General features: G+C 32.1%; 53 protein-coding genes, 2 tRNA genes, 1 riboswitch and 1 other annotated feature. Of the genes, 44 read left to right on the top strand and 11 right to left on the bottom strand.

Annotated elements, in window-relative coordinates; all coding sequences use genetic code 11:
* Positions 1-222: 222 nt before the first annotated feature.
* Positions 223-1,482, bottom strand: coding sequence for a hypothetical protein (locus tag B5E75_RS08010; protein ID WP_087358227.1), 1,260 nt, complete (start codon positions 1,480-1,482; stop codon positions 223-225).
* A 112-nt stretch (positions 1,483-1,594) separates the two neighbouring features.
* Positions 1,595-3,397: a glutamine--fructose-6-phosphate transaminase (isomerizing) gene (glmS, locus tag B5E75_RS08005; RefSeq protein ID WP_087358226.1), complete on the bottom strand. Its 1,803-nt coding sequence runs from the start codon at positions 3,395-3,397 to the stop codon at positions 1,595-1,597.
* 348 nt (positions 3,398-3,745) lie between these two features.
* Between glmS and B5E75_RS08000 the strand changes: the two genes are divergently transcribed.
* The 4 genes from B5E75_RS08000 to B5E75_RS07985 all read left to right on the top strand — a co-directional run bounded on the left by B5E75_RS08000 (position 3,746) and on the right by B5E75_RS07985 (position 9,553).
* Positions 3,746-4,267 (top strand): hypothetical protein, encoded by a 522-nt coding sequence (locus B5E75_RS08000; RefSeq protein WP_087358225.1) that lies wholly within the window; start codon positions 3,746-3,748, stop codon positions 4,265-4,267.
* 42 nt (positions 4,268-4,309) lie between these two features.
* On the top strand, positions 4,310-5,005 hold the full coding sequence (locus B5E75_RS07995) for an AzlC family ABC transporter permease (RefSeq protein ID WP_087358224.1): 696 nt from the start codon (positions 4,310-4,312) through the stop codon (positions 5,003-5,005).
* Positions 5,002-5,316, top strand: coding sequence for an AzlD domain-containing protein (locus B5E75_RS07990; RefSeq protein WP_420866395.1), 315 nt, complete (start codon positions 5,002-5,004; stop codon positions 5,314-5,316). The genes B5E75_RS07995 and B5E75_RS07990 overlap by 4 nt, the downstream gene beginning before the upstream one ends.
* A gap of 121 nt (positions 5,317-5,437) precedes the next feature.
* A complete protein-coding gene (locus B5E75_RS07985) occupies positions 5,438-9,553 on the top strand; it encodes a SpaA isopeptide-forming pilin-related protein (protein ID WP_087358223.1) in 4,116 nt (1,371 codons plus the stop codon).
* Between the two features lie 35 nt (positions 9,554-9,588).
* Here the strand turns inward: B5E75_RS07985 and B5E75_RS07980 are convergent, their stop codons facing one another.
* Positions 9,589-10,779, bottom strand: a complete 1,191-nt coding sequence (locus tag B5E75_RS07980) for an acetate/propionate family kinase (RefSeq protein WP_087358222.1) — start codon at positions 10,777-10,779, stop codon at positions 9,589-9,591.
* A gap of 109 nt (positions 10,780-10,888) precedes the next feature.
* Positions 10,889-10,989: riboswitch (TPP riboswitch) on the top strand.
* Between the two features lie 64 nt (positions 10,990-11,053).
* Here B5E75_RS07980 and B5E75_RS07975 point away from each other — a divergent pair.
* The 16 genes from B5E75_RS07975 (at position 11,054) to B5E75_RS07900 (ending at position 25,544) form a co-directional block, all read left to right on the top strand.
* Entirely contained in the window at positions 11,054-11,605 is a 552-nt protein-coding gene (locus tag B5E75_RS07975; protein WP_087358221.1) for an energy-coupled thiamine transporter ThiT, read from the top strand.
* A 107-nt stretch (positions 11,606-11,712) separates the two neighbouring features.
* The gene (locus B5E75_RS07970; protein WP_087358220.1) at positions 11,713-12,276 is read left to right on the top strand and encodes a DUF402 domain-containing protein; all 564 of its coding nucleotides are present in this window, start codon (positions 11,713-11,715) and stop codon (positions 12,274-12,276) included.
* Entirely contained in the window at positions 12,260-12,709 is a 450-nt protein-coding gene (gene tsaE, locus B5E75_RS07965) for a tRNA (adenosine(37)-N6)-threonylcarbamoyltransferase complex ATPase subunit type 1 TsaE (RefSeq protein WP_205090121.1), read from the top strand. Before B5E75_RS07970 ends, tsaE begins: the two co-directional genes overlap by 17 nt.
* Positions 12,697-13,302, top strand: a complete 606-nt coding sequence (gene tsaB, locus B5E75_RS07960; RefSeq protein ID WP_087358219.1) for a tRNA (adenosine(37)-N6)-threonylcarbamoyltransferase complex dimerization subunit type 1 TsaB — start codon at positions 12,697-12,699, stop codon at positions 13,300-13,302. Before tsaE ends, tsaB begins: the two co-directional genes overlap by 13 nt.
* Positions 13,293-13,733 (top strand): ribosomal protein S18-alanine N-acetyltransferase, encoded by a 441-nt coding sequence (gene rimI, locus B5E75_RS07955; protein WP_087358218.1) that lies wholly within the window; start codon positions 13,293-13,295, stop codon positions 13,731-13,733. Before tsaB ends, rimI begins: the two co-directional genes overlap by 10 nt.
* Positions 13,733-14,740 carry a tRNA (adenosine(37)-N6)-threonylcarbamoyltransferase complex transferase subunit TsaD gene (tsaD, locus tag B5E75_RS07950; protein ID WP_087358217.1) on the top strand — a complete coding sequence of 336 codons (1,008 nt, stop codon included), beginning with the start codon at positions 13,733-13,735 and terminating at the stop codon, positions 14,738-14,740. The genes rimI and tsaD overlap by 1 nt, the downstream gene beginning before the upstream one ends.
* 2 nt (positions 14,741-14,742) lie before the next feature.
* Positions 14,743-15,381 carry a redox-sensing transcriptional repressor Rex gene (locus B5E75_RS07945; protein ID WP_087358216.1) on the top strand — a complete coding sequence of 213 codons (639 nt, stop codon included), beginning with the start codon at positions 14,743-14,745 and terminating at the stop codon, positions 15,379-15,381.
* A gap of 38 nt (positions 15,382-15,419) precedes the next feature.
* Positions 15,420-15,629 (top strand) — a binding site (T-box leader).
* A 37-nt stretch (positions 15,630-15,666) separates the two neighbouring features.
* Positions 15,667-17,052: an asparagine--tRNA ligase gene (gene asnS / locus B5E75_RS07940; RefSeq protein ID WP_087358215.1), complete on the top strand. Its 1,386-nt coding sequence runs from the start codon at positions 15,667-15,669 to the stop codon at positions 17,050-17,052.
* A gap of 90 nt (positions 17,053-17,142) precedes the next feature.
* Entirely contained in the window at positions 17,143-18,612 is a 1,470-nt protein-coding gene (locus tag B5E75_RS07935) for a metallophosphoesterase family protein (RefSeq protein WP_087358214.1), read from the top strand.
* A complete protein-coding gene (locus B5E75_RS07930; RefSeq protein WP_087358213.1) occupies positions 18,596-19,990 on the top strand; it encodes a D-2-hydroxyacid dehydrogenase in 1,395 nt (464 codons plus the stop codon). The genes B5E75_RS07935 and B5E75_RS07930 overlap by 17 nt, the downstream gene beginning before the upstream one ends.
* A 148-nt stretch (positions 19,991-20,138) precedes the next feature.
* Positions 20,139-20,954 carry a folate family ECF transporter S component gene (locus tag B5E75_RS07925; protein ID WP_087358212.1) on the top strand — a complete coding sequence of 272 codons (816 nt, stop codon included), beginning with the start codon at positions 20,139-20,141 and terminating at the stop codon, positions 20,952-20,954.
* A gap of 206 nt (positions 20,955-21,160) precedes the next feature.
* Positions 21,161-21,604, top strand: a complete 444-nt coding sequence (gene spoVAC / locus B5E75_RS07920; RefSeq protein WP_087358211.1) for a stage V sporulation protein AC — start codon at positions 21,161-21,163, stop codon at positions 21,602-21,604.
* Positions 21,582-22,589: a stage V sporulation protein AD gene (spoVAD, locus tag B5E75_RS07915; protein WP_087358210.1), complete on the top strand. Its 1,008-nt coding sequence runs from the start codon at positions 21,582-21,584 to the stop codon at positions 22,587-22,589. Before spoVAC ends, spoVAD begins: the two co-directional genes overlap by 23 nt.
* Positions 22,586-22,936 (top strand): stage V sporulation protein AE, encoded by a 351-nt coding sequence (gene spoVAE, locus B5E75_RS07910; protein WP_087358209.1) that lies wholly within the window; start codon positions 22,586-22,588, stop codon positions 22,934-22,936. Before spoVAD ends, spoVAE begins: the two co-directional genes overlap by 4 nt.
* Positions 22,933-24,216: a spore germination protein gene (locus B5E75_RS07905; RefSeq protein ID WP_087358208.1), complete on the top strand. Its 1,284-nt coding sequence runs from the start codon at positions 22,933-22,935 to the stop codon at positions 24,214-24,216. The genes spoVAE and B5E75_RS07905 overlap by 4 nt, the downstream gene beginning before the upstream one ends.
* A 59-nt stretch (positions 24,217-24,275) precedes the next feature.
* Positions 24,276-25,544: an L-cysteine desulfidase family protein gene (locus tag B5E75_RS07900; protein WP_087358207.1), complete on the top strand. Its 1,269-nt coding sequence runs from the start codon at positions 24,276-24,278 to the stop codon at positions 25,542-25,544.
* Between the two features lie 56 nt (positions 25,545-25,600).
* On the opposite strand, the gene B5E75_RS07895 is transcribed toward B5E75_RS07900, so the two are convergent.
* Together B5E75_RS07895 and B5E75_RS07890 are read right to left on the bottom strand one after the other, a co-directional pair.
* On the bottom strand, positions 25,601-27,298 hold the full coding sequence (locus tag B5E75_RS07895) for an ATP-binding cassette domain-containing protein (protein ID WP_162607652.1): 1,698 nt from the start codon (positions 27,296-27,298) through the stop codon (positions 25,601-25,603).
* Complete coding sequence (locus B5E75_RS07890) at positions 27,273-29,321, bottom strand: ABC transporter ATP-binding protein (RefSeq protein ID WP_087358205.1); 2,049 nt, start codon at positions 29,319-29,321, stop codon at positions 27,273-27,275. Before B5E75_RS07890 ends, B5E75_RS07895 begins: the two co-directional genes overlap by 26 nt.
* A gap of 483 nt (positions 29,322-29,804) precedes the next feature.
* Here B5E75_RS07890 and B5E75_RS07885 point away from each other — a divergent pair, with 483 nt between their 5' ends.
* Together B5E75_RS07885 and B5E75_RS07880 are read left to right on the top strand one after the other, a co-directional pair.
* A complete protein-coding gene (locus tag B5E75_RS07885; protein ID WP_162607651.1) occupies positions 29,805-30,227 on the top strand; it encodes a hypothetical protein in 423 nt (140 codons plus the stop codon).
* A gap of 30 nt (positions 30,228-30,257) precedes the next feature.
* Positions 30,258-30,737: a hypothetical protein gene (locus B5E75_RS07880; RefSeq protein WP_087358203.1), complete on the top strand. Its 480-nt coding sequence runs from the start codon at positions 30,258-30,260 to the stop codon at positions 30,735-30,737.
* Positions 30,738-30,835: 98 nt separating this feature from the next.
* On the opposite strand, the gene B5E75_RS07875 is transcribed toward B5E75_RS07880, so the two are convergent.
* From B5E75_RS07875 to B5E75_RS07865, 3 genes are all read right to left on the bottom strand, one after another.
* Complete coding sequence (locus B5E75_RS07875) at positions 30,836-31,357, bottom strand: GNAT family N-acetyltransferase (RefSeq protein WP_087358202.1); 522 nt, start codon at positions 31,355-31,357, stop codon at positions 30,836-30,838.
* On the bottom strand, positions 31,357-31,662 hold the full coding sequence (locus B5E75_RS07870; RefSeq protein ID WP_087358201.1) for a hypothetical protein: 306 nt from the start codon (positions 31,660-31,662) through the stop codon (positions 31,357-31,359). The genes B5E75_RS07875 and B5E75_RS07870 overlap by 1 nt, the downstream gene beginning before the upstream one ends.
* An 86-nt stretch (positions 31,663-31,748) precedes the next feature.
* Positions 31,749-32,114, bottom strand: a complete 366-nt coding sequence (locus tag B5E75_RS07865; protein WP_087358200.1) for a hypothetical protein — start codon at positions 32,112-32,114, stop codon at positions 31,749-31,751.
* A gap of 99 nt (positions 32,115-32,213) precedes the next feature.
* On the opposite strand from B5E75_RS07865, the gene B5E75_RS07860 reads away from it, so the two are divergent.
* Positions 32,214-32,289 (top strand) — tRNA-Glu (locus tag B5E75_RS07860).
* A gap of 3 nt (positions 32,290-32,292) precedes the next feature.
* A tRNA-Trp gene (locus tag B5E75_RS07855) sits at positions 32,293-32,366 on the top strand.
* A 64-nt stretch (positions 32,367-32,430) separates the two neighbouring features.
* On the opposite strand, the gene B5E75_RS07850 is transcribed toward B5E75_RS07855, so the two are convergent.
* Entirely contained in the window at positions 32,431-32,784 is a 354-nt protein-coding gene (locus tag B5E75_RS07850) for a hypothetical protein (RefSeq protein ID WP_087358199.1), read from the bottom strand.
* Between the two features lie 140 nt (positions 32,785-32,924).
* Here B5E75_RS07850 and B5E75_RS07845 point away from each other — a divergent pair, with 140 nt between their 5' ends.
* Positions 32,925-33,302 (top strand): DUF3795 domain-containing protein, encoded by a 378-nt coding sequence (locus tag B5E75_RS07845; protein ID WP_087358198.1) that lies wholly within the window; start codon positions 32,925-32,927, stop codon positions 33,300-33,302.
* Positions 33,303-33,316: 14 nt separating this feature from the next.
* Here B5E75_RS07845 and B5E75_RS07840 read toward each other — a convergent pair whose 3' ends face one another.
* Entirely contained in the window at positions 33,317-34,156 is an 840-nt protein-coding gene (locus B5E75_RS07840) for a MerR family transcriptional regulator (RefSeq protein ID WP_087358197.1), read from the bottom strand.
* A 233-nt stretch (positions 34,157-34,389) separates the two neighbouring features.
* Between B5E75_RS07840 and B5E75_RS07835 the strand changes: the two genes are divergently transcribed.
* The 14 genes from B5E75_RS07835 to B5E75_RS07770 all read left to right on the top strand — a co-directional run bounded on the left by B5E75_RS07835 (position 34,390) and on the right by B5E75_RS07770 (position 45,484).
* A complete protein-coding gene (locus B5E75_RS07835; RefSeq protein WP_087358196.1) occupies positions 34,390-34,983 on the top strand; it encodes a tyrosine-protein phosphatase in 594 nt (197 codons plus the stop codon).
* A gap of 70 nt (positions 34,984-35,053) precedes the next feature.
* Positions 35,054-35,329 carry an HPr family phosphocarrier protein gene (locus B5E75_RS07830; RefSeq protein ID WP_087358195.1) on the top strand — a complete coding sequence of 92 codons (276 nt, stop codon included), beginning with the start codon at positions 35,054-35,056 and terminating at the stop codon, positions 35,327-35,329.
* Positions 35,330-35,435: 106 nt separating this feature from the next.
* Positions 35,436-37,736 carry an anaerobic ribonucleoside triphosphate reductase gene (locus B5E75_RS07825; RefSeq protein ID WP_087358194.1) on the top strand — a complete coding sequence of 767 codons (2,301 nt, stop codon included), beginning with the start codon at positions 35,436-35,438 and terminating at the stop codon, positions 37,734-37,736.
* Positions 37,717-38,247 (top strand): anaerobic ribonucleoside-triphosphate reductase activating protein, encoded by a 531-nt coding sequence (gene nrdG, locus B5E75_RS07820; RefSeq protein WP_206413972.1) that lies wholly within the window; start codon positions 37,717-37,719, stop codon positions 38,245-38,247. Before B5E75_RS07825 ends, nrdG begins: the two co-directional genes overlap by 20 nt.
* Before the next feature lie 65 nt (positions 38,248-38,312).
* A complete protein-coding gene (locus B5E75_RS07815; RefSeq protein WP_087358192.1) occupies positions 38,313-39,098 on the top strand; it encodes a Cof-type HAD-IIB family hydrolase in 786 nt (261 codons plus the stop codon).
* Positions 39,095-39,337, top strand: a complete 243-nt coding sequence (locus tag B5E75_RS07810) for a hypothetical protein (protein ID WP_087358191.1) — start codon at positions 39,095-39,097, stop codon at positions 39,335-39,337. The genes B5E75_RS07815 and B5E75_RS07810 overlap by 4 nt, the downstream gene beginning before the upstream one ends.
* Positions 39,338-39,349: 12 nt before the next feature.
* Positions 39,350-40,339 (top strand): dipeptidase, encoded by a 990-nt coding sequence (locus B5E75_RS07805; RefSeq protein WP_087358190.1) that lies wholly within the window; start codon positions 39,350-39,352, stop codon positions 40,337-40,339.
* A gap of 254 nt (positions 40,340-40,593) precedes the next feature.
* Entirely contained in the window at positions 40,594-40,983 is a 390-nt protein-coding gene (locus B5E75_RS07800; protein WP_087358189.1) for a putative periplasmic lipoprotein, read from the top strand.
* Complete coding sequence (locus B5E75_RS07795; protein ID WP_087358188.1) at positions 40,980-41,804, top strand: MurR/RpiR family transcriptional regulator; 825 nt, start codon at positions 40,980-40,982, stop codon at positions 41,802-41,804. Before B5E75_RS07800 ends, B5E75_RS07795 begins: the two co-directional genes overlap by 4 nt.
* A 67-nt stretch (positions 41,805-41,871) precedes the next feature.
* Positions 41,872-42,714 carry a fumarate hydratase gene (locus B5E75_RS07790; protein WP_087358187.1) on the top strand — a complete coding sequence of 281 codons (843 nt, stop codon included), beginning with the start codon at positions 41,872-41,874 and terminating at the stop codon, positions 42,712-42,714.
* Complete coding sequence (locus tag B5E75_RS07785) at positions 42,714-43,280, top strand: Fe-S-containing hydro-lyase (RefSeq protein ID WP_087358186.1); 567 nt, start codon at positions 42,714-42,716, stop codon at positions 43,278-43,280. Before B5E75_RS07790 ends, B5E75_RS07785 begins: the two co-directional genes overlap by 1 nt.
* Positions 43,267-44,091 (top strand): MurR/RpiR family transcriptional regulator, encoded by an 825-nt coding sequence (locus B5E75_RS07780; protein WP_087358185.1) that lies wholly within the window; start codon positions 43,267-43,269, stop codon positions 44,089-44,091. The genes B5E75_RS07785 and B5E75_RS07780 overlap by 14 nt, the downstream gene beginning before the upstream one ends.
* A 9-nt stretch (positions 44,092-44,100) precedes the next feature.
* Positions 44,101-45,117, top strand: coding sequence for a threonine aldolase family protein (locus tag B5E75_RS07775; protein ID WP_087358184.1), 1,017 nt, complete (start codon positions 44,101-44,103; stop codon positions 45,115-45,117).
* Between the two features lie 88 nt (positions 45,118-45,205).
* Positions 45,206-45,484: an HU family DNA-binding protein gene (locus B5E75_RS07770; protein ID WP_087358183.1), complete on the top strand. Its 279-nt coding sequence runs from the start codon at positions 45,206-45,208 to the stop codon at positions 45,482-45,484.
* A gap of 45 nt (positions 45,485-45,529) precedes the next feature.
* On the opposite strand, the gene pduL is transcribed toward B5E75_RS07770, so the two are convergent.
* Complete coding sequence (pduL, locus tag B5E75_RS07765; RefSeq protein WP_087358182.1) at positions 45,530-46,096, bottom strand: phosphate propanoyltransferase; 567 nt, start codon at positions 46,094-46,096, stop codon at positions 45,530-45,532.
* Between the two features lie 186 nt (positions 46,097-46,282).
* Here pduL and cdaA point away from each other — a divergent pair, with 186 nt between their 5' ends.
* The 5 genes from cdaA to B5E75_RS07740 all read left to right on the top strand — a co-directional run bounded on the left by cdaA (position 46,283) and on the right by B5E75_RS07740 (position 51,894).
* Positions 46,283-47,077 (top strand): diadenylate cyclase CdaA, encoded by a 795-nt coding sequence (cdaA, locus tag B5E75_RS07760; RefSeq protein WP_087358181.1) that lies wholly within the window; start codon positions 46,283-46,285, stop codon positions 47,075-47,077.
* Entirely contained in the window at positions 47,067-48,464 is a 1,398-nt protein-coding gene (locus B5E75_RS07755) for a CdaR family protein (RefSeq protein ID WP_087358180.1), read from the top strand. The genes cdaA and B5E75_RS07755 overlap by 11 nt, the downstream gene beginning before the upstream one ends.
* A 4-nt stretch (positions 48,465-48,468) precedes the next feature.
* Entirely contained in the window at positions 48,469-49,818 is a 1,350-nt protein-coding gene (gene glmM / locus B5E75_RS07750; RefSeq protein ID WP_087358179.1) for a phosphoglucosamine mutase, read from the top strand.
* Between the two features lie 80 nt (positions 49,819-49,898).
* Positions 49,899-50,555: a response regulator transcription factor gene (locus B5E75_RS07745; RefSeq protein WP_087358178.1), complete on the top strand. Its 657-nt coding sequence runs from the start codon at positions 49,899-49,901 to the stop codon at positions 50,553-50,555.
* Between the two features lies 1 nt (position 50,556).
* Positions 50,557-51,894 carry a HAMP domain-containing sensor histidine kinase gene (locus B5E75_RS07740; RefSeq protein WP_087358177.1) on the top strand — a complete coding sequence of 446 codons (1,338 nt, stop codon included), beginning with the start codon at positions 50,557-50,559 and terminating at the stop codon, positions 51,892-51,894.
* The last annotated feature ends 144 nt before the right edge of the window (positions 51,895-52,038 follow it).

Here is a 52,038-nt window from a genome sequence, read left to right as displayed (position 1 = left end):
CTGGAAGACATACTATACAGACTCAATATGATATACGAATATGCAGATGAACTGGATGACTTGACTCAGGAAATCAATCTGAAGTTAGATAAACTGATAGAAAAAGCAGAAAAAAAGAATCATGACCCATCATCAGATCATGATTCTCCTATACAGTTTTAAAATTGTGGGAAGGCTGTTCTTCCCACAATTTCTTATAATCCAAAACCCCACAACCCCGTGTTATTTTAGATTACCGTATTGAATATCTTCATATAATGTTTTTAATAAAATGGCTTTTGAAGATGGTTTTTGTTTTTTGAAATCATAAGTTTTCATTAAACTATATTCAACTACATCATATTTTTCAACAACTTCATCATAAATATAATCAGATTGTCTAAAGAATAATGGATCATCATCTTCTAAATAAAGACTACCAAATTCTTTATCTTTGTTATAATATACAACTTTTGCTTCATAACGATCAATATATTCATCAAGATGTTCCATTAATTGATTATATAAACGATCATATAAAGAACTGCTATCCATATTCTGATATTGTTCTAAAATAGTGTTTTGTGAAATTTCTTTTTGATTTTCTGCTTTGATTTGATAAACAAAAGCATTGGCTAGATTGATGATTTCTTGATTTTGACCAGTTTTAACCATATCTAAAATCATTTCATAAGTTGATAATTCATCAAGATTATATCCAGATTTAAAGAATTTATAAATCAAATTTGTATAAGCTTCTTTAACTTTTCCAGTATGCATATATAAATCATAAAGAACCTGGAAAGAATCAACATGAGGAATTCTATTACCTAAAGCTAAGAATTCATTTTCTGCTTCTTCATATCTTTGTAAATGGACAAGTGAAGATGCACGATAATATTTCACCCAGTTAAGGTTGTTATAATGCCATTTGATAGGTTGTGTCAATGCTTTATTAGCATATTCTACACAGGCTTTATAATCTTCTAACTCATATGAGCATCTGACTTTTAAACGATACCATTTTTCTTTTTTAGATTCAAATTCTTTACCAGCATTGTTGATAAAAGGATCAATGCTTAATGTTTGAACATCAAGTTTATCTAAAAGAGTAGATAATTTTTGATAGTTCACAGGTTTCTGGTTCATGACATACTTCATTGCTTTATTGATTGTTGCTTCTAAAGGAGAATACTTTTCTTGTTTACATAAATTTGTGATTTCATCAACAATAGAGAAAAATAAATCTTCTTTTTCTTTGATTTTGTCTTCATCAATATTGATATATTTATTATAAAGTGCATAACCATAATGATTAATAAAACCACTTAAACCTTCACCAACTTGTAAGAAAGTCTTTCCTACTTCAATTGCATCATCAGTGCGTCCTTGATTTTTCAATTCCTTTACATAATCCATAGCTTGAAAATCATTAAATGAGCTTGGATCTTCTTCAAAACGTTTATCATAATTTGTTAAATCTTTTGGTTCACGTTTTTCCACGATTCATCACCTCGTTTACTATTATATCAATTTCATAACTTCTTGTGAAGAATAAAGATTGATTTTTCACATGAAATACTTTTGACCAAAAGAAAAACACTCGAAAGTGTTTTTATTCAACCGTCACTGATTTAGCCAGATTACGTGGTTTATCAACATCACAACCTTTAAGACAAGCTGTATAATAAGCTATAAGCTGTAAAGGAATGGCAACCAGAATTGCTTGTAATGTTGGTTCAACATCGGGTAAATAGTAAGTGTTTTGTACATTTTTAACTTCTTCATGATGTGTTGTCAGTAAAATGACACGGGCTCCTCTGGCAATCGTTTCCTGGATGTTACTGATTGTTTTTTGAGCAATATGAGGCTGGGTTGCGACAGCAATAACAACAGACCCATCTTCAATTAAGGCAATTGGACCATGTTTTAATTCACCAGCCACATAAGCATCGGCATGAACATAAGAAACTTCTTTGAGTTTTAAAGCTCCTTCAAGCACACTGGCATAATCTAAATTTCTTCCAATAAAATAAGCATCATGCATATCCTTTAACATATGCGCATATTGTGCAAACACAGGTTCATCTTTTAAAATATTGTCCACATATTGAGGAATAAGCTGTAATTGCTTAATGACATCATCGTGAACATCCTGATTTAAATTTTGTGCTATATAATAAGCTAATAAAATTAAAAGAACAAGCTGTGTTGTATAAGCTTTCGTTGATGCAACAGCAATTTCTGGACCAGCACATGTATACAATACATAATCTGCATCTCGAGAAATGGTGCTTCCTAAAACATTCGCAACAGCAAGAGTTGTGGCTTTCTTTTCTTTAGCTAAACGTAATGCTGCCAAAGTATCAGCGGTTTCTCCAGATTGTGATACAAAGATGGCTAATGTCTTTTCATCAATCAATGGATCATTATAACGAAATTCACTTGCGACTTCACTTAACACGGGAAGATGAGCAACTTTCTTTAAAACATGAGCCCCACATAATGAAGCATGATAGGCTGTCCCACAGGCTACAAAATAGACTTTGTTGAATTTTGAAAAATCAATGTCTTTTAATTCATCTAAGACAATATGTTGTTGATGAATACGTCCTCTTAATGTTTCTGCAATGACATGAGGCTGTTCATGTATCTCTTTCAACATAAAAGTATCATAGCCATCTTTTTTAGCTGCCTCTAAATCATAAGGAATTGTTGTTGAAGTTTTTTCAATCTTTTGTCCATCATGATTGTAAAAATCAATATGATCACAAGATAAAACAGCCATTTCATAATCATTTAAAAAATAGACATCTTTTGTATACTCTAATAAAGCAGGAATATCACTTGCAGCGACATAGGCATCATTTGTTTTTCCAATGATTAATGGGCTATCCTTTTTCGCCACAATGATATGATCTGGTTCAAGTGTTGAAAGAATACATAATGCATAACTTCCTTTGATTTGTTTTAATACTTTTTGTGTTGCTGCTAAAAGATCCCCTTCATAAAGACTATCCAAAAGCAAGACAACGACTTCACTATCAGTATCAGATTGAAACTGATATCCTTTTTTGATAAGTTCATCTTTTAATTCACGATAATTTTCGATGATACCATTATGCACTAATGCGATTGTTTCATCTTGATTGGTATGTGGATGTGAATTGAGATTAGATGGTATACCATGTGTTGCCCATCTTGTATGTCCAATACCTACATGTCCATGTAATTGATGACTTTTCAGTTTATTTTCTAAATTTTCCAATCTTCCCTTACATTTGATAGTGACTAATTGACTGTTTTCTAATGTTGTAATACCGGCACTATCATAACCACGATATTCCAATTTAGATAAACCTTGCATTAAAAAAGGCAAAGCTTCTCCTTTTCCACAATAAGCTGTAATTCCACACATAAAATCTTCCTCCATATATTCAATTGATTATATGATGAAGTGATGCCTGATGATATTTGTTTAATGATCACTCATTATTTTTGCTCATCGTTCAGGTAGCATCATACCTCCAGATCATCCGCCGAATCTTTCGATAAATCTGGTCCTCGTCAACTTTGAAAAAAGTCCAGGCGCTTCATTTTTAAAAAACTCCATCAACACTGCTATTATACATGAAAGATGAAACAATAGTTTTCATATTTTAAAAATCACTGCATCACATCTATAAAATAAAAAAAATAAAAAAATTTCGTTTAAAAAAAAGAAAAATGAGAAAAATATGCGTATATATATAATAGGAGGGTTATTATGAGTATACGTAATAATTTACTAGAAATGAATAAATCTTTAAAAAAATTAGAAGAATCCGGTGTTTATGATGTTGAAAAATATAGTTATGCCCTGTTGCATCAAACAAGTCAGCTGGAATATTTTTATTGTCATCTTGTTAAAGATGGAGATTGTAATCAGACTTTCTATCACGTACATAAAAGACCACATATCCATGAATTAGCCTATTTTAATATTGGACGAGGTTTTCCTAAAGAATTAATGGATGGACATTGGTGTTATGTTTTAAAAGATATGGGATATAAGATGCTTGTTGTTCCATGTACATCTATAAAGAAAGATTCGACACCTGTCAATCCACTGTTTGAAAAAGATATTAAAATAAAAACTGATACACATATAACATATTGTCGTATTCAATTGAGTGATATTCGCTCAGTAGATATTCAAAGATTAGATTTAAGAAAGTCTTTTTATCAAGTTTTAACATCAAGAGAAGAAATTATGACATTTATTGAAAAAAATTTATTTGATAAGTAATCTTGATTCATGTATCATATAGGGATATATGGAGGGGATTTGATGGAGGAATTTTTGAGTGGGTGTAGAAGATCTTTACCGATTGCTTTAGGATATTTTCCGGTTTCTTTTTCTTTTGGTGTTTTTGTGGCTTCAAGTGGCTTGCCGTTAGGACTGGCAACTTTGATTTCTATAACAAATTTAACATCATCAGGACAGTTTGCGGGTGTGTCCTTAATGCTTGTTCAGGCATCTTATATGGAAACCGCTTTGACACTCTTGATGATTAATGCACGTTATTTTTTAATGTCACTGTCTTTAAGCCAAAAGATTGATCAAAAGATGTCAACACTTGAAAGAATGGTGATTTCTTTTGGCATTACAGATGAAACATTTAGTCTGGCATCATTAGAACAGAAGACTCTCTCTTTTCCTTATATGGCAGGTTTTATACTGATACCGATTATTGGATGGACAAGTGGAACACTGGCAGGAGAAACATTAACCAATTTATTACCAGCCTCTTTACAAAATGCAATGGGACTCGCTTTATATGGTATGTTTTTAGCCATTATTATTCCTGCATCTTCAAAATCACGTGCTTTTGGAGAAGTCGTTTTATTGGCAGCTATTCTTTCAACGTTAATGTATGTGACTCCTTTGTTTCAAGAATTATCGAGTGGATTTCAATTGATTATCGCAACGTTACTGGCAGCATTGTATGGCGCTTGGCGTTATCCAATTGAGGAAAAAGAATGATGACAAGTTATTTGCTGATGACTGTTTTAGTGATGGCTGTCATGACTTATTTACCTAGAATGTTGCCATTAACTTTTTTTAAAAAAGAAATTCATTCTCGCTTTATCCGCTCACTTTTATATTATGTTCCCTATGCTGTACTATCGGCTTTAACTTTTCCAAGTATTTTTTATGCAACTGGAAATATGGTCAGTGCTTTTATAGGAGGACTGGCAGGTATTTATTTTGCTTATCGACAAAAAGGGCTTGTTTTTGTAGCCTGTATGACAGTGATATGTAGTTTTATAGCCCAAATTGTGATCCCATTTTAAATGGGATTTTTTCATTATCAATTCAATTTCATGACAGGAGAAAACCTGTCTTTTTGTTTAGCATGAAAGGAGGTGATGTAGACAAGAAAGTTATGTTTAGCCACAAAAAGGAGGGAAAAGGATGAATAAACATAAACTATTTCATGGATTTAAAAAAGTTTTATTATCAATTTTATCTTGTTTATTTGCGTTAAACATAGGTCAAGTTCACGCAGCATCTTATGAGATGAACACCTACAATTATTTACCGGGTGTCACGACAAAAGATGGAGCCAAACTCAATGATGGTACAATCTTGGATGAAAGTGCCTATGATGAAGGTGTGACTGTCCTTTTAACAACAAATGGACAGTATTTTTATTGTCTTGAACATGGTAAAGCTGTTCATGATGGAACACAGTATACACCTACTGATACGATTGATTTGATTGAGGAAGCACAGAAAAACAAATACTTAAGTGCTTCACAAAAAGAAATATTGATTAGTAGAGTTTTAAGTCTTGCTCCTACTAAAATCAATGTAGAATACAATACGAGTGGCTCATTGAAAGCAGTTAAGGGTAATGCCTATCAATGGTATGCTGCTCAGATCATTGTATGGGAAATCATGGTAGGTGAAAGAAAGGCGGATGGCAGCTATCGAGGAGTCACAACGAGTGGGGCAACTTCTGTCTATAATGCATTGAACTGGGATAATGCAACAACCAAATCCAATGTCAAAAAATACTATGATTCCTATAGTGAAACATTGGCTTCTTGGAGCAAAATTCCTAGTTTTGCTGCTAAGAGTGAAAGTTTAGCCAAGACTTATGAAATGACGGACTTTGATGACAGTCATTATTATATGGAGATGAACGATCAAAATGGTGTCTTGGATAGATATGATTTCAAATCTGATGGGCTATCATTTGATAAAAGCGGAAATATTTTAAAAATAACAGCCAATGCTTCTTTTGAAGATACTAAAACTGTTTCAGCAACCAACAGTCTAGATTTAAACAAAAGACAGCTTATTTGTCTAGACAGTTCTGAAAGTTATCAAAAAGTTGCGATTGCTGGAAAACTGGATGAAGCTTTACCAAGTGCTTTCTTTAAAATCAAGATTGGAACGTCTGCTTTAAAGATAGTAAAGAAAGACAACAAAGGAAATTATATTTCAGATGTTCAGTTTAAAATCTCTTATAATGCCAATATGAATCCAAGTCTAGGCACATATACAACTGGTAAAGATGGAACAGTAACCATCAGTCAATTAAAACCAGCCACTGTCTATATACAGGAAGTTAAAGTGCCAGATCATCTTGTTTTGGATTCAACAGTTCATTCAGTCGAATTAAAAGCTGGACAGACAGCTTCATTTACACAAACAAATAACTGGAAACAAGGTTATATTCAAGTTGTCAAGAAAGATAAGAAAACCGGCGAGATTGTCAAGAAAGCTGGGACAAAGTTTGAAGTATTAAGTGGCAATCAAGTTGTTTCAACAATCTCTACAAATAATGAAGGTATTGCCAAAACAGGTTTGCTTGATTATGGAACATATACGATTCTTGAAAAAGAAGCACCACAAAACTATGTCATTGTGACACTGGAAAAGAACCAAAGTGTGACTGAAAATGGCAAAACTTATGCGATTGAAATCTATAATGAGCCTGTTCTAGGGAAAATTGAACTCGAAAAACAGGACAAAGAAACAGGTAATAGTGCACAGGGTGATGCCACTTTAAAAGAAGCAGAATATGTCTTGAAAGCCAATGACAATATTCTCAGTCCGGCTGATGGTACAGTGCTTTATACAAAAGATGAAGTCATTTTTCAAAAAACAGTTGGTAATGGCGTTTGGGGCGATACAGGAACAAAGAAAACAGACAACAATGCGAAGATTTCTTGGTCTAACTTACCAATGGGAGTATATCGTGTTGAAGAAACAAAACCAAGTGTTGGATATTTATTAGATTCACCACAGATTGTGTCATTGGCATCTTCCAATTCAACACAACAGGTTGTGACTCAAAATGTTGTTTCTAAAGAACAGGTCATCAAAGGAAAACTTGAAGTCGCTAAGATGGGTTCTGATGGATCAAGTGGTATTACACAAGGTTTGGCAGGTGTTGAATTTACAATCAAACTTTACTCAGATGTTCAAAAGAATGGATGGGAAAAAGCTAAAACGTATGATGTGCTCGTCACAGATCAAACAGGACGAGATACATCTGTTGATTTGCCTTATGGTATTTATCAAGTCAAGGAAACAAAGACACCAGAAAATTATTATGCCAGTGGTGATTTCTTTATCACCATTGATCAGGATCAGGAAATGGAATACAGAATGGTCAACAATGCTCCATTCAAGGCATGGCTAAAGATTGTTAAAACTGATGATCAAGGACAAAAGGTGACTTTATCTCATGCCACATTTAAGCTAAAAGATGAAGACGGAAATTATGTCAAACAGAAAGTCGGTTTAGTTTATAAAGACGAATGGACAACAGATGAAAAGGGGTATGTTGTCTTGGATGATATGGTCAAATCAGGAATATATACCATTGAGGAATTGAAAACACCTGAAGGATTCTTAATAGGTGATGACATCAAGGTTGAAATTTCTTCTGATCGTCAGGACATCATTTTTGATGAAGATCATCAGCCAGTCATTGAAGTAACATTTGTCAATGAAAAACCAACAGGTCATTTGATTTTGCACAAGACATTTGAGTTAGATAAAGACACAGCAGTTGGTGGAGCCCAGTTCAAAGTGACAGCTAACAGCGATATCGTTGATCCAACAACTGGAAAGCTCATCTACAAAAAAGGTGAACCTGTCAATATGGACACTGCAACTGATGGTATTTATATGATTGATGAAAGTGGAAAACTGGAATTAAAGGATTTACCACTTGGAACAGATGGAGCACAATATAAAGTTGAAGAAATCAAGACTGTTGATGGCTATGTACTTTTGGATGAACCTGTGACCTTTGTGTTTGAAATGAAAGACAATACAACGAAAGAATATGTAGTGGAAAAGACAGTCAATAACAAGCTAACAGAAACATATTTCTCTAAGCAGGATCTTAATGGAACAGAACTCAAAGGTGGAGAATACACTGTGATAGATGCTGAAACTGGAGAAATTGTAGAACAGTGGACAAGTGATGGACAAACGCACTTAATTAAAGGACTTGTCATGGGAAAAGATTATATCTATCGTGAAGATTTGACACCACTTGGATATACTTATGCCAAAGATGTGAAATTTACAATGTCCAAAAACAAACAGACGATTGTGATGAATGACACACAGGTAGATGTGACAAAATTAGGTGCCAATGAAAAACCTGTCAAAGGAGCCACATTACAGGTGGTTAGTACCAAAACAAAGGATATTGTTGATCAATGGGTTAGTGATGAATCCAAACATCTTGTAGAAGGATTGAAAGTTGGTGAAACTTATATTTTACGAGAAATCAAAACACCTGATGGATATGTGACAGCTAATGAAATACCATTTATCGTTAAAGAAGATGAAGATATGCACTTATCAATGATTGATACAAGAGTCAGTGTTCAAAAGAAAGATGATAATGGAAATATTGTTAAGGATGCTATTTTACAGATAACTGACCAGCAAAATAACATCATTGATGAATGGACGACAGATGGTACATATCATGTTGTTAAAGGGTTAAAAGCAGGTGAAACTTATACACTTACTGAAATCAAAACACCAGAAGGATATAAGAAAGCATCATCAATTGTTTTTACTGTGGATCAGACACAGGATATGATATTGACAATGACGGATGATCGTATTTTAACGGATATTCAGGTCAATAAGATTGATAGTCAGACACATCAAAACATTGTTCATAATGATTTTGAATTTACAATATATTCAGATGAAAAGTGTCAGAATCCATTAAAGACAATCAAAGCCAATATCAATAAAGGAATAGTGACTTTTACGGATTTAGCATATGGTCAGATTGTTTATCTTAAAGAAACTAAAGCACCACAAGGTTATCAGTTGTCTGATGAAGTTGTAAAAATAGTGATTGATGATCAACTTGAAGGTGTTGGAAACATTCATAGTTTACAGTATGAAAATACTAGAATACCAGTGATTGTAAAAACTGGGGACTCATCCAATATCATGAATATGGTGATATTAGCTGGAGGAAGTCTTGGTTTGATGATCATGTTGAAGTATAGATCAAAAAAAGAAGACAATATGTAAAAAAGATGCAGGGAGAAATCTCTGCATCTTTTTAATTATAAATTTAATAAGCGTTTTGTATCTCTAGCAATCACAAGTTCTTCGTTTGTTGGAATGACATAAACTTTAATTTTTGATTCTGGTGCAGAAATTAGTCGTTCTCCTTCACCATTTTCATTAGCATCATCATCAACAACAATACCTAAAGCTTCGCTTACTAATGATAAAATTTCTTTTCTTGCATAAGCAGAGTTTTCACCAATACCTGCTGTAAAGGCAATGGCATCACATCCACCTAATGCAATGAAATATCTTCCGATATAAGCAATAACTCGTCTAAAGAAAATATCAATCGCAAGTTTTGCTCTTTCATTTCCTTCATTAGCTGCATTTAAGACATCTCTAAAATCACTTGATACACCAGAAACACCTAATAAACCAGATTCTTTATTTAACATATGAATAACATCTTTCATATCCATACCAACTTGTTCAATTAAGTAGTCAATAATAGAAGGATCCAAATCACCACTACGAGTTCCCATCATAATTCCAGCTAATGGTGTAAATCCCATTGAAGTATTAATAGATTTTCCATCTTTAACAGCTGTAAGAGATCCTCCAGCTCCTAAGTGAGCAACAATGATTTTAGAATGTTCAGGATTTCCTAATTTTTCAATGACTTTTTGAGAAACATAATAATGTGAAGTTCCGTGTGCACCATATTTTCTCACTTTATAATCAGTATAGAATTTATATGGAATTGGGTAGATATAACATCTTGGTTCTAATGTTTGATGGAATGCTGTATCAAAAACAGCCACTGCTCCAGCATTTGGAATAGCTTCTTTAAAAGCATAGTATCCTGTTAAGTGAGCAGGATTATGTAAAGGAGCTAATGATTTTAATTCATCAATTTTACTTACAACATCATCATCAATAATGGCAGATTCTTTAAAATAAGAACCACCTTGAACAACCCTATGTCCAACACCTTTAATATCTTCAAGTGATGATACGATATTTTTTTCTAATAATGTATCTAATAATAAATGAACAGCTTCTTTATGTGTTGGAATAGGTAAAGTACGAACATCTTTTTGACCATTAAATTTAATTGTAAAAATAGAGTCTTCTAAACCAATTCTTTCAATCACTCCAGAAGTAATTACAGATTCATCATCCATTTCAAATAATTGGAATTTTAGTGATGAACTTCCTGCATTAACTGCAATAATTTTTGCCATTTTCTTATCCTCCCTTAATTCCCTTTTATTATAACATTTATTTATAAAAAAACTAGAAAAAAATGTTTTATCAAAAATATTTGTATTTTTTCTAAAAAGGATTATAATAGAAAAAGGCCGGGGGTGCATTTTGCTGAGAAAGGTGGAAACCTTATCCCTTATGATCTGAACTGGGTAATGCCAGCGTAGAGAGTGCAAATAATGAAATTGTGACTTTTTTACGTGGGTAGAAAAGTCTTTTTTTATTTGTTGGCTGAATGAAAGGAGAAAAAAGATGATGAAAAATGTTATGCGAGTAGAATACTCAATTAGAAACATGTGTATGCTTGCGATGTTTATGGCGATTACACTTGTTTTAAGTTATGTCAATGAAGTGATTCCTTCACTGCCACAAGGTGGAACGATTTCAGTTGATGTTATTGCGATTATGTTATGTGGATATTTGATGGGAGCCGGTTATGGGGTGATCTGTGGTGTTGGTGTCGCTTTATTGCAATTTGTATTAGGAATTGCTCAATATTATGGGCCATGGTCAGTTTTGCTTGACTATGTTTTACCGCTGGCAGTTTGTGGTTTAACACCATTAATCAAAACTCAAAAAATAGGTCATATTTCCATTTGCTGGGGTGTTGTTTTTGTTATGTTTTTAAAATATTTATCGCATTTTGCATCAGGGGCATTCTTGTTTGCCAGTTACGCTCCTGAAGGTATGAATCCTATTGTTTATTCATTAAGATATAATGCGATTTATGTTGCTCCAACGCTTATATTATGTATGATTGTTGTTCCATTATTATATTCACGTTTAAAAAATGCTTTTCACTAATCTCTCTTTATGAGAGATTTTTTAATACGTTAGAAAATAGTAAATTTACTTTAAAAAAGAGGTGAACTTGTGTATAATAATTCTGTTATAGAAAGAGGTTATTGATTATGAATAAGACATTTGTTGGTCAAAATATCCTTATTCATTGTTATAAACATGATGGAAGTATTCATCGCTGCTGGGATAAAGGGCTTGTTTTAGAGGAAACACCACATCATTTTATTGTTGTCAACAATAGAACGCTTGTAACAGAAGCTGATGGTCGTAAATGGTATACAAGAGAACCAGCCATATGTTATTTCCCTAAGCGAAAATGGTATAATGTGATTTGTATGATTCGTAAGACAGGGGTACATTTTTATTGTAATATCGCATCTCCAACGTTATATGATGGTGAAGCCTTGAAATATATTGATTATGATTTAGATTTAAAGGTTTTTCCTGATTATAAATATAAGATTTTAGATGAAGAAGAATATCAGCAGCATAAAGCTGCTATGAATTATAGTGATGAATTGGATGATATATTACATCTTCAGCTTTCACAATTGATTGATATGGCGATGAATATGTCAGGACCTTTTAGACCGGGTTTTGCACAACACTGGTATCATTATTATCAAAGTGGAAATTATAGAAAAAGGAGAGGTCATCATGGATTTTCAAAATGAACAGGATATGATTGATTTTGGAGAAGAACTGGCAAAACATTTATTTCCGAATACTGTGATTACATTAGAAGGAGAATTGGGTGTTGGGAAAACAACTTTTACAAAAGGAATAGGAAAAGGATTAGGGGTGACAAAGATTATTAATTCACCTACTTTTACGATTGTTAAGGAATATCAAGGAAAAGTGCCATTCTATCATTTTGATGCTTATCGTTTAGAAGGAGAAAATGAAGAACTGGGATTTGAAGAAATGTTTGAAGATGGTGGTGTCTGTGTCATTGAATGGCCAATGTATATTCAAGATATACTTCCAGACAATAGATTAGAAATTCATATGACAAAAAATAAAGATCAGACTCGTCATATGACTTTTGTTGCACATGGTCAACAATATCAGCAATTATTAAAGGAGATGAACATATGTTGCAATTAATCATGGATACATCTAATCAATATTTAATGGTTGCTTTATATGAAGATGATCAATGTTTAGAAGCTATCCAAGAAATGGGATCGAAACGTCAATCAGAAAATGCTATTCCTTATTTGGAAAAACTGTTAAATAAATATCATAAAGAACTATTGGATGTTGATGAAATGGTTATTACCATTGGACCGGGTTCTTATACCGGTGAAAGAGTGGCTTTGACAATCGCAAAAACATTAAGTGTGATTTCATCTGTTCGTATTAAAGCCATTTCATCTTTAGCGGCTTATGCTGGTTTACAAAAATGTGTATCAGTGATTGATGCTCGTAGTCAAAAAGTCTTTGTTTGTGCCTATGATCAAGGAAAAGCGTTAATTTCTGAACAAATGATGGCAATTGCAGATTTTCCTCAATTTATGCAGAATTATCAAGATTTTCAAGTCGTAGGACAAAATGAAGTGGTAGGATATGAGCATGTAGAAGTGAATTTAGCTAGTCATTTACATGAATTAGCCAAAAATGAATCTGCTTGTGAAAATGTGGATGCTTTGGTTCCACGTTATCTTAAAGATGTTGAGGCTAAAAAGATATGCCTATAGAAAAATGTCGTGAAGATGATCTTGAGGCTATTGTTCTTTTAGAAAAAAATGTGATGCCTTCACCTTGGACGCAAGAAGATTTTGAATATGAATTATTTCATAATCCTTTTGCACATCTTTTTGTATTCAAAAAAGAAAAAGAAGTGATTGGTTACATTGATGTCTGGATCATGTATGAACAGGCACAAATTGCATCAATTGCTGTTGAAAAACGATATCAGTCACAAGGTTATGGAGCAAAACTTTTGCAGTATGCTTTAGATGTTATGAATGATGATGTAGAAACAATCAGTTTAGAAGTAAGAAAATCAAATCATAAAGCGATAGCTTTATATCAAAAATATGGATTTTTAGTTCAGGCAGTTCGTCCCGATTATTATCAGGATAATCATGAAGATGCCTATTTAATGACGAAAAGGAGGGAAAAATAATGAGTCTTATTTTAGCGATTGAATCAAGCTGTGATGAAATGGCCGTAGCCATTTTAAAAGATCAACGTGAATTATTATGTAATGTGGTCGCATCACAAATTGATACACATCGTTTATTTGGTGGTGTTGTTCCTGAAATTGCTAGTCGTATGCATGTAGAATGTGTGTCTACGGTTTTAAAGACAGCTCTCAATGAGGCAAAAATCAATATGCAGGATATTGATGCGATTGCTGTTACAAAAGGACCCGGTCTTGTTGGTTCATTGCATGTTGGGATGCAGGCAGCAAAGACATTGGCTTTAGCTTATCATAAACCTTTGATTGGAGTTCATCATATTGCTGGACATATTTATGCTAATGAGCTTGTAGAGGATATCCAATATCCATGTCTGTGTTTAGTTGTCAGTGGGGGGCATAGTGAACTTGTTTATATGAAACATGAATTTTCATTTGAAGTCATTGGACAAACTTTAGACGATGCGATTGGTGAAGCTTATGATAAGGTAGGACGTGTATTGCATTTGCCTTATCCTGGTGGGCCAGTCATTGATCGCATGGCGAAAGAAGGAAAGCATAGCTATCAATTGCCACTTCCAATGAATGATGACAGCTATCATTTTTCTTTTAGTGGTTTAAAATCAGCTGTGATTAATCTTTGTCATAATGCTTCTCAAAGAGGAGAAGACATTGTTCCAGAAGATTTAGCATGTTCATTTCAAGAGGTGGCAGTAGATGTTCTTGTATCGAAAACACTGAAAGCAGCAAAGGATTATCAAGTCAAAGAAATTATTGTTGCTGGAGGTGTCAGTGCCAATCAGGGATTAAGAGAAGCACTGACAAAACGTAGTGATATTCCAGTATTATTTCCACCTATGCGTTATTGTACAGATAACGCTGCCATGATTGCTTCAGCAGCCCGTATTATGTATGAACATCAGCAATTTTCATCGCTTGATTTGATGGTGAAACCATCATATGATTTAGAAATGGAAAGTCTTGGTGAATAATCATGGAAAAAAAACAACATAAAATATCAAAAGCAACGATGTCCCGTTTCCCTGTTTATTTAAAAGCTTTACGCAATATGCAACATGAAGGAAAGAATAATTTTTTATCTAGTGAATTATCTGAAGCAACGGGAATTTTAGATACAACGATTCGTCGTGACTTCAGTTTTTTAACAAGTAAAGAAGCTTTAGGAAAACGCGGAATAGGTTATGATACAAAAGATATTATTAATATTTTAAATAATGTTTTAGGTTTAGGTTTGGATGAATCTATTATTTTAATTGGTGTGGGTAATTTAGGAAGTGCTATTTTAAAATATAACCGTTGGCAATATACAGTAGGAAAGATTGTCTGTGGTTATGATTTAGATCAAAATAAAGTTGGAGAACGTTTTGGTGTTAAACTTTATCATATTGATGATTTAGAAAAAACATTTCCTGATGGATGTAAAATTGCCATTTTAGCAATCAGTGAAAATGTTCAGGAAACAGTCGATCGTTTGATGGATTTAGGTATTAAAGGTATTGTTGATTTTACTCATACACATTTTACAGTCAGAGATGATGTTGTCGTACAAACAGTTGATGTTGTTGTGGCTATTCAGGAACTGGTTTTAAAAATGCATGTGAATGATGAATAAAGTGTTGAAATTTTATTGAAAAAATGTTAATAATAAATATACAGGTAATGATTTGAGAACATATCATTCATAAGTTTTAGAGCGACTTTTGGATGGTGAAAGCAAAAGAAATGGGAATGATATGGAACACTCAATGAACCGGATAGGAGAAATAAAAGTAGACTATCCCGCTTAGAGGCGTTATTTAAAAAGGGTGTATTTGTTAAGAATACAAATAAGGATGGTACCGCGATATAGTCGTTCCTTTTGAGGAACGACTTTTTTAATAAGAAGGAGGAGAGAGTTATGTTTGAATTTATGACAGTCAGAGAATTATATGAAATGATTTTATCTGGGGAAGAATTTGAAACGGAGAGTATCGAATATGTTGAATTAGATGGTTGGGTACGTACAAATCGTGATAATGGAAAAGTTGGTTTTATTGCTTTAAATGATGGAACTTACTTTAGAAACTGTCAAATTGTTTATTTACAGGACACTTTAACAAACTACGATGAAGTGAAACATATTAGTACGGGAAGTGCAATTCGTGTTTTAGGAAAATTAAAATTAACACCACAGGCTAAGCAGCCTTTTGAAATAGAAGCAACACAAGTTGTTGTAGAAGGGGCTTGTGATGATGATTTCCCTTTACAAAAGAAAAGACATTCTTTTGAATATATGCGTGAAATTCCACATCTTCGTCCACGAGCTAATACTTTTTATGCTATTTTTAGATTAAGAAGTGTTTTATCAATGGCGATTCATGAATTTTTCCAGTCACAGGGATTTGTCTATGTGCATACACCTATTATTACAAGTAATGATGGTGAAGGTGCTGGTGAAATGTTTAGAGCGACAACGATTGATGATACTGATTTCAGTAAAGATTTCTTTGGAAAAGAAGCCTTTTTAACAGTGACAGGACAATTACATGTGGAAGCTTTCTGTATGGCGTTTAGAGATGTTTATACATTTGGACCAGCATTTAGAGCAGAAAATTCAAATACATCACGCCATGCCAGTGAATTCTGGATGATTGAACCAGAAATTGCTTTTGCAGATTTGGAAGATGATATGGATTTAATTGAAGATATGGTAAAATACTGTATTGATTATGTTTTAGAAAATGCTCCAGAAGAAATGAAGTTCTTTGAACAAATGATTGATAAGGAATGTATTCAAAGAATTACACATGTAAGAAATAGTGAATTTAAACGTATGACTTATACTGAAGCGATTGATATTTTAAAGAAAGCTGATGTCAAATTTGAAAATAAAGTTGAATGGGGTATGGACCTCAATAGTGAACATGAACGCTATATTTGTGAACAAATCGTGGGTGGACCAGTATTCTTAACCGATTATCCAAAAGAAATCAAAGCCTTTTATATGCGTTTAAATGATGATGGAAAAACAGTTGCAGCCTGTGACTTGTTAGTACCAGGTATTGGAGAACTTGTTGGTGGAAGTCAGCGTGAAGAAAGATATGATGTTCTTGAAAAAATCATGGATGAAAAACAGATGTCAAAAGAAGGATTACAGTGGTATATGGATTTAAGAAGATTTGGTGGATGTAAACATGCAGGATTCGGTCTTGGTTTTGATCGTTTCTTAATGTATTTGACAGGTATGCAAAATATTCGTGATGTGGAACCATTCCCAAGAACACCAAGAAATTTAAAATTCTAAAAAGATTTGACAGGAACATGGAAAAATATGAATTTCCATGTTTTTCTATTTTTATTTGTAGTATAATAAATCTACGAGGTGAAAAGAACAGTGAATGAAATCTTCTTTATCAATACCTTTTTTAATATTGTTTATCGTAATGAATTGGCATATATGCGTGATTTTCTCATGTCCTATGACTATCTTCAAAGTTTTATTCAATGGTTAAATCAACGTCATATTTCATGCCCTGTTTTAGAATCTATTACAAAGGATGAATATGCCTTATTATCTTATTTAATGAAAGTTGAAGATGTTGATCATATTTTACATATTCCTTTTTCAGTAGAAATGGAAACAATCGCACAAACTTATGAAAAAGCAATTCATATTGTATATGTTCCCGGATTTGATGAAAATAATTTGAAAATGACATCTTTTCCTACATATGAAAACATCTATTTTTATGCGATTTCTACTCATTTTCAAAAAGACAATTTATCATTTTTCGATCCTTTTCCTGCTTTCTTCTGTGCTTTAAATCATGTGGATTCATGGCCGGGATGTTTGATTTTTCAAGAACAGAAGATGGTTTTTGTTCCTATAAAACGAATCGAAGATTTCACTCAACTCAAAAAGGCTATTGAACAGCAATTACCTTTGTTTGATATATATCAACACTATCAAAATGACGCTTATTTTATTCAGTTAAGTGATCTGCATTTAGGTAAAAATAAACGTCAAAAAGGATTGGCAAGACTCTATGCTTCATTAGATGAATTGATGCCAAGACTTCCTTCATTATGGCCTGTGAATATTTTAATTACAGGCGATTTAATGGAATCTCCTAATCGTAAAAATATGTATTTAGCCAATGATTTTATGAATAGTTTAAAGAAACGATATAAAGCGAATGTGACTTTTATATTGGGAAATCATGATGTGATTGTGCATGGATTTAACTTTGCTAGAAATCAAAAAAGTAAAGTCATTGCTTATTTGTTAGGTGAAAATATTAAGGTTCTGGAAAAAGAAAAAATTATTATTATTAAAATGGATACAACCAGTGAAGGAAATCTTGCTAGAGGGAAAATAGGAAAAAGACAATTAATGGAAATTGATGATGAGTTATCAGCAATTGATCATTTGGAAGACTATACTTTATTGGTTTTGTTGCATCATCATGTTTATCCTATTGATAAGGCTCAATTTATTAAAACCAAATGGCATGAAAAAACATTTATTAATCGAATTGTAGAAACATCAAAGGTTTTAGTAGATGCACCGTTATTGATTGAATGGTTACAGAAACGAAACATACATTATGTATTTCATGGACATAAGCATTTACCTTTTTTTAGAGAGGTAGATGGCTGTTATTATATTGGTGCCGGTAGTGCTACAGGTGGTTTAAAAGAAAGTCGTAGTCGTTATATTTCATATAATATTATGAAATATGATATTCAAGAGAAAAAAATGAAACTATGTATGATTTTTTATGATGATAAAGCGAAAGCAGAAAGACAGCGAGTTGAAGTTTATTTATTTGAGGGAGGAAATGAAGATGAAACTAGTAGATAGAATGAAAGATGAAGAATTAGGAACAGCATTGCTGTATAATTTTACAAAAGGTTATGGAAAACCAGTACCATTGGAACTTTATGATGTTGTTTTGCCACTTCTTTATCATGATTTGGTCAGAGATCAGATTTTATCATATACATCACTTCAAGAATGTATTTATCAATGTGAACAACAGGAAAAACATTTTAAACAACATATTTTAGAAACAATTGATGATGATAAAACAATGACTTCTAAAGCATTAGGAGTTGCGATGATCCAACATATTTTAAAATTTGAAATTGTGGATAATGCAATGTGTGGTGTGGCTTTATCTACAGATATCTTAGATTTAAATGAAGCCATTCATCTGGGAAAATTATTTCAAGATGTATCATTAGAAGATTTTATGACTTTACTTCGTCAGGAAGATGTTCATATTGTTGTTTTACAGAGTGCTTCTGTTGGCAAAGATGTTGATTTATCTAAACTTTGTTCACTTGGGCAAGTGACAATGTATGAAGATACAAAACAATCTGAAATAAGAGGACGTATCTTAGGGGCTGATATTGTCATTACAAATAAAAATGTTATGAATCAAGATGTTTTAGAAGGATTAAAGCATTTGAAACTGATTTGTTTATTTGCCACAGGAACAAATAATGTTGATTTGAAATATTGTCATGATCATGGAATCAAGGTGGCTAATGTTAAAGATTATTCAACGACAACAGTTGCTCAACATACTTTAGCATTATTAATGCATCTTATTGAAAAGAATGTTGCCTATGATCATTTTGTGAAGTCTAAAGCATATTGTCATAGTGAACGTTTTAGTTATTTTGATGATGTTTTTCATGATGTGTCATCTATGACTTGGGGTATTGTTGGATTAGGACATATTGGAAGGGCAGTGGCTGGTATTGCTAAGGCGATGGGGGCAAAAGTTCAATATTATTCAACAAGTGGCAAAAATGCAACAAGTGATTACCAGCAAGTTGATTTTGAAACGTTATTAAAGACATCTGATATTATAACTATTCATGCGCCTTTAAATGAACAGACACATTATTTATTTGATGAAGAAGCTTTAAGAAAGATGAAAAAAACAGCTTATTTAATTAATGTTGGACGTGGTGGTATTATTGAAGAAAAGGCTTTGGTAAAAGTTTTAAATGAAGGACATCTGGCTGGGGTTGGTTTAGATGTTTTTGAACATGAACCATTATTAGAAGATGATGTGATTTATTCTATACAGGATATGGATAAAGTGATTTTAACACCACATATTGCTTGGGGGTCTATTGAAGCTAGACAACGTTGTGTCAATGAAGTTTATGAAAATATACTTTCATTTTTAAAAGGTGAAGAAAGAAATATTGTCAATAATGAATAAATCATGTATGATATAAAAAATAAAAAAAGAAGGAGGAGTCTACGTTAGTAGCAAAGCATGTACGGTTATATAAATATAATCGGAATTAACGCCTGTGGACTAGAAATGAGGATGAAGCAGGAAAATTTGTTATATGTAGCATGATGTTATGGAACAAGTTGTAATTGCAATGATTATTATTGCACTAGGTTTTTATGTTTTTAAATTTTATCCTTTTGAAAAAGGAAATGTGATGAAATTAGTGATAGCCGCTATTTTCATTATTTTGACAGCTATTTGTAAAAGATTAGCGATTATGATTCCTTTATTTGGAACAGAGAGTTTAAAGATTGGATTTGAATATATTCCCTTGATGTTAGCAGGATATTTTTTATCTCCAAGCTATGCTTTTCTGGTTGGGCTATGTAGTGATGTGATAGGATTGATTATTGTCCCCACAGGATTTCCTTTCTTTGGATTTACACTAGGAACAATTTTAGTCAGTGTCATTCCTTCAATGGTTCATGTTCACTTTAAAAGAGTGAGTCCAACAAAAGTTTTAATGATTGTGATTGGTTTGATTGTTATATTAGGAGTAGGGGCTTCTTTATATATCAGTCAGTTAGATGTCGTTAGTATTTCAGATACGGCTTATTCATTAAAACTACAGGATAAAATAACATTAATTTCACTATGTCTTTTATTATCACTTCTTTTTGTTGTGATCATTCTCTTTTTAAAACGTAAGATTAATACACAAGAAGCCAAAACTTTTTCAACTTGGATTTTGTGTGTAGTACTGACAGAAATTGTTGTGACATTATGTTTAACACCATTATGGCTGGATATGATGTATCATATCCCATGGACGATTTCTTTATGTATTCGTGTAGTGAAAGAATGTGCTATATTGCCTATTGAAATATTTATTGGATATAGTTTAATCCCATTTTTAAGAAGAATATGGGTACACTTAGAAAAATAAACAACAAGGATTAAGAGTCCTGTTGTTTTTTTATTTCATGTCCATCTTCATCGACTTCAACAACCTCAAAAAAATATTCAAAAAGACGAGTTAATATGTTTTTCATAGACAAATTTTTCATTCCTTTCAAAATAAGTGTATGTTGATATTGAAAAATTATGTTTGAAAAGTCAAAAAATGTAAACACTAAAAAAGAGGTGATGAAAATGGATCATAAAGAATATGATCAGTTAGCTGAAACATTAAAACCAGTTGGGCATAAAATGAAAAATGCTTTTTTTGCTTTTATCTATGGAGGGATTATTGGGATTCTGGCACAGGGTGTCTTAGAATTTTTTATGAATGTTTATGATATCAGTCAAAAAGAAGCAACACCCATGATGACGATTACATTAGTTTTCATCAGTTGTTTATTAACGGGATTAGGTATTTATGATAAATTAGCACAAAAAGCCGGAGCAGGAACTTTCATTCCTATTACCGGTTTTGCAAATAGTATGACCTCAAGTGCCATAGATAGTCAAAGTGAAGGACTGATTATGGGAATTGGCAGTAACATGTTTAAATTAGGAGGAACAGTTATTACCTATGGAATTGTCAGTTCTGCCCTGTTAGGAGTGATACGTTATGTCATTACACTTTTTGGGTAATTCAGTCACTTTAGAAAATGTCTTTATCGCATCTTCTGGTACTGTCTGTGGACCTTTAGAGTACTTAGGACCATTAGGCAGCTGTTTTGATAAAAGTATTCAAGATTATCACTATGGTGAAAAATCATTTGAAAAAGCAGAAAGAAAAATGTTAAGAGATGCTTTGGATATCTGTTTAAAAAGAGAACGATTAAAATATCATGATGTAGATTTATATTTAGGAAGTGATTTATTGAATCAGATCACTTCTGTTAATTATTTAGCTAGAGAAATAATGAAACCATTTATTGGTGTTTATGGGGCTTGTTCAGGTTTTGCTTTATCATTAGCTTTAGGTTCTTTGCTTGTAGAAGCAGGATTTGTTGATAGAGTGATGACAATGGTATCAAGTCATAATGCTTCGGCAGAAAGGCAATATCGTTATCCTGTTGAATATGGTGTACAAAAGAAAGCAACAACAACCTTTACAGCAACCGGAGCAGTAGCAACTTTACTAACATCTCAAAAGCAACTTGTGAAAGTTGAAGCCATCACTTTAGGACGTGTCATTGATTATGGACAGACAGATGCGAATGATATGGGACGTGCGATGGCTCCTGCAGCATTTGACACATTGATGAATCATTTTCAAGATTTAAAACGTAGTTTTCATGATTATGATTTGGTTGTGACAGGTGATTTATCAATGTATGGACATCAGATTTTAAAAGAAATGTTACAACGTCAAAAAATAGACGTTGTTCGTTATAACGATTGTGGTTGTATGCTTTATGATTTATCTCATCAGCCCGTTTTTCAAGGAGGCAGTGGCTGTGCCTGTAGTGCTTTAGTGACAATGGGTTCTTTGTACCCACAACTTAAAGACAAAAAATTAAAAAGGATTCTCGTTGTTTCAACAGGGGCTTTGTTGTCACCAATGATGAGTGCTCAAAAAGAAAGCATTCCATGTATTGCCCATGCCATTAGTCTGGAGGCGGTAGAATGAATTATCTATTAGCGTTTTTATTTAGTGGTTTTGTTTGTCTGATTGCACAGCTTATCTATGATCATAGTCGTTTAACTCCGGGACATATTACGAGTTTATTTGTTGTCTTAGGTTCTTTTTTAGATCTTTTCCATATTTATGATCGTCTGGTTGATATTTTTCATGCCGGAGCTTTAATTCCCATTACCAGTTTTGGACATTCTTTAATGCATGGAGCTATGGCAGCTACGCAAGAATATGGTATTTTTGGTATTGCGATGGGAATGTTTGATTTAACAGCGGCAGGCATCAGTGCAGCTATTCTTTTTGCGTTTTTGGCTGCGATGATATTTAAACCAAAATCATGAACGATTCTTATGATTTAAAACATCGTATTTTAAATTATAAAGGAAGACTTGTCCATCTTTATTTTTTAGCAAGTTTATCTAACGATGTTTTGATTTCTCGACTGGTAGAAGGGATTGAAAGCAAAGAAGGAAAAGATTTAGAGAATTGTATTCATATGGGAGATGTTGTGATTGTTTCTACAAATGATATTGATAAAATACAAAAAGCCCTGTTAGGTGGCAATAGTGCTTTATTTGATGGTGAAACGACTTATTTAATGGATACCAAAAACTATCCTAATCGTTCTATAGAAGAACCAGAAACAGAAAAGAGTGTACGAGGGGCTAAAGATGGTTTTAATGAATCTATTTTAAATAATACAGGACTGATTCGTCGACGTATCAAGACACCAGAATTATGTTTTCATTTGACCACAATGGGAACACAAAATCCAATTGATATAGCTGTAGCTTATTTAGAAGATAAAGTGAATAATGATGTTTTAAATCAATTATTACAGCGTATTTCTCAAGTTCAATCACAAGAATTTATAATGAGTGATCGTGCTATTGAAGAAGTTCTGCTACAGCAGGGATATAATCCATTTCCTTTGGTTAGATATAGTGAAAGACCAGATATTGTCGCAACACATATTCAACATGGTTATATTGCGATTCTATGTGATACATCATCTTCCGTTGTCATGTTGCCAACAACTTTATTTGAAATTTTAGAACATGTCGAAGAACATCGTCAAACACCATTAATTGGGACATTTATCCGTTTGATTCGTATGGTTGCCGTTTTCCTATCTATTTATCTTGTGCCTATCTTTGCTTTATGTTCATCCTTTTTAAAATGGGATTATTCCTTTTTTATACAAATTCTGATTGTCGAACTTTCTATTGAGCTTTTACGTATAGCAACCGTTCATACACCCCAATCTTTATCGAATGCTATGGGATTGATTGCTGCTATTTTATTAGGAGAATTTGCGATTCAATTAGGTTTTTTCTCAGAAGATATTTTAATGTTTTGTGCTATCGGTACGGTGGGTGGTTTTGCAACACCAAATTATGAATTATCACTGACCAATAAATATATAAAAGTCATGATGATTTTTTGTATGATGTTTTTCAATGTTTATGGTTTTATTGTTTTTAATCTTATTGTATGGATAGCTTTAGCTCGTATTAAGACTTTTGGAGTATCTTATTTATATCCCTTATATCCTTTTCATGGTCGAGAACTTTTACGTTTTTTCATTCGTCAACCCAAACAGAATCAAACAAATGCATAATCCTCTCTTTTCAGTTTTTGGAAATAATGGTAGAATAGAAAAGAATGGGAGAGAAGATTATGGAAGCAAAGAATTATCAACATTATATTCAAATTTTAAAAGAAGAATTAGTTCCAGCAATGGGATGTACTGAACCCATTGCATTAGCTTATTGTGCCAGTAAATGTCGTGATGTTTTAAATGATGAAATCATCAAAGCTCATGTGCAAGTTAGTGGAAATATTATTAAGAATGTTAAAAGTGTTGTTGTTCCTAATACGGGAGGACTTAAAGGAATTGCGTCAAGTATTGCAGCAGGGATTGTTGCCGGAAAAACAGAAAAAGTCTTAGAGGTGATTGCTGAAGTTAGTGAACAACAAAAACAAAAAATGCATGAATGGTTACAACATATTCCTATAGATATTTCACCATTAGAGAGTGAATGTGCTTTAGATATATGTGTAGAACTGATTGGAAAAGAACATCAGGCAAAAGTACGCATTGCTGGTTTCCATACTAATATTGTTTTTATTGAAAGAGATCATGATGTTGTTTTTGAAATGGGAGTTGTCGCTTCAGCAGATCAATCATTAACAGATCGCAGTTTATTAAATATTCATGATATTTATGAATTTGCGAATAATGTTGAACTCGATCAAGTCAAAGACCTTTTACAAAGACAGATTGATTATAATTTTGCAATAGCAACAGAAGGATTAAATCATCACTGGGGTGCCTGTGTTGGACAAACAATACTGAAAACATATGGTGATGATGTCAAATTTAAAGCAAAAGCTTATGCTGCGGCTGGTAGTGATGCCAGAATGAGTGGCTGTGAAATGCCAGTCATTATTAATTCAGGAAGTGGGAATCAAGGGATGACTGCATCTCTACCAGTCATTGTCTATGCCAGAGAATTCAAGAAAACAGAGGAAGAACTTTATCGTGCATTGATTGTATCCAATTTATGTACAATCCATCAAAAAACTGGGATTGGAAGACTATCTGCCTATTGTGGTGCTGTGAGTGCTGGTATTGGGGCTGGATGTGGTATTGCCTATTTACTTGGTGGTGATTATGAAGCCATCTGTCATACAATGGTTAATGGTTTAGCGATTGTATCAGGAATCATCTGTGATGGAGCTAAACCATCTTGTGCTGGAAAGATTGCTGCCAGTGTGGATGCAGGAATATTAGGATACTATATGTATAAAAATGGCTGTGAGTTTAAAGATGGCGAAGGACTTGTTTTAAAAGGTGTCGAAAATACGATTCGTAATATCGGAGAATTATCACGTGATGGAATGAAGGAAACAGATAAGGAAATTATTAAATTAATGTGTCGTTAAGTATGTAAAAAACTATCCTTTTTGAAAATGTAATTTCAATCAGGATAGTTTTTATATTATGATTCATCTTGAGATATTTTCAATATAGATGATATATGTGTAACTTTTAAAGCATGGAGTCTAAGTTTGAGAACAAGTATATATATAATCATAATACTTAATATCAATAATATCATGATGAAAGAAAAATCAATACCAAAGAGCGAAGCCAAAAGGCATTCTAAAACAGGAATCATGAAAAATATGAATAATATTTTGACTTGTTTAATCAAATACATATGCTTTAATAAAGATAAAGGAATCCCTAATGAATACATAATAGATAAATTTTTTTGATTCTTTTTCATGTTTTTAAAAACATCATAAAATAAGAAGCATAAGATCAAAAAGGCAATCAGAATTTCCACAATAATAAAGATATGATGATAGAAATGATTATCTTTTTGTTGGATAAGCCAATCTGTAAGGACACTATGATAAACTGAAAGAGTGCTTTGACTTGCATATTGTTCATATGCCTGTTCAATATCACCATCAATGATGATTTCATAAGATAAAGTTTCATCTGTTAATAAATCATATTGAGTAGGATATTTTAAAGAATAAGGTGTGTTTTTTAATGTATTGATTAAATAATCATACGAATAATATATTTGCATTTGATGAACATCTTTTTCTTCAATGATTTCTTTAATAATAAATGTGAGAGGATAGCTTTCTTCTTGTAGTTGATAAGATAATTCAATGGTTGAACCCACTTGTTGTTGCAGGGCATCAGCTAGTTGTTTATTGATAATGATTTCATTATCATGTATTCTAGAAGAATCTGGACAAGGATAAATATTAACTTTTTTGAGTTGATGATTGATTTCTATAGGTTGAAAAGGAATCAAGCGATGGTAATCATCTATATCTTGTAAAGAAGATCGATAATCTGTAATATAAAGACTTTGATAATTAAGAGCATCTTTACCATGTTCTAACATGAATAAAGAATGATCAATTTGCACACATACCATTTCTATTAAAACTAGACATGTGAGTATCAATGACATGATCATCATCTTTTTATGAAATATTTGATGAAAATAATGATGAATAGATTTTTGATGATATTGTAGTTGAGGTGGTATTGGAAGTTTATTGGTTGGTGATGATAAAAGACAATGCAGTTGATGGTCTTTGATTTCATAACAATAATCACAATAAGGTAACATCAGTTGTTGTTCATGAGAAGCCACAATCACGACACAGGTTGCTGATAGTTTTTTGAGTAAATCTAAAACGATCTTTTTATTTTCTATATCTAATGATTCCGTTGGTTCATCACAGATAATAACTTGTGGTTTTTGCATGAGGGCTCTTGCTATACCAACTCTTTGTTGTTGTCCTGCAGAAAGTTCATGAGGGTAATGATCTTGAATTTCCTGCAAACCAAGTTGTGACATAATCGTATCCATAGACACATCTTCATGATAGATATCTTCTATCATTTTTAAGTTTTCATATACTGTCAGTTCGTCAATCAGTTCATAGGTCTGAAAAATACTCGTGATATGAATAGATGCATCTACAATTCTTTGACCACTCTCGATATCTTCATATCCAGCTGAAATATTTAATAAGGTTGATTTTCCACTTCCACTTTTCCCACATAAAAGATAAAATCCACAATTGGAAAAATCAAAAGAAAGATTTTGAAAAACAATATGATTTCCAAATGATTTATCAATGTTTTGAAGTGCGAGTTGCATAAGCATTCACCCCTTCTATAAAAATAATGATAATAGCTGTGATCAAGAAAGTCAGGAGATAAGATACAAGGGGTGATGATGATACTAACGGATAACCTAATTGAACTGCAATGGTATTAAAGAAATGATAAAGAGTTGTAGAAAAGATTGTTTGTAATATAAAAACAATAAGTAAACTTAATGCAATGATGACATCATAAAGAATCAATGGCTGATAACCATAATGTTGATAAATAGCAGTTTCTTTTCGATAACGTTTTCTATCAAAGAATAATATTAAGATATAAATAGCTATCAAGACAATGAATCCACCACCAATAAGCCAATAGAAATATAGAGATTGAAGATTTTCAACAGATGAATCATCAACTAAAATAGAATCTGTATAAACAACAAATTCACTTTTTTGACTGTTTAATACTTGATTAATATTTTGAGCAATAGTTGTTTCATCTTCTTGAACATCACTAATAAAAGATATATAAAGATATTTCACTTTATCTTTATTGGTTATATGATGATGACTTAATAAGTTTTCCATTGTTCCTTCCTGTAAAAAAATCATATAATCATCTTGATTTTGGGCATAAGCAATACCTACAATTTGAAGTTCTTCAGATAGTCCTTTATTTAATTGTAAAACTTCATTCATACCAATCAGCTGTTCCATGCTTTCTAAATGTTTAGCTTTATAAAGTTCTAAAGCAAGATTTTGTGAAATCACAACCTCTTGATTATTTTCCATCATTCTTCCAGCTAATAAATTGATTTGACAATCTTTAAACAGTTGATAATATTGCACATCAAATGAATAATCAGAAAAATTCACCGAATCAAGAACAGAAGAATCTTCTCCATCTTGAAATGTTTCAATATTTCGATAATCCATGTATAAAGGAATATCTTTTGGAAAAGATTGACCACTTTCCTTTTCATATGATTTGACATCATTTTCTAATATAGATAAACATGTTTGATAAAAATCTTTATTTTGATCTTCTGGTTTCATTGTTGATAAGGCTTCTTTGATATCATCAATATACATTTCTGGATAAAATACAGAATTAAAACTCACTTGTGCAGCCTGCCAGCCAAACTGATAACCAATAACGCCATTGACATTATCTCTAACAATTTGAATATCTTGGTCATCATATAAATCTCCAGTTTTTGAAGACATCTGATGATCACGGCTTTGAGTGATAATGAGATTATCACGTGTTTGCCATTTTCCATTTTGCTGAATCATCTGATCAAGAGAGGGGAATAAGGATATACCTACAAAAATAAAACATCCTATAAAAAAAGTAAATAATATTTTAACAAGTAAAGTCGCATATCTTGTTTGAATGATTTTGATAATAAGTGAAAAATGTTCTTTGATATGATGTAAAGAAATCTTCTTTTTCATGGTAATAGGCTCATCTTGAATCTCTTGATATTCTTCAATGACACCTTTTCCCATACGAATAACATGCCCTACATATTCATCTATCAAAGCTAATTCATGAGTGACTATAATAACACTTTTCTTGTGTGAAATTTCTTGTAATAAATCCATCACAAGATGACTGTTTTCATAGTCCAGTGCTGATGTAGGCTCATCACAAATAAGATAATCACAATCAACTAATAGTGAACGTATGATTTGAATTCTTTTTTTCTGACCTACAGATAACTTTTTCACTTTGGAATGTATAAAATCATTTAATTCAAAATGTTCCAACATTTCCATGATTTTATTTTGATCATTGATAACCAATAACAAATTATCCAAGACACTCATATTTTCTATTAAATGAATATTTTGTTCAACACATTCTACAAGACCACTATTTTCGACTTGTCCATCATAATCCTTATCTTTACCAGATATGATATTCAATAATGTTGTTTTGCCACATCCACTAGGTCCTATGATATAAGTTAAACCTTGATTAGCAATTGTTAAGTTGATATCTTTTAAGGCATGAATATCATTGTTTTTATTATGATATACTTTATGAATATGTGATAGTTTCATTGATTTCACCACCTGTATATATTATTCTAAAACTTCTTTTCTTATTTATATCATATATTTTTTTTAAGGAATAGGCAATATAAGCATAATAAAATACACTTTTTTGCATGAAAGGAAAGATTAAAAATCTTTATTTAATGTTTTTAGTAAGATATTCTTGATAAAGTGTTTTTCAGACTTGATTTTATTTTTTATGCAGAGTTTATTGTTATTTCTTGTGGTTTAAGGTATGATGAAAGAAGATAATAGTGATTTAAAAAAATCATATTTTATAAAAGCATAAGAGAAAGACGAGCGTAAATTTCATTTTCTATTTATGAAGTAGAGAATGAAGATGGGAGTGTGGCTTTTTAATAATACAGGAGAGGATGGGGTTATATGAAAAGAGTGCTCAAAAAGGGAAAGTTATGGTTTTTTTGTTTTATAATGATTATCTTCATTTCTATAATATGGCTATTTTTTTCTTATCATAAACAGATCAATGTGGTAAAACATATTCCTGATTATTCATCTGTAAAAGTCGTAGGAGATTATTTAGATAATGCTGATCTTATCAAGGCACCTTATATTCTTGAAGGAACAGTTACAGATATAAGTCCTTCGTTTGAATATGAAGGCGTTTCCTTTGTTAAAATCACATTTCATATGACGGATATATTATATTCTCAATCTGAATTAAAAGACAGTATCACTATTTTAAGGGAACAAGACATGTTTACACCACTTGAAATCAATCACCAATATATACTTTATCTTTATGATTATAAAGGACCTGTTGCTTCTCAAGTGAAGATGATTTGTGGTGGAAATTTAGGTGCATATGAAATTGTAAAAGGAGAAGCTCATGATACAAGTCAAACATTAGAAGAGTATAAACAAAATATAAAAGAAGCTTTAAAACAATAAAGACTAAAGAGTGATCAAGGAGAGATAAGTGTGAAAATAAAGAAAATAATACCGGTTATATTAGTAGGAATGATTGTTGTTATGATATTTGTTAATTTTATGGGTAGAAATGAAAAAATGAATGAAAAACCTCTTTCTATTGGAACAGAATATGGAGTTCAAGTCAATGATAAACAACTCTATACTTTGACTATTGATCATATATCAAAAGTACAAACTTATTTAAATCATGAGATCGTGATTATCGATTTGACCTATCAAAATAATCATATTGAAGAAAATTTTATAATTGATCATAAGAATTTTGATGTTATCGATGATGCGGACCAGACAATAGAATATATTGATTGTTCATTGATTCATAATAAACCTAAAGTCATAAAGAAAAATCAAACCTATTCAGCTCAAATTGCATATTCTATTCATAAAAATACAAAGGATCTTTTTTTAAAATTCCATACACCTTATACAGATGATATAGCATTATTTCAACTTCCAGTATATAGATGATGAAATTATAGATGCGAAGAATGTTTATAAATATGATTTGATTTAACTCTAGGATTATTGAGAAAATTATAGAAAAAGCTGAACGAATTCATATATCGTTACAGCTTTTTTGTAGAAATGAATGTGGATGGAAAGAGTTCATAAAAGATGGCTGAATGCATCTGTCCTTGTGGATCTTGCCAATAGTCATGTTGAATATCATAAATTTGAAAACCGAGTGTTTCATAAACATGTTGGGCACGTTTATTAGATAGGTCAGTACTTAAAATAATACGTTTATATCCTTTAGAAAATAAATATGATATAAGAAGTTTTAAAGCTTGTTTTCCTAAACCGTGATTTTGTAGATTCAAAACACAAATTTTAATACCAATTTCTACACAATGAGAACTATGAGAAAAATAGCACATTTCACCAATGGGTTGATGTTGATATTCAATGATGAGTCTTTTTTTATTATCAGTTATTAATTGTTGTATAACTTCTTCAACAGAAGTGTGAATACCATGAGGAAAACCAGCATGTGCCATGATTTTTCCATCATTCCACCAAGTTGTTAAAAGTGTGGCATCGTGTTGAGTTGCCCTGCGAATAAGAATATCTTTGTTGCTTATTTGCATTATTGACTATCCTCAAAGCGTTTCATTAATTCTTGTGCCTGTGCGTATTGATGATAAGGAACATAAAAATGATAGTTTTCAAGATATGGTCCGACTTTTAATGATAAGCCACTTCCCATCTCTTGAATACATTCATAAACAATATGATGTTGTTCCAGTGTTTCTTTAATTGCTTCACACCAGATAGCTGATTGAGTAATCAAAAAACAATAATCATCATCATGAACTTCTCTTAAGGCTGCTGAGTGGCAATAAGGACATCTTTCTTGATTGGTTAGATGATAACAATTTTCACAATAATTCATAAAATATTCATCTCCTTTTCATCATTATAACATATATATAGAAAATAAAAAAAATCATCTTTGCTAAAAAAGATGATCAATCCTATTTATTTTTTTCTTCTTCTATTTTTTCTTGATGATAAAAGTCCTTCTGTTTTTTCCCTATAATTCATAAAAGAACCTAAATCATAAACATCATAACCTTGTTTCATAAGTTTTCTACATGCTTTTTCACTAAAAACTTTATTGACAGCATAAAAATAATATTTCATGTTCTGATCAGGATAAGTTTCTTTAAACTTATCTAATAAACGAAATGGAAAACATTGAGCATCAGCAATATGTAAATCATCATAATCTTTAATCTCATCTAAACATATAATTGTGATTTGTTCAGGATGTTTTAAATAACGACGATAACCTTCATTAATATCTAAACTTTTAATTATTTCTTTCTTTTTAAAACCAAACATTTTATTTCCTCCAATACTTATCTATAATATCACTATTTCTTTCTTTTTTCTATTGCTTTTCTATATTTTATGTGTTATTATAACCAAGCAGTAACAATTGGCCTGTTGGAGAAACGGTTAACTCACATGCCTTTCACGCATGCATTCACGGGTTCGAATCCCGTACAGGTCACCAAATAGGGGTGTGGTTCAATGGTAGAGCATCGGTCTCCAAAACCGTGGACGCGGGTTCGATTCCTGCCACCCCTGCCATTCAAAAGTGAGTCGAGGCATCGACTTTTTTTCTTTATATCGTTTGCAGGGGAACCTGCTTTTTTTATTTTATGATATATTTTTTCTTTAATTTCTTATCCAATACTATATAAACAATAGAAGATATTATTAAACCTATAATTAATGATAAAATCCATAAAGAAGTCCAATTTCTATAAAGGCCATAAAACATAATTTCCATGAAAAAGAGAAGAACACAAAAGAAATAGTTTAAATTTTTTGTATCTTCTTTCCAATATTTTTCTTTATCAATTGGATTTAATGTTTCATAAAATTCATATCCATTATCCCATTCTCCTACTATTTGAAGATGTGAATTTTTGATTTTATTTGTGAAAAACCAAAAGATAAAATAGATTAGATGAACACTAATGATGACAAAAATAATATTTTCCATATTGATTCTCCTTTATAAAAATACAATAATGTATTATAGGCTACATTATTATATAATGAAGTCAGTTCCATAACAAGAATATGTCGTTTAAATAATCTAAGATAAAATGTGAGTTAATGATTTGAAGGAGGTAGTATTCCATGACGACTAAGGGATTTGGATATTGTGGTTTGGCTTGTGATTACTGTCAAGATAATCAAGAGTGCGTGGGCTGTAAACAGGGTGGATGCCCAGAAAAGGAAATATGTAAAAATTATCAATGTTGTACAACTCAAAATTATCAATATTGTTTTGAATGTCCTGATTTTCCATGTGAAGATAGTCTTTTATATAAACTAAGAATCAGAACATTCTGTTACTATATCCAACAATATGGAGAAGATGAACTTGCAAGAAAATTAAAAGAAAATAGTGATAAAGGAATCCAATATCACTATAAAAATCAACATGTTGGTGATTATGATGCATTTGATACAGAAGAAGAAATTATTCAGTTTATTCAAAGTGGGATTAAATAATGAATAATTCCATATTATTTTTTGAAAAGTTTTTGAATAAGATTCCAACCTAGTGAATCTTTTTTCTTTGGTTCACTTTTTTGACAATAGCTTAAAAATGACTTGCGTGGATTATCAAGATGATATTGTTTTGCCCAATCTTTAAAATGAAGATTGATATAATTATTTAACACAACAGGATCTCTTTTATCATGATAAAGTGTCACTAAGTGAAGGGGATCATTGATAAGAATATGGTTATTCATAAAATAATCAAACATATCACAAACCAGATTATTATTAAGAATAGAAAATGAATAGGTGTCTTTCGTTGTGAGAATATCTAAATCAATAAAATATTGAAAATACATACCAGCCATTCCAAATGCACCTGCACCTGCATGGAGAATGCCATTGGTACTATACATAGAAATTTGAATTTCTTTGATGTCTGATAATTCAATAAGAATTTCATTATATTGGATATATCCATCATTGCAATAGAGTGTATCATAGCCTTTCCATTGGTCAATATCTTGCTTATAAAAGGATACCTTGACTTCCCTTCTTTTCATATAGTCATGAATTCTTTGATTAAGTTCTTCCAACCTTTTTTGTGAATCATGGATAAAATCTTGTTTTTGTTGTAAAGCCTCTCTTATAGATAATTGATTGTTTAAAATCAGTTTGATTTCATCAATAGAGATTTCCATAGAACGTAATAATAAAATGAGTTTTAAAATATCAATGTCTTTTTGTGTATAATCACGATAACGATTATCTAAACGTTGTGGGTGAATAAGTCCTTCTTTTTCATAATAAATGAGTGCCTGTTTCGTGATACCAAGCATATCTTCAACTTCATGTGTTTTCATATCATTTCTTCCTTTCCTAGCTATATCTTACACTATATGCTAAGAATACAGTCAAGCATTTTGTTATTCAACATTGAAATTTTTTAATAAATGAGTTATGACAGACTGGTTCTACTATACAATTCTTGATGAGTACACTTTGTTTCGTGTTTTTATTTTGTTTTGATCTATGTTAAGATGGAAGTGATATAAAAAACTATAGAAGACTCAACTTGATAAAGGAGGATTGTTTTATGGCATCCTTATTACAGAATACATATAATACACGTTATCTATTATCGCATGATATACCATTGATAAGAAGTGATGTTCCCATGAAAATGACAGAAGATGAAAAACAGTGGCTTATTCATCAAAATATCTATACCATTTTTGATTTGCGTAGTGAAAAAGAATGTTCTATGTTGCCAAGTGCTTTTGAAGGAGATTCAAGATTTATGTTATATCACACACCTATAACAGGAGCCAATACGATTCCTAGTACCCCAGAAGAAGTAAGTATTTCTTATATGTCTATGGTTGATTCTACAATGATCAATATTATTTATCAAATATGTCATGCTTCTTCAGGCGTTTTTTATTTTTGCTCAGCAGGAAAAGATCGTACAGGTGTGGTATCTGCTTTACTTTTGCTTTGTCTAGGTATAAGTCATCAACAAATTATTGAAGATTATATGAAATCAAAAGAAAATCTGCAATTGTTATTGGAAGATTATGCTCGAAATTCAAATGTTTCTATTGATGTGATCATGCCAAGAGAAGAATATATGGAGTGCTTATTAAATAGTCAGAAAATCAAAAATATAGTCAATAAATTTTTAAAATGAAAGTTATATTTTTTTAAATTTTCCATATCTTTATGTTATAATATAAATATAGGTAAAGGAGGAATCATATATGGCTCAAAATTTAAAATTTACGGTTACAGATCCAGTTGGACTTTATGCAACTCCTACGACAGAATTAGTGAATACTGTCAAACAGTTTTATTGTCATGTGACATTAAATTATGGAAATAAAAGTGTTAATTTGAAAAGTATGATGGGGGTTTTATCTTTAGGAATTCCAACCAAAGCTCAAATAGAAATTGTGACTGAGGGAGAAGATGAAAAGAAAGCGATTGAAGTGATTAAAGATAAAATCAATGAATTAGGAATTTCTACAATTGAATAAGGTGATAAGGTATTCTATAATGGATACCTTTTTTGTTGGGGTAATCATACAAATAATTTGAGAATCGTTGTCAGATATGAGATACTTATAAAAAGGAGGTTGTTTCATGATTCAATATATTAGAAAAAGAGATGGACGAATGGATCAATTCGATGTTAATAAAATTGCAGGAGCCATTTATAAGGCTTTTCAGGCTACAGAAGCAAAATATGGATTGGATGCGGCTATTGACTTGGCTCATGTTGTAGAACATAAATTAGAAGAACGACATACTGAATTACCTACAGTGGAATTGGTACAAGATACGGTAGAAGAAACCTTAATTGAAAAAGGTTATGTACGTATTGCGAAAGCTTATATTTTGTATCGTGCTGAGCGCACACGTTCAAGAGATCGTAAATCACGCTTGATGAAAACATTAGAAGAAATTACTTTTCAAGATGCTAAGGATAGTGACTTGAAACGAGAAAATGCGAATGTGAATGCTGATGCTCCAATGGGGACAATGTTGAAATATGGTGCAGAAGCAGCTAAACAGTTTAATGAAATGTTTGTCCTGAATCCTTTACATAGTGCTGCTCATCGTTCTGGTGACATTCATATTCATGATATGGATTTTTTAACCCTAACAACAACATGTACACAAATTGATATTATAGATTTGTTTCATGGTGGTTTTTCAACGGGTCATGGTGTTTTACGTGAGCCTAATAGTATTACGACTTATTCAGCTTTGACATGTATTGCGATTCAATCAAATCAAAATGATCAACATGGGGGACAGGCGATTGTCAATTTTGATTATGGAATGGCTGAAGGTGTGAAAAAGTCTTATGTGAAATGGTATTTGAAAGCTATCAAAGGAGCTTTGAAATTATTGATTGATAATCAGGATGAACTTATACAAGAGTTACAATCTTTATCTGTTCAACCATCTTTAAGTGATGAAAGTTATTTTGAAGTTGAAAAAGATATTTTTTGTAAGCATGGAATCACTTTGGATGTTGTAGAACGTATACAAAAGTATGCCAGAGAACAGGCTTATCAAGATACGAATCAAGAAACTTATCAGGCAATGGAAGCCTTGATTCATAATTTAAATACAATGAATTCTCGTGCGGGAGCACAAGTGCCTTTTAGCTCATTGAATTATGGAATGGATACATCTGTTGAAGGGCGTATGGCTATTCGTAATGTTTTACTGGCAACGGAAGCAGGATTAGGTCATGGAGAAACACCAATCTTTCCGATTCAGATTTTTAGAGTCAAAGAAGGTATTAATTATCAAAAAGGGGAACCTAACTATGATTTATTCCAGTTAGCTTGTCGTGTTTCAGCCAAAAGACTCTTTCCTAATTTTTCATTTGTGGATGCTTCGTTTAATAAACAGTATTATAAAGGAACACCTGAAACAGAAATTGCCTATATGGGATGTCGTACGCGTGTAATGGGAAATGTCTATGATCCCACACGTGAAATCTCACCAAGACGAGGAAATTTGAGCTTTACTTCTATTAATTTACCACGACTTGCCATTAAGTCAAAAGGTGATATTGATGAATTTTTTATAAAACTTGATCAATTGATTGATTTGTGTATTGATCAGTTGTTAGAAAGATTTGAAATACAGTGTAAACGTAAAGTCATGAATTATCCGTTTTTAATGGGGCAGGGTGTCTGGCTGGATTCTGAAAAATTAAAACCAACCGATGAAGTCAGAGAAGTTTTAAAACATGGAACATTAACAATTGGGTTTATTGGTTTAGCTGAAACATTAAAATCATTGATTGGTTATCATCATGGAGAAAGTGAAAAAGCTCAAATTCTTGGTTTGCAGATTGTTGCCCATATGCGCCGTCGTGTAGATGAAGCAGCTCAAAAATATCATTTGAATTTTTCTTTAATTGCGACTCCAGCCGAAGGATTATCTGGACGTTTTGTCAAATTAGATAGAAAGATTTATGGGAAAATTGAAGGAGTGACGGATCGTGAATATTATACAAATAGTTTTCATGTTCCTGTATATTATCCTATCAGTGCTTTTGAAAAGATTAAGATTGAAGGACCTTATCATGCTTTAACAAATGGTGGACATATCAGCTATATTGAAATGGATGGAGATCCTACCAAAAATTTACCAGCTTTTGAAAAAATAGTCAGAGCGATGCATGATGCCAATATGGGTTATGGAGCTATAAATCATCCTGTTGATCGTGATCCGGTCTGTGGCTATAATGGAATTATTAATGATGTCTGTCCAAAATGTGGACGTCATGAAACACCATATGAAGGTTTTGAAAGAATTCGTCGTATTACGGGTTATTTAGTTGGGACATTGGACCGTTTTAATGACGCTAAAAAAGCCGAAGAAAAGGATCGTGTCAAACATGATATCAACAAAGATTAGATTATATGGTGTTGTGAATGATTCTATTGTAGATGGACCGGGATTACGCTATACTATCTTTACACAAGGATGTCCACATCATTGTCAAGGTTGCCATAATCCTGAGAGCTGGGATGAAAATGGAGGCTATTTAGAAGATATTGATCATATTATAGCGGATATCATGAAAAATCCACTTTTAGATGGAATCACTCTCTCTGGTGGAGAACCTTTTCTTCAATGTCAACCTTTAATTGCTTTATTAAATCAGATAAAAAAGCAGACACATTTACATATCATGATTTATAGTGGTTATACTTATGAAGAAATTTTTACATTAGGTAAAGAAGCTATTGAGCTCCTTTGTCTATGTGATACTTTAGTCGATGGACGTTTTGTTTTATCTTTAAGAAGTTTAGAATTAATTTATAAAGGTTCATCTAATCAAAGAATCATTGATGTTCAAAAGAGTTTACAATATCATTGTCTTTATGAACAGAAAGTGAATGAATATGGAGAGTTTGTTGATTAAACAAATTCTTTTCTTTATCTATAAGTTTATTTTCGATATAATATAAAAAGTAAAGGAGGGAAACGATGAAGCCTTTATTATGTTTTGATGTTGATGGAACATTAAGGGATAATGTCAACCATCAAGTGTGTTTATCTACCCAAAAAACACTGCAATTATTAAAGAAAAAAGGTTATCATATGATTATTTCTTCAGGACGTGGGTTAGATTCATTAACAAAAACAGGACTCATGGATATGTTTGAATGGGATGGTTTTGTCTGTAATAATGGACAGCGTGTTTTAGATGCCAACAAACATGAAATCTTTCATGCTTTGATGGATCCTCAGGCTGTTTTAGATGTTTTAGATATTGCTGAAAAATATCATTATGCAGTGACTTTAAAATCAACGCAACGTGTCATTACCAAAGAACCCGATGCTTATGTATTGCAGACACAACAATATTTTCAAAATCAGATTCCACCAGTAGGAACTTATCATGGACAGGATGTTGAAGCAATGATTGTTTATGGACCACTGGGATATGATTATGCCCCTTTTCAAAAAGTCAAAGGTGTTCATGTTTTACCGGGAGAATCAACTTATGCGGATATAACCATTGCCGGATTGTCTAAAGCCACTGGAATTCAAAAATTAATGCATTTATTGAATTTGGATGAATATATTGCTTTTGGAGATTCGTTAAATGATGTTGATATGTTTCAACACGCCAGTCAAAGTGTTGCGATGGGACAGGGTAATGAACAGTTGAAATCAATAGCAACATTCATTACAAAACCGATTGATGAAGATGGTATTTATTATGCTTGTCTTCAACTAGGATTGATTGAGGAAGGAGAATATGAATGACAAAAGAAGAAGCAATTCAAAAAGCTCATGCTATGAGTGCTTATATAGAAAGTGAACAGGCTGATGAAAAGACTCATGATTTTGATGATCTCTGGCAAAGTCTTTATGATATATGCCAACTGGCAACTTACGGGATTGTGGAATTAACACAGGAAGAAATTGATGAAGCAATCAACTGGCTTAAAGATACACAAATGCTGACAAAGCAGTATCAGGAAACAGAAATATATTTTTCATAAGGAGGAAGTTGTATGAAAGTTGTTGATATGCATTGTGATACTATTTCAGCTATCCATCTTCAACAAAAAGAAGGACAGTCTATTTCTTTAAAGCATAATGATTTGCATCTAAGTCTAGAAAAAATGCAAAAAGGTGATTATTTATTACAGAACTTTGCGATGTTTACACCATTAAATATGACTGATGATGCATGGCAATATGCCCATGATCTGATTGATACATTTTATCATGAAGTTAATCAATATCCAGATTTAATAGGTGTTGTGAAAAACTATCAGGATATTCAAGACAATATTCAAAAACAGCGTATGAGTGCCTTATTGACATTAGAAGAAGGAGCTGTTGTACGTAACCAAATTCAACATCTTCAGCATTATTATGATTTAGGTGTGCGTATGATTACATTAACATGGAACTTTTCAAATGGAATAGGTTATCCTAATTTTTCTATGGATGATCCTAATCATGGATATCATACATGTGATAATGTTCATGGTTTGACAGAGTTTGGAAAAGCTTATGTTCAAGAATGTGAACGTTTAGGCATCATCATTGATGTTTCTCATTTGAGTGATGCAGGATTTGAAGATGTGTTCCGATACACAACCAAACCTTTTGTTGCCTCACATTCTAATGCCCGTCAGGTTTGCCCTCATGCTCGTAATTTAACTGATGAAATGATTTTAAAATTAGCCAGTCGTGGTGGGGTCATGGGAATTAATTATGCTGCCGACTTTTTACATGAAAACAATGAAGAACATGCTGTATCAAAGATTGAAGATATTGTCAAACATATCCTTTATATTAAAAATCTGGCAGGTATTGATTGTATTGGATTAGGAAGCGATTTTGATGGTATTCCACCTTATCTGGAATTGCAGGATGCTTCTTATTTGCCAATGTTAGAAAAAGCTTTAAAAGAGGTAGGATTATCAACTGAAGATATTGAAAAGATTTTTTATAAGAATGTCTTAAGAGTTTATCAAAATGTTTTATTATAAGAAAAAGCAGATGGGTGGGAGCCTCATCTGCTTTTTTGATATCAGTTTGGGAAAGGATATCATGAAGTAGTCAAAATTTGAAGGGAAAACAAATTATTTCTGACTACATATACACTATAACAAATGATTTTGTTTAAAATTTCATGTAATTGTCAAAAAATATGTGATAGAAAAAAAGATGAAGAAATTGGTCTATATTTCCTTTAAGATTTTATGTTATAATCATATAAAGTCGAAAAATGGAGGGTGCATGGATGATGAAAAAGTGGGGATTAGCACTCATATGTGCATTATTGTTGATGGGATGTCATCCTCGTCAATCTGTTGTTGAAAATGAAATCACTTCATCTACAAAACAAGATGTTTATCAATATCAGGATTTGTTATTGTTTATTGATAAGAAAGCTTTTCAACAAGATGGTTTTTCTTTTCAAATTGAACTCAATGGTGTAGGAATAGGGGATTTTGCTGTTTTTACAGATCAGTCACATCATCAGGCAACATGTGTCCTTTCATCACAAAAAGATTGTCAACTGACATTTACATTTGAGGAAGATTGTGTTATTGTCAAAGCAACAAAAGAAGATGATTTTTTAGGTGCTGATTTATCAGGACATTATGTATTACAGGAGGCGTTATTGTGAAGAATTTGTTCTATAGGCTGATTATTTTTTTGGATACTGCACAAGAAAACGATACAAATTATAATATTGCATGGTTTATGGCCAATAATTTTTATCGTATAGCGAATATGCGTATTAGTGAGCTGGCTGCTGAATGTTTTGTATCACCAGCGACCATCTCACGTTTTTGTCGTGCCTTAGGGTATGAAAACTTTGCTCATTTAAAACAGGAGTGTTATACTTTTCATTCGCATGATAAAAAGTTCAACAATTTAATTAATATCCCTTTAGAAACAATGAAAGAACATCCTCAGCTGGCAACTCAACAATATATTCAACAGGTGATTCAATATATATCTGATTTACCTGAGTTTCTTGATTGGAATGAAGTGGACGCTATTTTAAAATTGATTCATGATAGTGATTCTGTGGCTTTTTTTGGAACGCAGTTCTCACAAAGTGCAGCCTTGCATTTACAGACAGATTTATTAATGCTGGAAAAATTCACAATGGCTTATATGGATTCATCTCGCCAGTTAGAATGTGCCAAACAATTAACGTCAAATAGTGTCGCCATTATTATGACGGTCAATGGTTATTTTACCAACAGTCATTCTAAGCTTCTACAATATCTTAAAAAATCCGGTTGTCAGGTTGTTTTAATCACGTGCCATCCTCATCTGGATTTAAAAATACCTGTTCATCATCAACTGGTTTTAGGACGTTCTAAAAATCGAAAGACGGGAAAACATAGTCTATTGACAGCAGTTGAATTAATGTCATTAAGATATTATTGTTTATATTATCCATCACTTCAAGAATTAAAGGGACATCTTCTTTAATTCTTTTTTTCTTGTGATAGTTTTGAAAATTATATATAATAAACATAATTAAAAGAGGGTGAAATTCGTGAAAGAAATAAAACAAGAAGAAATTATACAGGCAGTTAAAGAACTGTGCATTCAAGCCAATTATGAATTACCTGAAGATGTTCAACAGGCATTGCATCATGCCTGTCAAGAGGAAGATAGTATGCTTGGAAAACAGACATTGTCTATATTAGAAGATAATGCGATGATTGCGAAAACATCTCGTATGCCCATTTGTCAAGATACGGGAATGGCCTGTTTATTTGTTGAAATAGGTCAAGATGTACATATTCAAGGTTCTTTACAGGAAGCTTTACAAGAAGGTGTCAGACAGGGCTATCAGGAAGGCTATTTAAGAAAAAGTATTGTTGATGATCCGGTTTTTGAAAGACGCAATACACAGGATAATACACCAGCTTATATTCATTATGACATTGTGGAAGGAAATCAACTCAAAATTATTGTAGCACCAAAAGGATTTGGTAGTGAAAACATGAGTCAAGTTAAAATGTTAAAACCAAGTGATGGGGTTGAAGGAATCAAGGACTTTGTGTTGAAAGTGGTTGAAGAAGCTGGACCTAATGCCTGTCCACCAATGGTGATTGGTGTCGGAATTGGTGGAACGTTTGATTATGTCACATATCTTGCGAAAAAGGCAATGTTAAGAAAAATTGGGACACATCATTTAGATAAGCGATATCAACAATTGGAAGAAGAATTGTTAGAGAAAATCAATCAGACGGGTATTGGACCAGCTGGTTACGGTGGCAAAATCACAGCTTTATCTTTAAATATTGAAACTTATCCAACACATATTGCAGGAATGCCGGTGGCTGTATCTATTTGTTGCCATGTGGCTAGACATAAGGAGGTTATCTTATAATGAAACATATGACAACACCTTTGACATTAGAGCAAGTACAAGAACTCAAAGCGGGTGATCAGATTCTTTTATCAGGCGTTATTTATACAGCCAGAGATGCGGCTCATAAGCGTTTGGTTACACTGATTGAACGAGGTCAAGATTTACCTTTTTGCTTGCAAGATCAAATCATTTATTATGTCGGTCCAACACCTGCAAAACCTCATCAGGTTTTTGGCAGTGGTGGTCCAACAACAGCTGGTAGAATGGATGCCTATGCTCCTACTTTGATGAAACTGGGATTACGTGGCATGATTGGAAAAGGATATCGTCAACAAGTCGTCAAAGATGCCATGCAAACATATCATTGTGTTTATTTTGGAGCCATTGGTGGAGCAGGAGCCTATATTTCTCGTTGTGTTGAATCAAGTGAAGTGATTGCTTTTGAAGATTTAGGACCAGAGGCTATTCGTCGACTGGTTGTCAAGGATTTTCCTTTGACAGTCATTATTGACAGTCAGGGAAATGATTTATATGAAATGGGAAGAAAACAATATATAAAGGAGCATAAACATGTCCATTCATGATTATAATGAAGTTGATATTTTATATACTTTGATGTCCTATGTGAATGTATCTTCCCCACAGGATATGTATTATTCGATTGCTCACACGATTTTAACACATATAGATCAAATCCCAAGTATCAGTATTAATGATTTGGCTGATTTATGTTATACTTCACCAGCAACTATTTCACGTTTTTGTAAAGATATGAATTGTAAGAGTTTTGTGAATTTTAAAAATGAAATTGCGATTGCTTTAGAAATTGCAAGAAATGAAATTCATTTATCACCTTCTGACAATCAAAATATTTTAGAAGATGCTGAATATTTGAAAAATAAAATGTATCAAGAAGCCATTGAATCTTTATCACTCGTTCAAAATTCCATTTCTATGAGTGATATTGATCGTATTTGTGCAATGATCTATGAAGCTAAAAAAGTTCATATGTTAGGTTATCAGTTTAATAAGATCATTTCTAATGATTTTCAGATGAAAATGCTGAAACATCGAAAATTTATCTATGCCTTTGTAGAACGTGGCGATGAAATTCAAAGATTAGATATGATTGATGAAAGCAGTTTAGTCATTATTATTACAGTTCGTGCCAGAGAACAGCTAATGAATGCTTTGATCAATAAAGTTAAAGAACATCATCCTAAAATATTGTTATTGACAATGAATCAGACTTATCAAAATGAAGATATTGACTGGATATATCGCATTGATGGAACAGAAAGTCAATATAGTGAATCTTCTTTACAGGGAACAATGAATTTTTTAAGTTTATTAAATTTAATATATGTACGATATGGATTGTTATATCGAGAATAGGAGAGAAAGATGTATAGTTTTTTAAATGATTATAGTGAAGGGGCTCATCCACGCGTTTTAGAAGCCTTAAATCAGACAAATCTTATTCAAACTGTTGGTTACGGAGAAGATGAATATTGTACGAAAGCAAAAGAAGTGATTCTTCAAAAAATAGGTCAACCTCATGCAGATGTTCATTTTCTTGTTGGTGGAACTCAGACAAATATGTTAATGATTTCCTATGCTCTTAAACATTATCAGGCTGTCATTGCCTGTGATGAGGGACATATTCATGTACATGAAACAGGGGCTGTAGAAGGCGCTGGACACAAGATACTGGTTCGTCCACATGTGCATGGAAAAGTCACTTGTGATATGATTAAAGATATCTGTTTACAACACAAAGATGAACATATGGTTCAGCCACGTATGGTTTATATTTCACAGACAACGGAGCTAGGAACTTATTATACACGTGAAGAATTACAGGATTTATATCAAACTACCCGTCAATATGGTTTATATCTTTTTATGGATGGAGCACGTTTGGGGAGTGCTTTAGCTTTACCAGATGCACCAACTTTAGAAGAAATTGCTAAAAATGTAGATGCTTTTTATATTGGTGGTACAAAGATGGGAGCTTTATTTGGTGAAGCACTTGTTATTATTCATGATGATTTAAAACCACAATTCCGTTATCATATGAAAAATAAAGGGGCTATGTTGGCTAAAGGTCGTCTTTTAGGTATTCAATTTTATGAATTATTGAAAGATCATCTTTATGAAGATATTGGTCATTATGAAAATCAGATGGCTGATTTGATTCGTCAGGCATTGATTCAAAAAGGTTTTTCGATTTATGAACCTTCTCAAACAAATCAAATTTTTGTCGATTTACCACAAAAGGCTTTAGAAGCGATTGAAAAAGAATTTATGGTCACACATATGGGTACTGTTTCAGGTGGTGAACGTATTCGTATTGTCACATCATGGGCAACTTCTAAAGAGGCTGTCAATGCATTTGTGCAGTTGATTGAAAATCTTTAGAATAAATCCCACTGTACAAGACTTAAGAGTTGTATTATAATAGGGTCTAGGGAAGAACCCTAATATACATAGAAATGGAGATTATAGTATGAATAAAAATGAATTATTAGAAAAAGTTTCTTTAGCATCAGGATTAACAAAAAAAGAATCTGAAGCTGCTATTAATGCTTTTTTAGAAACTTTAACTGATGTTTTAAAAGCAGGAGATAAGATTTCTTTAAAAGGTTTTGGAACTTTTGAAGTTCGTACAAGAGAAGCCAGAACAGGACGTAATCCAAGAACTGGTGAAACAATGGAAATTCCTGCAAGTAAAGTTCCTGCTTTCAAAGCAAGTGCAGCTTTAAAAAATGTTGTTAATGAAAAATAAAGTATGAAAAAACCTACAGATTTTGATCTGCAGGTTTTCTTTTTTTTATTTAATAATTGTTCCTTCACAAGGAGCGCCAGCAGCATTTGATTCATCAGTATCAATATGCATAGCAAGAGCATAACTGTCACTTACACGACAGATGACATCTCCAAAGATTAAAGAACGATCGGCAGATTTCACTTCTACACTGACAACATCTTTATCTTGTACTCCAAATTCTTTTGCATCAGCAGGTGTCATATGAATATGACGTTTTGCAGCAATCACACCACAAGGAATTTCAACTTCACCAGCAGGACCTACCAATTTACAACCAGCAGTTCCTTCGATATCTCCAGATTCTCTAATAAGTGCTTTGACACCTAATGCTCTGGCATCAGTTAAAGACACTTCTACTTGTGTATTAGCACGTGTTGGACCTAAGATAGACATTTTTGTTTCTCCTTTTGGACCAACGACAGTGACTTTTTCCTGACAGGCAAATTGTCCAGGTTGTGATAAATCTTTTTTGTTAGTTAAAACATATCCTTCACCAAATAAAGTTTCTAAATCTGCTTGTGATAAATGAACATGTCTTGCAGAAGTTTCGACTAAAATTGTTTTTCCCATATAATATCCTCCTATAACATACATATCTTACAACTTTTTTGCCTATTTGCAAAGGAATTTGTTTTATTTTTACTAAAAACATCTTATGTTATTTTTTTAAGACTTAATTTTCAACAAATGAAAAAGGTAACGTTTTACTTTTGATAGAAAACTGATATAATAAAAAAGAAATGTAGGTGATAAAGATTGAATCTTAGTATTGTGATTAACTTTATAAGATCAGCAATAGATTTGATTGCAGTATGGTTTATTCTCTATTATTTGATTTCGATGTTTAAAACAAATATGAAAACCATGCAGCTTTTCAAAGGTGTTCTTTTTATTTTGATTGTTAAACTTTTAACCAGTTTATTAGGTTTAACAACATTAAATTATCTTGTAGATAGTATTATTAATTGGGGCGTTTTAGCCATTATTATCATTTTCCAACCAGAAATTCGTACTTTGCTTGAAAAAATGGGTCAAACTAAAATGAGTGTAAAAAAAGAAATCAGTAATGATGAAAAAGAAAGATTGATGGATGAACTGGTTGATGCTATATCAACACTGGCAAAGGAACAGACAGGAGCTTTGATTACGTTTGAAAGAACTCAATCCATGATTGATTATATTAATACTGGTACAAAGATTAACGCTGATATTCGTAGTGAGCTTTTTTTAACGATTTTCTGGGAAGGAACACCCTTACATGATGGGGCAACGATTATTCAAGGAGATCGTGTGGCTTGTGCAGCGGCTTTTTATCCACCAACGAATAAAGAATTAAGTCCTAAATATGGGGCACGTCATCGTGCAGCGATTGGGATTAGTGAAATCACGGATTCTTTAACCGTTGTTGTGAGTGAGGAAACTGGAACGATTTCTTTTGCGACAAATGGTGAATTAAGAAAGATTCCTATCAAAGAATTAAGAGCATCACTGGTTAATGAATTACAGTGGTTTAAATCTAGTGATGAAGGAGGTCAAGCTCATGAGTCCTAGAAATGCAAAAAATAATAAACCTTTAAAAGATACAACAACAGATTTCTTTTTAAAGATTGTAGAAAAAGAAAAGGCTCAATCGACAAAAGAATCTACAAGTAAAGACACAGTCAATGAAAAAAAAGTCAAAGCGATTGATACGGGTGCTCGTTTTTATAATTATATGAATCAAATATTAGATAAAATACTTTCTAGTAAAGTATCAATTATGATTTTGTCTTTTATGATGGCTGGTATTTTATTTTATAGTGTATCTGGAAAAGATATTTTAACTAGCCCAACTTCTGGAGCAACATTAGAAAATGTTCCAGTACATGTAGAAAATCTTGATGATTCTCTGGAAGCTTCGGGTATTCCCGATAGTGTTTCGGTTGTGTTGGTTGGTCCCTCTTTAGATATATATAAAACGAACTTTTCTAAAGATTATGAAGTTTATTTGGATTTACAAGATTTAAATGCGGGTGACTATGTTTTGAACTTACGTACACGTCATTTTCCGGAATCTTTGCAAGTTGTTTCGATACCGAGCTCTATTAAAGTCACACTTGCTAAAAAAGTGACACGTACTTTTGATTTGGGGTATCGCTTTATTAATGAAGATGAACTGGATAGTAAATATTCAGTAAGTGTCAGTCAAATGGATTTAGATACCGTAGAATTACGTGCCAGTGAAGATACGTTATCGAAAGTTGAAAAAGTTGAGGCTTGTATAGATGTTTCTAATCAAACAGAAGACTTTGAACAAAATGCAAAAATCAAAGCTTATGACAGTAATGGCGACGAATTAAAAGTAGAGGTGCGTCCTAGTGATGTTCATGTCACATGTCAAGTGTCTTCTTATAGTAAAACTGTTCCAATTCATGCCAATATTGTTGGAGATTTACCAACAGGATATCAGGTTTCTGAATATACTTTATCACAAAATGAAGTGACTATTTTTGGAGTAGAAGAACAGTTAAAGGGAGTCAACCAAGTTGAAGTTGATGTTGATGTCAGCGATTTAAAATCAAGTACAACGTTAAATGATTTGTCATTGAAGAAAATCACAGGAATTAATAAGTTTTCACAGGATACGGTAGATGTCAATGTAGAAATAGAAAAAGTCATTACAAAAAAATTCGATAACATTCCAATTAAGGTTTTGAATAATTCTCATGATTATAAGGTTTCTTTTGCGGGACAAGGTCAATATGCTTCTGTTTCCATAACAGGAACTGAGGATAAAATCAATGCTTTAAAGGTTGACAATATTCAGGCAACGATTGATATTGATGGTTTGAGTGTTGGCACACATCAAGTGAATGTTAAAATTGCAGGAGATGATGAAACATTAGCAATGAAATTGTTATCATCTTCAAAAATAACAATTAATATAGAAAGGAATTAAGACAATGGGAAAATATTTTGGTACAGATGGATTTAGAGGAGAAGCAAATATTGATTTGACTGTGGAACATGCTTATCAAGTTGGAAGATATTTAGGATGGTATTTTTCACGTTCACATCGAGCAAGAATTGTGATTGGAAAAGATACAAGAAGAAGTTCTTATATGTTTGAATATGCTCTTGTGGCTGGATTAACTGCAAGTGGAGCAGATGCATATTTATTACATGTCACAACAACACCTTCAGTATCTTATGTTGTCAGAAGTGAAGAGTTTGATTGTGGAATCATGATTTCTGCTTCACACAATCCTTATTATGATAATGGGATTAAAATCATTAATGGAAAAGGTCATAAATTAGAAGCCACAATTGAAACATTGATTGAACAATATATTGATGGTTTAACTGATCCTATTCCATATGCAACAAAAGATAAGATTGGTAGAACAATTGATTATTCAATGGGTAGAAATCGTTATATTGGTTATTTAATGAGTATTCCAACACGTGCTTTTAAAGATATTAAAGTAGGATTGGATTGTGCCAATGGTTCTTCTAGTGCTATTGCCAAAAGTGTTTTTGATGCCTTAGGTGCTCAAACACATGTGATTAATAATCAGCCAGATGGTTTAAATATCAATACAAACTGTGGTTCAACACATATTGAAGTTTTACAGAAATATGTTGTTGAAAATGGATTGGATGTTGGATTTGCCTATGATGGTGATGCTGATCGTTGTATCGCTGTTGACGAATTTGGTCGTGTTGTCAATGGAGATTTAATTCTATATCTATGTGGTTTAGAAATGAAACAAAAAGGTGAACTTTTAAATAACACAATTGTGACAACAGTGATGAGTAATTTTGGATTATATAAATCATTGGATAAAGTAGGTATTCAATATGAAAAAACAGCTGTAGGAGATAAATATGTTTATGAAAATATGGTGAAAAATGGTCATTGTATTGGTGGAGAACAATCAGGACATATTATTTTCTCTAAACATGCGACAACAGGAGATGGTATTTTAACATCTTTAAAGATTATGGAAACAATGGTAGAAAACAAAAAAACACTGGCTCAATTAACAGAGCAGGTAGAAATCTATCCACAGTTATTAATCAATGTCCGTGTGAGTGATAAGGCTTTAGCTCAAAATGATCCAGATGTTCAAAAAGCTGTTAAAGAAGTTGAAGAAGCTTTAGGAGATGAAGGACGTATTCTTGTGCGTGAAAGTGGAACAGAACCAGTGATTCGTGTGATGGTAGAAGCACAAAGCGATGAGATTTGTCATGAATATGTTTTAAAAGTTGTGAATAAAATTAAAGAAAAAGGATATGCTGTAGAAAAATAATATAATTTCACATATTATCACAAAATATTGCCATGAAATATGGCAATATTTTGTATATAATGAATAAGAGGTGATGGATTGTGAAATACCGTATTAATATTATTGATGATGAAAAAAATTTAAATGATCTTGTAAGAACTTATTTAGAAAAAGAAGGTTATATTGTTTATTCTTTTTATACGTATGAGGAAGCTTTTTTGCATAAAGATGATGATGTTCATTTATGGATTATTGATATTATGTTAGATAAAAATAGTGGTTTTGATTTACTTAATGAAATCAAAGCCTGTAAACCCGATATGCCGATTGTTTTTATGAGTGCCAGAGATCAGGAATTTGATCGTATTATTGGCTTAGAAAAAGGTTGTGATGAATATATTACAAAACCATTTAATATTAAAGAGTTGATTTTAAGAATACATAATGTTTTAAAGCGTGTTTATAAGGATGATCCAGCATTGATTAATATTGATGGTTATGCCGTGGATGAAGAAAAAAGAAAAGTTTTATATCAAAATCATGAAATAGAATTAACAACAAAAGAATATGATTTATTACTTTATTTTATCAAAAATAAAGGTCTGGCTATTTCACGTGATCAGGTTTTATCTAAAGTCTGGGATGAAAACTATTTTGGTAGTGATCGTGTTGTTGATGATACATTACGTCGTTTAAGAAAAAAGATGCCTGATTTAAATATTAAAACAATCTATGGCTTTGGATATCGATTAGATTAGTATGAAAAAAATAAAAGAACGTTTATCCTTTTTTAAAAAATTATCTCTTGTCCAGCAACTGATTGTTGTTTTGTGTGCGATGGCTATACTGATGGTTGCTGTGATGATGCCTGTTGTCGATTATAACTTATCTTCGATTGTCGATAAACAAATGTATGAACGTTTAACTATATCACAGACTTCAATTATTTATAGTAATATTATTCCTTATAAACAAGAAAAAGAAGTTTATCATATTATTTATGAAAGTGATGAAAATACATTTACAGAAACAAATATTAGTAGTCATCAAGTTGTTTATAATTTTTATTCTTATCTTTTTAAAGAAGATTTGTTTAAGGCTGTTCAAACCCATCAAAGCGTCATTAAAAATAAAGGACAATATAATGGTAATACGTATTATTATATGATTACGCATATTAATGATACATCTCAATATTTGATTTCATTAGTGGATAGCGAATATTCTTTATCATTAGTCACATCTTTACGTAATCAGATTATTTATATTCAATATGGTTTCTTTATAGTATTGGCACTAGTTATGATTTTGTGGGTTTTATCACTGATTAGTCCACTTAAAAAGATTAAAAATTATATTGATAATATCAAAGATCATAAAGAAAGTGAATTGAATATTCAACGTGAAGATGAGATTGGTATTGTGTTTAAAGCATTGGTTGCGATGAAAGATGATTTGGATAAACAGGAAAGTATTAAAGAAGAAATGATACATAATATTTCTCATGATTTAAAAACACCGATTGCTTTGATTCAAACATATGCTCAAAGTATTAAAGATGATGTCTATCCTTATGGAGATAAAGATAGTTCAATTGATGTCATATTGGAAAATGCTGATCGTTTAGAACATAAAGTCAAATCATTTTTATATCTCAATCGTTTAGATTACTTACAGGGTGAAGATAATCAACTGGAAACTTTTGCGATTAAAGAATTAATAGAAAAGATTGTTTTACAGATGGATTTATTAAAGCCGGAGATAAGACTGGAAACAGAACTGGAAGATGTGACTTTTGTTGGTGATGAGGAACATTGGCGCGTAGCCATTGAAAATATTATTGAGAATGCTTCACGTTATGCGAAAACATTGATTAAGATTACTTTAAAGGAAGATTATTTGGAAATCTATAACGATGGAGAAGCGATTGATGAAGCCACTTTACCTTATTTATTTGATCCTTATGTCAAAGGCGTGAAAGGACAGTTTGGTTTAGGATTGTCCATTGTCAGCAAGATTGCTTCGATGTTTGGTTATAATGTTTCAGCTGTGAATCAAGAAGTAGGAGTTTGTTTTATTTTTCAAAAGGCAAAATAAAAGCAGGTCGATTGACCTGCTTTTATTGCTGTGTGCCGGGCATGGCACGGATTCAGTCGGAGATAGACCGACCACAGGTAGTTACCGCCAAGTGTAGTGAACCACAAGTCGTTAACAGTGATGTTAAGGATGGAGGAAGTGGTG

The sequence above is a fragment of the Massiliimicrobium timonense genome, assembly GCF_002160865.1.
In the GTDB taxonomy this organism is placed as follows: Bacteria; Bacillota_I; Bacilli_A; order Erysipelotrichales; family Coprobacillaceae; genus Allocoprobacillus.
Note: the sequence above shows the minus strand (reverse complement) of the source record. Positions and strands in the feature narration are given on the sequence as shown.

Coding starts and splice junctions, on each gene's coding strand:
- glmS (WP_087358226.1), bottom strand. CDS start 3,397: ATGTGTGGAATTACAGCTTATTGTGGAAAAGGAGAAGCTTTGCCTTTT.
- B5E75_RS08000 (WP_087358225.1), top strand. CDS start 3,746: ATGAGTATACGTAATAATTTACTAGAAATGAATAAATCTTTAAAAAAA.
- B5E75_RS07995 (WP_087358224.1), top strand. CDS start 4,310: ATGGAGGAATTTTTGAGTGGGTGTAGAAGATCTTTACCGATTGCTTTA.
- B5E75_RS07990 (WP_420866395.1), top strand. CDS start 5,002: ATGATGACAAGTTATTTGCTGATGACTGTTTTAGTGATGGCTGTCATG.
- B5E75_RS07985 (WP_087358223.1), top strand. CDS start 5,438: ATGAATAAACATAAACTATTTCATGGATTTAAAAAAGTTTTATTATCA.
- B5E75_RS07980 (WP_087358222.1), bottom strand. CDS start 10,779: ATGGCAAAAATTATTGCAGTTAATGCAGGAAGTTCATCACTAAAATTC.
- B5E75_RS07975 (WP_087358221.1), top strand. CDS start 11,054: ATGATGAAAAATGTTATGCGAGTAGAATACTCAATTAGAAACATGTGT.
- B5E75_RS07970 (WP_087358220.1), top strand. CDS start 11,713: ATGAATAAGACATTTGTTGGTCAAAATATCCTTATTCATTGTTATAAA.
- tsaE (WP_205090121.1), top strand. CDS start 12,260: ATGGATTTTCAAAATGAACAGGATATGATTGATTTTGGAGAAGAACTG.
- tsaB (WP_087358219.1), top strand. CDS start 12,697: ATGTTGCAATTAATCATGGATACATCTAATCAATATTTAATGGTTGCT.
- rimI (WP_087358218.1), top strand. CDS start 13,293: ATGCCTATAGAAAAATGTCGTGAAGATGATCTTGAGGCTATTGTTCTT.
- tsaD (WP_087358217.1), top strand. CDS start 13,733: ATGAGTCTTATTTTAGCGATTGAATCAAGCTGTGATGAAATGGCCGTA.
- B5E75_RS07945 (WP_087358216.1), top strand. CDS start 14,743: ATGGAAAAAAAACAACATAAAATATCAAAAGCAACGATGTCCCGTTTC.
- asnS (WP_087358215.1), top strand. CDS start 15,667: ATGTTTGAATTTATGACAGTCAGAGAATTATATGAAATGATTTTATCT.
- B5E75_RS07930 (WP_087358213.1), top strand. CDS start 18,596: ATGAAACTAGTAGATAGAATGAAAGATGAAGAATTAGGAACAGCATTG.
- B5E75_RS07925 (WP_087358212.1), top strand. CDS start 20,139: ATGGAACAAGTTGTAATTGCAATGATTATTATTGCACTAGGTTTTTAT.
- spoVAC (WP_087358211.1), top strand. CDS start 21,161: ATGGATCATAAAGAATATGATCAGTTAGCTGAAACATTAAAACCAGTT.
- spoVAD (WP_087358210.1), top strand. CDS start 21,582: ATGTCATTACACTTTTTGGGTAATTCAGTCACTTTAGAAAATGTCTTT.
- spoVAE (WP_087358209.1), top strand. CDS start 22,586: ATGAATTATCTATTAGCGTTTTTATTTAGTGGTTTTGTTTGTCTGATT.
- B5E75_RS07905 (WP_087358208.1), top strand. CDS start 22,933: ATGAACGATTCTTATGATTTAAAACATCGTATTTTAAATTATAAAGGA.
- B5E75_RS07900 (WP_087358207.1), top strand. CDS start 24,276: ATGGAAGCAAAGAATTATCAACATTATATTCAAATTTTAAAAGAAGAA.
- B5E75_RS07895 (WP_162607652.1), bottom strand. CDS start 27,298: ATGCAACTCGCACTTCAAAACATTGATAAATCATTTGGAAATCATATT.
- B5E75_RS07890 (WP_087358205.1), bottom strand. CDS start 29,321: ATGAAACTATCACATATTCATAAAGTATATCATAATAAAAACAATGAT.
- B5E75_RS07875 (WP_087358202.1), bottom strand. CDS start 31,357: ATGCAAATAAGCAACAAAGATATTCTTATTCGCAGGGCAACTCAACAC.
- B5E75_RS07870 (WP_087358201.1), bottom strand. CDS start 31,662: ATGAATTATTGTGAAAATTGTTATCATCTAACCAATCAAGAAAGATGT.
- B5E75_RS07865 (WP_087358200.1), bottom strand. CDS start 32,114: ATGTTTGGTTTTAAAAAGAAAGAAATAATTAAAAGTTTAGATATTAAT.
- B5E75_RS07850 (WP_087358199.1), bottom strand. CDS start 32,784: ATGGAAAATATTATTTTTGTCATCATTAGTGTTCATCTAATCTATTTT.
- B5E75_RS07845 (WP_087358198.1), top strand. CDS start 32,925: ATGACGACTAAGGGATTTGGATATTGTGGTTTGGCTTGTGATTACTGT.
- B5E75_RS07840 (WP_087358197.1), bottom strand. CDS start 34,156: ATGAAAACACATGAAGTTGAAGATATGCTTGGTATCACGAAACAGGCA.
- B5E75_RS07835 (WP_087358196.1), top strand. CDS start 34,390: ATGGCATCCTTATTACAGAATACATATAATACACGTTATCTATTATCG.
- B5E75_RS07830 (WP_087358195.1), top strand. CDS start 35,054: ATGGCTCAAAATTTAAAATTTACGGTTACAGATCCAGTTGGACTTTAT.
- B5E75_RS07825 (WP_087358194.1), top strand. CDS start 35,436: ATGATTCAATATATTAGAAAAAGAGATGGACGAATGGATCAATTCGAT.
- nrdG (WP_206413972.1), top strand. CDS start 37,717: ATGATATCAACAAAGATTAGATTATATGGTGTTGTGAATGATTCTATT.
- B5E75_RS07815 (WP_087358192.1), top strand. CDS start 38,313: ATGAAGCCTTTATTATGTTTTGATGTTGATGGAACATTAAGGGATAAT.
- B5E75_RS07810 (WP_087358191.1), top strand. CDS start 39,095: ATGACAAAAGAAGAAGCAATTCAAAAAGCTCATGCTATGAGTGCTTAT.
- B5E75_RS07805 (WP_087358190.1), top strand. CDS start 39,350: ATGAAAGTTGTTGATATGCATTGTGATACTATTTCAGCTATCCATCTT.
- B5E75_RS07800 (WP_087358189.1), top strand. CDS start 40,594: ATGATGAAAAAGTGGGGATTAGCACTCATATGTGCATTATTGTTGATG.
- B5E75_RS07785 (WP_087358186.1), top strand. CDS start 42,714: ATGAAACATATGACAACACCTTTGACATTAGAGCAAGTACAAGAACTC.
- B5E75_RS07780 (WP_087358185.1), top strand. CDS start 43,267: ATGTCCATTCATGATTATAATGAAGTTGATATTTTATATACTTTGATG.
- B5E75_RS07775 (WP_087358184.1), top strand. CDS start 44,101: ATGTATAGTTTTTTAAATGATTATAGTGAAGGGGCTCATCCACGCGTT.
- B5E75_RS07770 (WP_087358183.1), top strand. CDS start 45,206: ATGAATAAAAATGAATTATTAGAAAAAGTTTCTTTAGCATCAGGATTA.
- pduL (WP_087358182.1), bottom strand. CDS start 46,096: ATGGGAAAAACAATTTTAGTCGAAACTTCTGCAAGACATGTTCATTTA.
- B5E75_RS07755 (WP_087358180.1), top strand. CDS start 47,067: ATGAGTCCTAGAAATGCAAAAAATAATAAACCTTTAAAAGATACAACA.
- glmM (WP_087358179.1), top strand. CDS start 48,469: ATGGGAAAATATTTTGGTACAGATGGATTTAGAGGAGAAGCAAATATT.
- B5E75_RS07740 (WP_087358177.1), top strand. CDS start 50,557: ATGAAAAAAATAAAAGAACGTTTATCCTTTTTTAAAAAATTATCTCTT.